Below are 42,078 nucleotides of genomic sequence, written 5' to 3'. Positions count from 1 at the left end.
CTTCAATGAATCAAAATCAAACCGATTTGCAAACCCGATTTATGAGTGCGCGGCCTAGGCAAGTTTCAGGATGTAGACACGCTCCTAGATGAGTTGGACGGCTTGAACAAGGATGATGCCGCTTGAAGAAGCTGCGCATTTCCGATGAAGCTGCGGCCTATCTGAAAGCCGAACGCGCGTAACTTGCCCGCTTCGACAAGCGGGCAGCATCGGCGATGATTCTGCAGATGAGGCATGTCATGGACATGCTGCGGCGTTTTCCGCTGGCGGGAAAAGCTCTGGATGTGCCGCAAGGCGTGCGGCGGTTTTCAGCGCCACCCTATGTCATAGACTATGAAGTGGTGGACGGAATTCTCGGCATTCTGATTGTTCGCCATGCGCGTCAGAGCGACCCGGACATTGCCACTGATACGACCGGCGATTTCGAAAATATCTGATTGTTTTCCAGGAATTGAAACGGCAGCCGGATTCTGTTTGCCGGCGTGTTGAATCACGGCATGAAGCTGCGGATTCAAACTCTTAATACGAGGCCGCAAGCGATTCAAAAGATTCAGGGAATGTCTGCGCTGACGCAGCGTCAGGCCGCGCATCACCTTGCGTCAGCTGGCTGCGGCGGGGTGAGGGCATTGTGATTCCGATCATAGCATCAAGGACTTAACAAATGGCTGATTTTGGCAATGACCCAAGCCTTTGGGCTGCCAAGGGGATCGGTGCTGCGGCCGGGGCTGCGGTCTCGTTGATCTACATGCTGCCGCAGAGCAGGCGCGAGGCTGCCTCGCGCTTCTTCACCGGCCTGTCCTGCGGCCTGGTCTTCGGCGGACCGGCCGGGCTCTGGATCGTTGCCAAGCTCGATATTGCCGGCAGCCTTTCAGGCGCGGAGGTGATGCTGACGGGTTCGGCGGCGTCGAGCCTTGTGGCCTGGTGGGTGCTGGGGGTTGCGGTGCGGTTGGCGGAGAGGTGGGAGTAGTCGGTAGGCAGTAGGCAGTAGGCAGTAGGCAGTAGTGAATAGATGATCAGTCGCGATTGCCCCGATTGCTAGCCATTGCTGGCTATTGCCTACTGCCTATTGGCTTCCGCCCCCCTTTTCAAACTTGGAGAAAAACCATGACGACCGACAGGATGCCTGTCTGGCGAACGCAGAAGTTTGCCAATCTGACTTTGTCCGGGGTGACCGGGGAGGGGCGGTTGTCCGGGTATGCGAGCATTTTCGGCGAGGTCGATCTCGGCAAGGATGCGATCGCGCCCGGCGCTTTCCAGCAATCGCTGGCGCGGCGCGGCGCGTCCGGCGTGCGGATGCTGTTTCAGCATGATCCGGCTGAGCCGCTGGGGGCCTGGAAGACCATTCGCGAAGATGCGCGCGGGCTCTTTGTCGAGGGTCTTTTATCGCCGGGGGTCGCGCGCGCCCAGGAAGTGCACATGCTGATGAAGGCGGGTGCGCTCGATGGGCTGTCGATCGGCTTCCAGACCGTCAAGGCAAGGACCGACGGCAAGACCGGCGTGCGCCGCATTCTGGAGGCCGATCTCTGGGAAATCTCGATCGTCACCTTTCCGATGCTGCCATCGGCGCGGGTTTCGAACGTCAAGAATGCGCGGTTCTTCCGCGATACCGAAACGGAGCTCGTGCGCACGATGCGGCGGGCGGCCCGGATGATGAAGCTCTCTGACAAAAGGATATGAGGGATGACTGAGATGATCAGCGTGGCACCCGAAATCAAGACTGCGCCGGACACCATGACGGCGGCATTCGAGGATTTCATGGGCGCCTTCGAGGCATTCAAGGAAACCAACGACCGGCGGCTGGGGGAGCTGGAAAGCAAGCTGACGGCCGATGTCGTGACCCGCGACAAGATGGACCGCATCGCGCGCACGATGGACGAGCAGAAGCGCGTCATCGACCAGCTGGCGCTGAAGAAGGCGCGCCCGGCGCTGGGACGCAGCGGCGAAGCAAGCCTGGAGACGATGGAGCACAAGGCGGCATTCGAAAGCTATATCCGCCGTGGCGACGAGCAGGCGCTGCGCGAACTGGAGGCCAAGGCGTTTTCGATCGGTTCGGCGAGCGACGGCGGCTATCTGGTGCCCAACGAGACCGACACGGAAATCGGCCGCAGGCTCTCGGTCGTCTCGCCGATCCGCGCGATGGCGACGGTCCGGCAGGTGTCCGGGGCGGTTCTGAAGAAGCCGTTTGCGCTGTCGGGCATGGCGACGGGCTGGGTCTCGGAAACCGCCGCGCGGCCGCAGACCACAACGCCGCAGCTGGCCGAGCTCTCCTTTCCGACCATGGAACTCTATGCCATGCCGGCGGCGACGGCCGCCCTGCTCGACGACGCGGCCGTCGATATCGAGAACTGGATCGCCTCAGAGGTCGATATCGCTTTTGGCGAGCAGGACGGCCTTCGTTTCCGGCGACGGCACCAACAAGCCGAAGGGCTTCTTAAGCTATACCAATGTCGATGAGGCGAGCTGGAGCTGGGGCAATATCGGCTATATCGCCACCGGTGCCGCCGGTGCGTTCCAGACGAGCGGGCCATCCGACACGCTGATCGACGCGATTTATGCGCTGAAGGCCGGCCACCGGCAGAACGCCGCCTTCGTGATGAACCGCAGGACGCAGGCCGAGATCCGCAAGTTCAAGGATGCCGACGGCAACTATCTGTGGCGCCCGCCGGTGGCGGCAGGGGAGCAGGCCTCGCTGATGGGCTTTCCGATTGCCGAGGCTGAGGACATGCCGGATATCGGCGCAAACAGCACCGCAATCGCCTTCGGCAATTTTGCCGCCGGCTATCTCGTCGTCGACCGCACCGGCGTGCGGGTGCTGCGCGATCCCTATTCTGCCAAGCCCTATGTGCTGTTCTACACCACCAAGCGGGTGGGCGGGGGCGTGCAAAATTTCGAGGCTATCAAGCTGATTAAATTCGCTGCATCTTGAATGTAGCGCCGGGCCGCCCTTTTTTTGAAAGGACGGCACCCATTCGCGCCGCGGTCTTCCCTGCCGCAGTCGCGCGAGGGTGGACGCAGCTCCCCTCCCGCTGCGTCCACCCAATCCAATTGCCCTGCACTTATCGCGCTCACCGCATTTCATCGGAGAATTCCATGACCATCACCGAAACGGCGCCGCCGTTTGGCGAGCCGCTGACGCTTGCCGAGACGAAGGCGCATCTGCGCGTCGAAACAAATGCCGAGGATGCGCTGATCACCGCGCTGATCCGCACCGTGCGCGAGCATCTGGAGCGGCAGACAGGGCTTTCACTTTTGACGCGAAGCTTCCGGCTCTATCTCGACGACTGGCCGCCGGCACGGGTGATTCAGATTGGCAGGGGGCCGGTTCAAACGATTGAAGCGGTTACGGTTTATGATGCCGGCGGGACGCCTGCTGATATCGATAGCACCGGTTTCGTGCTGGACGGACAGGCGCGTCCGGCGCGGCTGATCCTGCCGCAGCATCCGCAGCCGGGACAGGCGATCAACGGCATCGAGATCGATCTTACGGCTGGTTTCGGAACAACGGGTGCGGATGTGCCGGATACGCTGAAACGGGCGATGCTGTTGCATGCGGCGCTGCTCTACGAGTTTCGCGGCGCGGTCTCGCCCGGTGACCAGCCGGCGGCGGTGCCTGCCGGTTACGACCGGCTGATCGCACCCTTTTGCCGGCGGGGGCTTTGAGCATGGCTGCGGTCGATCCCGGACAACTTTCGGACCGGCTGGACCTGGAGATGCGCGACGACGCCAGCGACGGCCAGGGCGGCATTGTTGCAGGTTTTGCGCTGGTGACCTCGCTCTGGGCGCGGGTCGAGCCTGTTTCGGTCACACACGAAGAGCAGGCGGATGCGGCGGTCTTTACCGTCACGCATCGGATTTCCATCCGGTTTCGCGCGGATCTGCAGGCCGGTATGCGGTTTTGCAAGGGTGCACGGGTTTTCACGATCCAGGCCTTTCATGATCCCGACGAAACGCGCCGCTATCTGGTCTGCCGTTGCACGGAGGAGGGTCGATGAGTGCTGCAAGCGCTGTCCAGAAGGCGATTTTCCTCAAGCTTTCCGGTGATGCTGCTCTGACGTCCTTGATCGGGCCGGGCGGTGTTCACGATCACCTGCAGGCACGATCGCACCGGCCGTGTATCTCCATTGCCGGGATCGAAAGCCTGGATGCATCGACGGCAAGCGAGGCGGGCGAAGAACATCTGATCACGCTGCACGTGCTGACCGGCGAAGGCGGAGGCCGCACGGCGGAACAGATTGCCGCGCGGGTCCGGGCTTTGCTGTACGATGCGCCGCTCGTTTTGAGCGGGGTTGCGCTGGTCAGCATCCTGCATCGGCGCACGAAGATCAGTCGCGATGCCAAGGCCAAGGGGCATGTGGCGGAAATGGTGTTCCGGGCCGTGACGGAGTAACGACGCTGGGACGGCACCTGTCCAAGCCATATACAGAACCAGATGAGTTCGTATTTACAATGTGTGTACAGATTGATATAAGGCAAATGCAGTGTTTAAGGCCTTCGTTAACGGATAATACTAAGGCGAGTCATCCTTTGGATGATATTCAGGATGATTTTCAAATGTCCTCTGCCAAAAAAGATGAAACTATCAATCTTCGTATGGATGCAAAGACGCGTGATGTGATTTCGCGCGCCGCCGCTGTGGCCGGTAAATCCGTGACGTCCTTTATGACGGAGGCTGCCTATTCGTCCGCACAAAGGGAATTGCTGGATCAGCGCTTTGTCGGCGTCGATGCCACGGTTTTCGATGCGGTCGAGACATTGCTGTCGGAGCCTGCACGGGCAAATCCGAGGCTCGTTGAACTCTTTCGGTCAAACCGTGCATGGATTGACTGAGGCGGGATGTTTCGGAAACCAGCGCCGCTTGGCGATCATCACCGGATAGACGCTTTCGATAGCGGTAAGCCATCGTTGGACGCTTTCCTCAAGGATATGGCGCTTTACAATCAGCACCAGGGTTACAGCCGGACATTCGTCATCGCCGACGCTGACTATCGTGTTGCTGGTTACCACTCGCTGTGTGCGGGTATCATCAGCCGGGACAATGCGCCCAGACAGGTCAAGGGTCATCAGGCTCCAAAGGACATTCCGGTTGCCTTGCTGGCGCGCCTGGCGGTCGATCGCCGATATCAAAAGCAGGGTCTCGGTTTGGCCTTGCTGAAGAATGCCCTTCTGGCGGTGCTATCCACGTCGGAAAGCGTGGCATTTCGCGCCGTCATGGTTCATGCGCTGGATGACGAGGCGGAAGCTTTTTACGCCAGATTTGGTTTTCGCGCGGCGAAAGGGCTGGAGCGGACCTTGCTCCTGCCAACCAAGGATATTGCGGCGTCTTTACAAGCCGCGATGTGACATTCGACTTCAATTTTTAAATCTGAAACGGCGTCCTTCCGGGCGCCTTTTTGTTGTGCGGAAGGATGAAGGCATGGTGGCGCAGAAGGGGAAGGATCTTCTTTTGAAGATCGACAATGGCGGCTCTTATCTGACGGTGGCGGGGTTGCGCTCGAAACGGCTGGCGTTCAACGCCGAGACGGTGGACGCGACAGACGCGGAATCGGCGGGGCGATGGCGTGAGCTGCTTGGCGGCGCGGGCGTGCAGCGGGCATCGGTCTCGGGTGCCGGAATCTTCAAGGATCAGAACTCGGATGCGCTGGTGCGCGCGGCGTTCTTTAACGGCGCCATCTTGAACTGGCAGATCGTCATTCCCGATTTCGGCACGCTGACGGGTCCGTTTCAGGTGACGGCGCTCGAATATTCCGGCCAGTATAATGGCGAAATCCTGTTCGAGACGGCACTGGAATCGGCCGGTGCCCTTAACTTTGCGGCATTGTGATGAGTGCGCGTGGCGGCCGGGCGAACCGGCACCGGGGCGAGGTGGAGGCGGTCATCGGCGGTGAGCGGCGCATTCTTTGCTTGACGCTCGGCAGCCTGGCCGAACTCGAGACGGCGTTTGCGGCCGACAATCTGATGGAGCTGGCGGCGCGCTTTTCGGCCGGGCGGCTGAAGGCTGGCGACATGATCCGCATCTTGAGCGCCGGCCTTCGCGGCGGCGGCAACCTGGTATCGGACGAGGATGTTGCCGTCATGAGTATCGATGGTGGTCTTGCCGGGCTGGCGCGGCTGACCGGCGAGCTGTTGGCGGTGACTTTCGGTGGCGCGGAGGATGCCGCAAACCCTTGAATGCCGCAGCGGGCAATGGGCTGCCGTCGCCGTTTCCCTGGGAAGCGGTGATGCATGCCGGACTGTGCCTGCTGCGGCTTCCGGCGCCCGTCTTCTGGTCGATGACGCCGCGTGAGATGCAGGCGGCTTTGGGCGGATTGAAGCCTGCTGCGCCGGTTCCGGGCCGATCGGGACTGGAGATGCTGATGGCGGCGTTTCCCGACTGAGACGGTGGATATTTTTTTCAAGGAGATGATGATGGACGGTGATGGGATCGGGTTCTCGGGGGCGGCCGAGGATGCGGATGCGTTGAAGGATGTGCTCGACGATCTGGAACGGCGCTCGCACGCGTTCGGCGCCGCACTGACGGGGGCTCTAGCTTCGGCGACGCGCGGCGGCAAGGGGCTGGAGGATGTCTTGCGCGGCGCCGGATTGCGGCTGACGGAGATCGCGCTATCGGCGGGGTTGAAGCCGCTGGAAGGGCTGCTCGGTTCGGCGATTTCGGGGCTTGCGGGAAGCCTGAGTGGGGCCACTGCCTTTGCCAATGGCGGCGTGCCGGGCCGGGTGACGCCGTTTGCCGCCGGCGGCGTCGTCTCCGCGCCGACCTATTTTCCGATGGATGGACAGATGGGGCTGATGGGCGAGGCCGGATCGGAGGCGATCCTGCCCTTGAAGCGCGGCTCCGACGGCTCGCTGGGCGTGGCATCTTCCGGCGGCGGTGCGGCGATGAACGTCGTCTTCAACGTGACGGCGCCGGATGCGCAGAGCTTTCGAAAGTCGGAGGGGCAGATTGCGGCGATGCTGACGCGCACGGTGGGGCGCGGGCGGCGGGGGATGTGAGGGGGAGGGTCGGAGCGGCGCTTTGGGGTGGGGTGATCTGCAGCATGAGGAATTGACGATTGTGTTCGCGGTGGGTCACCCCCACCCGCCGCTTTGCGGCGACCTCCCCCCTCAAGGGGGAGGTGGGAGGTCCATAATGACCGAAGGCCCGCGATCTCAGCGGGCCTTGTCACATTCGGTTGGCTTTGGCGGCCTATTTGTGGATGGCTGTCATGGCCTTTTGCATGGAGGCCATGCACTCGTCCATTTTGCCGGCCTGCATGGCCATGCTGGCGTCGCCGATGGCGGCCATGACTTCGGTTCTGTGTTCCTGCTTGACGGTTTCGGCTTCGGATTTGAGTTTCGTCATGCCGGCGTCGTCGCATGTCACAGTCATGTTCTGTGCGTAAGCGGAGGTCGAAAGGGCCACAATGGTGGCGCCTGCGATAAGAACGGAGCGGATCATCGGGATTTCCTCACTTTGAGTTTATTTTTGCTGTTTGCACGTCTTCAACCAGCTCGATGTGCTCAAGTTCCCTCGTTCTGAAAAAAATGATTTCCGGCGCAAAAGGCTGGAATATTGGATGATAGGACGGCTGGAACTCACGGATATGTCTGCAAATCCGGGTTGGTCTGCGCCTATAGTTGTGCCTGTGGAGCTTGCGTGTCCGATTTTTCCGGAAGCGGCCTCCCGTCCTTTGCCACGTGTGCGCAGAGGGGCGACTGGATGATGCTGTGCAGGAGTACCTTCTGGATCGAAGACAGGCTCCGGAATTAACGGGTTCATTCCGTCCCTTGCGGGCGAAATTGCCGGTGCGGGGGATAAGCATCTGACGGCATGGAGCGGTCTCTGAAGATCCGCTGCCAACCGATTCAACAGACAACGGAAAATATCATGGCAACAGGATTTCACGAGGTCCGGTTTCCCTTGCGCCTGGCATTGGGGACGAGCGGGGGGCCGGTGCGGCGCACGGATATTGTCAGCCTTTCGAACGGGCGGGAAAACCGCAACCGGCGCTGGCGCGATGCGCGCAGGCACTATGATGCGGGCTCGGGGATCAAGTCGATCGGCGATCTCTATGCGGTGCTGGAATTTTTCGAGGCGCGGGCGGGGCAGCTTTACGGGTTCCGGTTTCGTGATCCGCTGGATTTCAAATCCTGCGCGCCGGGTGGTGCGGTCTCAGGGCATGACCAGGTGATCGGTGCCGGTGATGGCGTGAGCGCAGTTTTTCAGTTGGTGAAGACCTATGGCGATGCCGGTGGTGTGACGGTGCGCGAGATCGCCAAGCCGGTTTTGGGGACGGTTTTGGTGTCGGTCGGCGGTGTTTTGGCAGCGCCTGCCGATTTTACGGTGGATGCGGCGAGCGGCCGGGTGACGTTTCTGGCGTCGAAAATTCCGGCTGATGGGGCTGCGGTGAAAGCCGGGTTCGAATTCGATGTGCCGGTGCGGTTCGATACCGACCGGATCGATGTGGATCTGGGGCAGTTTCAGGCCGGGCGCATTCCGACCATTCCTCTGGTGGAGATCAAGCCATGAGAACGCTTTCTGCAGCGCTTGCCGGACATCTGAGCGGCGACGCGACGACCATGTGCCATTGCTGGCGGGTGACGCGGCGCGACGGGACGGTGCTCGGCTTTACCGAGCATGATCATGATCTCACCTTCGACGGCATCGGTTTTTCGGCAGCGAGCGGCTTTCAGGCGGCCGACAGCGAGGTGGCCAGCGGGCTTTCGGTTGAGGCGGGCGAGATCGCCGGCGGTTTTTCCAGCATTGCGATCAGCGAGGCGGATGTGATCGCCGGACGGTATGACGGCGCGACGGTCGAGGTGTTCCAGGTGAACTGGCAGGCGCCGGACCAGCGCACTCTGCTGCGGGTGCAGGAAATCGGCGATGTCGTGGCGGCAGGCGGCGCCTTTCGCGCCGAGCTGCGGCGTCTGACGCATCGGCTGGATCAGGTGCAGGGGCGGATTTACGGGCGGCGCTGCGACGCCGTGTTCGGTGACCGGCGGTGCAAGGTGGATGTCAGCAATCCGGCGTACCGGGGCAGCGGCACGATCGCGGCTGTTTTGGACGGGACGCGGATACGGGTGAGCGGGCTCGATGCGTCGGTGGCGGGTTTTTTCCGGTACGGCATGGCCACGTTCGTTGCCGGTGCCAATGCCGGGCATGTTGCCGATATCGAGGATCACCGCAGGGACGCTGACGGGGTGACGCTGTCGCTCTGGCTGCCGCCGCCTTTGCCGCTTGCGGCGGGAGATACGTTTGCGGTGACGGCGGGATGCGACAAGAGTTTTGCCACCTGTGGAACGGCGTTCGCGAACGCTGTGAATTTCCAGGGATTTCCGCATATGCCGGGGACGGATTTTGCCTTTGGCTATGCGGATGGCGATGCGGTGCATGATGGGCGGGTGTTGTATGAGTGAGCGGGGTGTGAGTGGGGGGGTGGATGGTTCGGAACGTGTGGACCCCCTCATCCGGCCCTTCGGGCCACCTTCTCCCCGTGGGGGAGAAGGGGAAGACGGGGCTGCCCGTGGGGGAGAAGGGGAGGATGGGGCTGCCCGTGGGGAGGAAGAGGGAGACCGGGGGAATGCTTTTGCAAGCCGGATCGTGTCGGTGGCGCGGAGTTGGATTGGGACGCCGTATCGGCATCAGGCGAGCCTGAAGGGGGTCGGTTGCGATTGTCTGGGGCTGGTGCGCGGGGTGTGGCGGGAGATCCATGGCGCGGAGCCGGAACTGCCGCCGGCCTATCAGCCGGACTGGGCGGAGAGAAGCGGCGAGGACCGGTTGCGTGAGGCGGCGCGGCGGTATTTCGGCGTGGAGCTGGCGGTGGCGCAGATGCGGCCGGGGGATTTGCTTTTGTTTTGCTGGCGGCCGGATCTGCCGGCCAAACATGCAGGGATTCTTTCAACCGGCGACCGGTTCATCCATGCCTATGAGCAGGCGGCGGTGATCGAATCGGCGCTGGTGCCCTCCTGGCGGCGGCGGATCGCCGGTGTGTTCCGTTTTCCGCAAAAGGTCTGACGATCATGGCAACCATTCTTCTGCAGGCGGCGGGCGCAGCGCTTGGCAGCGTGTTCGGACCGGTCGGCGCAGTGCTTGGCCGGGCGGCTGGCGCGCTGGCGGGTTCCGTCATCGACCGCTCGATCATCAATGGCACGCAAACGGTCTCCGGCGCCCGGCTGGGCGATGCGCGCATTCCCGGCGCCGAGGACGGCACGGCGATCACCCGCGCCTATGGCACGGTGCGCATCGGCGGTACGCTGATCTGGGCGACGCGGTTCGAGGAGGAGGTGCGGGTCGAGCGGCAGGGCGGCAAGGCAAGCGGGCCGCGCGTCGAGACGTTTCGCTACTATGCCAATTTTGCGCTGGGAATTTGCGAGGGGGAAATTGCCTGCGTGCGCCGCGTTTGGGCCGATGGGCGCGAGCTGGACCTCACCGGGATCGAGATGCGGGTCTATCGCGGCACGGGCAGTCAATTGCCCGATCCGCTGATCGAGGCGAAGCAGGGCGCGGGCAAGGCGCCGGCCTATCGCGGGCTCGCCTATGCCGTGTTCGAGCGGCTGCCGCTGGACAGCTACGGCAACCGGATACCGGTGATCCAGTTCGAGGTGCTGCGGCCGGTTGGCACGCTGGAAAAGCAAATCCGGGCGATCACGATCATTCCGGGTTCCAGCGAGCATGGCTATGATCCCCGCGTGGTGACCGAAGAGACAGGCGCCGGTTCGCGCCGGCTGATCAACCGTAATATTTTTCACGCCGGGTCCGACTGGCATGCCTCGATCGACGAATTGCAGGCCCTGTGCCCGAACCTTGAACGGGTGGCGCTGGTCGTCTCGTGGTTCGGAACGGATCTGCGGGCCGGCCAGTGCCGGATCATGCCGGGGGTGGAAACGGCGGTGCGGCGGGGCGAAAGCCGGCCCTGGTCGGTGTCGGGATTTTCACGCGGCGATGCAAGGCTGGTGAGCCGCAACGAGGGTGGCCCGGCGTATGGCGGCACGCCTGATGATGCTAGCGTCACCATGGCGATCGCCGATCTGAGAGCGCGCGGGCTGAAGGTCTATCTCTATCCCTTCGTGATGATGGACATTGCAGCCGGGAATACGCTGCCCAATCCCTATGGCGGCACGGGGCAACCCGTCTATCCCTGGCGGGGGCGCATTACTGCGCATCCGGCACCGGGCCGTCCAGGCAGTGCCGACAGGACGACGGCAACGCGCACGCAAGTGGCGGCGTTTTGCGGCGATGCCACAGAAGGCGATTTTTCGGTTTCGAGCACGTCGGTAAGATCACTCACCGAAGATGAGGGATATCGCCGGCTGGTGCTTCACTACGCGCTGCTGGCAAGGGCAGCGGGCGGGGTGGAGGGGTTTATCATCGGTTCCGAATTGCGCGGACTGACGCAGTTGCGCGATGGGACGGGGGCCTTTCCCTTTGTGGAAAAGCTGATCGGCCTTGCGGCCGATGTGCGGGGGATATTGGGAGGGACCACCAAGCTCACCTATGGGGCGGACTGGAGCGAATATTTCGGCTACCACCCGCCGGATGGGTCGGGCGACGTGTTCTACAATCTCGATCCGCTCTGGGCTTCGCCCGATATCGATGCGGTCGGGATCGACAATTACATGCCGCTCTCCGACTGGCGCGACGGCGACCTGACGCTCAGCAATCCCGACGGCTTCCGGCTGGCGGAGGATGCGGAGGCGATGCAGGCGATGATTTCGGCGGGCGAGGGCTACGACTGGTACTATGCCAGCCCGGAAGATCGCCGTGACCGGATCCGCACGCCGATCACCGACGGGATGGCGGGAAAGCCGTGGGTCTACCGCTACAAGGATATTGCCAACTGGTGGGGGCAGAGGCATCGCAACCGGATCGGCGGTGCCGAGCAGGCCGTTGCCACCGCCTGGACTGCGGGCGCCAAGCCCATCTGGTTTACCGAACTGGGTTGCCCGGCAATCGACAAGGGGGCGAACCAGCCGAACGTCTTTACCGACCCGAAATCGTCCGAATCGGCGGCGCCCTATGCGTCGAACGGTGCTCGCTGCGATGCCATGCAGCGCCGGTTCCTGCAGGCGCAGCACCGGTTCTGGCAGGGGGACGGTGCGCCCGCATGCGTCGATGCGGATCACATGTTCGTCTGGACCTGGGATGCGCGGCCGATGCCGGCCTTTCCGGAAAATACCGGGCTGTGGTCCGATAGCGCCAATTGGCAGACCGGGCACTGGGTGAATGGGCGGCTGGGCTCTGCGACAGCCGCCGAAGTGATTGCGGCAGTGCTTGCGGATCACGGATTTGAGGGCGGCGATGTCAGCGGCGTCAGCGGCGATCTCACCGGTTATGTGCAGTCGGAGCAGGCTTCGGCGCGCGATGTGCTGGAGCCGTTGATGGCGGCACTGCAGATCGATGCGGTGGAGGACGGCGGGACGCTACGGTTTCGCTCGCGGATGAAGCAGGCGTCGCAGCCGGGTGCGATTTCGGTGCTGGCGGATATCGACGGACAGGCGCTGTTTGTGGAGACGCGCGGGCATGACAGCGATTTCGGCAGCGAGGCCATTCTCGACCGGTTCGATCCGGAAAATGCCTATGAGCGGACAACGGCGCGGTCGCGCCGGGTATCGCCAGGCAATGAGCGGGTGCTGCGGCTGTCGTTGCCGGGGGTGATGTATGATGGCGCAGCTGCAAGCGCTGTCGAGGATGCGCTGCGCGATCATCAGGTCTCGCGCCGGAGCGTGCGCTTTTCGCTGTCGCCGGCAGCACTTGCGTTCGAGCCGGGCGATGTGGTTTCGTTCGAAGAGGGGCCTAAGGGTCCGTTTGTCATCAGCCGGATCGAGGACGGTGCCGCGCGCACGCTCGAGGCGCGGGCGTTTGTGGCGTCGGGTGGCGGGCGTGCGGTCCAGCCGTTAAAGCCGGTCAGCGCGCCGCGTGTTCCATCCGACGGGTTCTCGCCCGTCGTGCACCTGATGGATCTGCCGCAATACGAGACGGGCAATGCCAGCAGTTTTGCGCGGGCAGCAGTCTTTGCGCGGCCATGGCGCGCGGTGACGCTGCTGTCATCGGCAGTGGCGGAGGATTATCAGACGCGGGTGCGGCTTGGGCAGCCGGGGCAGACGGGGGTGCTTGCAGAACCGCTCGCAGCCGGCGTGACCGGCCGGTTTGATGCCGCGCGCGCGCTGACGCTGGATCTGCATTTCGGCGGATTGTCGTCTGTGGGGCGTCTGTCCGTTCTCAACGGGCGCAACCGCATCGCGGTGCTGTCGCTGGACGGTATCTGGGAAATCATCGGTTTTGAAAATGCGCAGGAAATTTCCGCCGGGCGCTGGCGGCTGACGAAACTGCTGCGCGCACTCAACGGGACGATGGACGCGATGCTGGCCGGTGCGGCTGCAGGCACCGCAGTGGTGGTTTTGAACGCCGCGGTTCGGCCGCTGGGGCTGAGCGCCGACGAGGCGGGGCGCGTGATCAACTGGATTGCCGAGGCAGCTGGACAGGCCGTTACACCGACCGGCCCCTTTGCCTTTGCCGGAGGCTTGCGGGCGGAGACGCCGGTGGCGCCGGTCCATCTGCGCGGGCGGCGTCTGGAAGGCGGCGCTATCCGAATCACCTGGATCCGCTGCGCCCGCCGCGACGCCGACCACTGGCTGGACGGCGATATCGCGCTCGATGAACCAGAGGAAAGATATCGCGTCGATATCTTCGACGGCGCCGTCATCAAGCGGTCCTTCGATGTGTCCGAACCGGTGCTGGACTACGGCGCCGGTTTGGTGATCGAGGATTTCGGCGGACCACAGGCAGCGCTGTCGGTACGCATCCGGCAGCGCGGGCAGAAGGTTGCATTCGGTGTTCCGGCGCAGGCTTTGCTTGAGCTTTAAAATTGCAATTTCCCTTTCAAATCACACGCAAATCAAGCCCTCGGACAAGGAGCGTAAAATGAACGATGTGAAGACCTGGTACATGTCGAAGACCATCTGGGGTGGCGTGGTTGCAATCCTGGCATCCTGCGCCAATCTTTTGGGACTGGAGATCGCGCCTGAGGATAAAACCGGCGCTGTGGATGGACTGACCGCGCTTTCGGCAGCGGTGGGTGGACTTGTAGCCATCTGGGGCCGGATTTCCGCCCGGTCTCGCTTGCGCTAGACATCGGGCGAAACCCGCTGTGCCGGGACATTCATTTGCCATTCAGACTGTATCGGTTATTAAAACTGCAACGATGCTTCCCAAGCCGTCCATCTTGTTTTCAATCCGAAAGTGCGTTCATGTCCTCACCCTTGATCATAGCAACGCTTGCAGCGGGCCTTTCCGGATTCGCGCCGCCGGCGATTGATGTGCCATCGATGGTTGTTGCCGTGGATGGCGATTGCGGCCAGGCGGCGGCCGAGGTGGTGGCCAAGACCGGCGGCGAGCTCCTGTCGGCGCAGCCGACGGGCGATGGAAAATGTGTCGTCACGGTGCTTATCCCCGGCAATGGCGGCCGCCCGAAAAAGGTGACGATGCGGGTGCCGATGTAGCTGCACAATGCTTGCCGTCAAACATTCTCGAAACGGATGAAATAAGGTAAGTAGAAATCTCGTGTTGCAACGCGACGGCATATTTTTGGGAAATGCTGGCGCGCAAGGGAAGAAAGTCTGTTCATGCGCATTCTGGTGGTCGAAGACGACGTCAACCTCAACCGTCAATTGACGGACACGCTGAAGGAAGCCGGATATGTCGTCGATCAGGCCTTCGACGGCGAAGAGGGCCATTATCTCGGCGAGGGTGAACCCTACGACGCTGTTATCCTCGACATCGGTCTTCCGGAAATGGACGGCATCACCGTGCTGGAAAAATGGCGCGGTGCCGGAAAGGTCACGCCGGTCCTGATTTTGACCGCCCGCGACCGCTGGAGCGACAAGGTCGCCGGGATCGACGCCGGTGCCGACGACTACGTCACCAAGCCATTCCATGTGGAAGAAGTTCTGGCCCGCATCCGGGCGCTGATCCGGCGTGCGGCAGGACATGCAAGCTCCGAAATCGTCTGCGGCCCGGTGCGGCTGGATACCAAGGGCTCCAAGGCGCTGGTCAACGGCGTGGCGCTGAAGCTGACCTCGCACGAGTTCCGGCTTCTGTCCTATCTGATGCACCATATGGGGCAGGTGGTGTCGCGCACCGAACTGGTCGAACACATGTACGACCAGGATTTTGATCGCGATTCCAACACGATCGAGGTTTTCGTCGGCCGGCTTCGCAAGAAGATCGGCAACGACCTGATCGAAACCGTGCGCGGCCTTGGCTACCGCATGCAGGCTCCGGGCATGGCCAGCAAGGAAGTGAAATCCTGAGCGGGATCACTCTCATCAACCGTGACAACGGGCCGTCCATGCGCCATGAACGCGGGCTTGCGGTATTGTCCTTTCACGCCATCCGGCGGCATCCGTGATGCTGCGCCCGCAATCGCTGACCGCACGCGTTCTTCTGGTGTCCACCATCTGGGCTGTGGCGGCGCTGGTGGTAATCGGCGTGGTGATCTCGACGCTCTACCGGCAGGGGTCCGAGCGCGGCTTTCAGGATCTGCTGCGCGCCCAGCTTTACAATGTCATCAACTCGATCGTCGTCAACGACAAGTCGGTCCTGGCGGGCAGTCCGCAGCTTGGCGACCTGCGCTTTTCGCAGCCGCAGACGGGCTGGTACTGGATCGTCGAGCCGATCGGCGAATTCAACACGCCGCCTTTGATTTCCACATCGCTTGGGTCCGGCAAGCTGCCGATCGCAAGCGTAGACGAGGTTCCCTTCGACATCCGCTACGAGCGCTTCTACACCACCGTCGATTCCTTCAACAACGAAGTTGAAGTGGCGGAAACGGAAGTCGTTCTGGACATTCAGGGGCATACGGCCCGGTTTCGGGTTGCGGGCAATCGCGACGTGCTGGAAGCCGATATCGACGATTTCAACCGCAATCTCTATCTGGCGCTATCGATCTTCGGTTTCGGTGGCCTCGGCATGAACGCGCTGGCCATTCTCTTCGGGCTCAGACCGCTCGACCAGGCGCGCCGGTCGCTGGAAAAGATTCGTGGCGGCGAAAGCGAGCGGCTGGACGGCGAATTTCCGCGCGAAATCCAGCCTTTGGCAAGCGAAGTCAACGCGTTGATCGACAGCAACCGGCGCATTATCGAGCGCGCCCGCATGCAGGTCGGCAATCTCGCCCATTCGCTGAAGACGCCGCTGGCCGTCCTGATCAACGAAGCTAGAGTGCTTGAGGCGCCGCATGGCGATCTCGTCAAGGCGCAGGCGGATGCGATGCAGATGCAGGTGCAATCCTATCTGAACCGCGCCCGCATCGCTGCCCAGCGGGAATCGGTTCTGGCGCGCACCGAGGTGGAGCCCGTGCTTGAGCGGCTTGTACGTGTCATGCGCCGGCTGCACCCGGAAAAGACCTTTTTGCTGACGGTGTCGCCGCCCGGCCTCATTCTCGCGATGGAGCAGCAGGATGTCGAGGAAACGGTCGGCAACCTGCTCGACAATGCCGCGCGCTATGCGACCGAACAGGTTCACATCCTCGCCCAGATCGCGCCCGAGGGCGTGCAGGGCAAAGATCCGGGGCGGCGCAACTGGATTGCCATCGAGGTGGATGACGACGGTCCGGGCCTGGAGCCGGAGCAGATCGGCATTGCCATCAAGCGCGGCAAAAGGCTGGATGAAAGCAAGCCGGGGACCGGCCTCGGATTGTCGATCGTCAGCGAGATTGCCGGGGAGTATCAAGGCACTCTGGGACTATCGCGCGGCGAGCGCGGCGGGCTGAAGGCGCAGATCGTGCTACCCGCTGTGTCATAAGGGGATGTACTATCCGCTGTGACGTGACTTTTTTGACAGGATTGCGGGTAAAATTCCGCAATGAGACGCCTTTGACCGCTGCGATGTTGCCTGTGTATGCGGGGAATGTAAAAAGATAATGAGCCATGAATCGGCGCGACGCCGAGCCATGGTCTGCCGATGCACCGGAAACCGCGAGAGCTATCCGATACGATGAAGAACCAGGCCCGTTTCCCGACCATCCTTTCCGCGACACCGGCTGCGTGCCTGATTGCCTCGGCGCTGCTGATTGCCGGCTGCGGCACGGCGTCGCGTGACGCCGGTCAATTGGCGGGCGGGATCACGTCGAACACGTCGGCATCCTATATCGCAGCCCTTGGCGGCGGCGTCATCGGGCGGCAAGCGGGGCTTTCCATCAGCAAGGCCGACCGCCAGCGGGCGCTGGAGGCGGAATACCGGGCTCTCGAAGGATCGCGCGGCGGGCAGCCTGTTGTCTGGCAGGGTTCCGGCATCAGCGGCTCCGTGGTTGCCGCCGCACCTTATCAGGTCGGCTCGCAGAACTGCCGCCAGTACAGCCATACGGTGACGGTCAAGGGGCAGGATAGCGTCGCCCGCGGGGTCGCTTGCCGCAATGCCGACGGGACGTGGACGCCGCTGGGCTGATCACCGCATTTGCCAGTTGCGGCGAAACGCCTCAAATTTCCGTCATTTCCGGTTTTCCGATTGGAATGGCAGGCTTCGCATAGTAATTGAGCGCACATGCTGTTCTGGATTCTCGTTGCCACCCTGACGGCGGCCGTTGCCGCTGTTCTGCTGCTTCCGTTGCTGCGCGCCGCCGCAGGTGCGGACGCTCCCCAATCCCATGATGCCGAGGTCTATCGCGATCAGCTGGAAGAGTTGAAGCGTGACGAGAAGAACGGTCTGATTTCGGGCGACGAGGCGAATTTTGCGCGTGCCGAGGTCGCCCGCCGCCTGCTGGCTGCGACCGACGCGATGAAGGCAGCGGCGCCCGCGTTGCCGGCCAAGCGCAGCAACCGGCTGGCGCAGCTCGCCGTCATCCTTATCCTGCCTGCCGTCGGCCTCTGTCTTTACTTGCGCACCGGCAATCCGGATGTTCCGGATGCGCCGCTGGCCGCACGTCTGGCCAATCCCGGCGAGGACATGAACATCCTGATCGCACGCGCCGAACAGCAGCTGGTTGTCAATCCGGAGGATGGCGCCGGATGGGATGTGCTGGCACCGATCTATTATCGAACCGGACGGATCGAGGAAGCCGCAGTGGCATTTCGCAACGCGCTGCGGATACGCGGGGCAACGCCCGTGCGTCTCGGCGGCTATGCCGAAAGCCTGATTGCGCTGTCCGGGGGGCTGGTGACCAACGAGGCGCGTGATGCGTTGCAGAAGCTGCTGGCGATCGAGCCGGGCGATCCGCGTGCGCAATTCTACCTGGCGCTGGCCCTGAAGCAGGAGGGCAAGATGCCGGAGGCGCTGGCAGCTTTCGAGCAGATCGTCAAAACATCGCCGGCCGGCGCACCCTGGCTGCCGCTGGTCAACGAGCATATTGCCGGGCTCAAGGGTGGCGATACGGCAGGCGCGGCGCAACAGGCCGGCACGCCGCCGGGCAACCCCACAAGCGAGGATATCGCGGCGGCCAGAGACATGAGCACCGGCGATCGATCGGCGATGATCGAGGGCATGGTCGAGAGCCTTGCGGAGAAGCTGAAGACGGAGCCGAAGAATTTTGAAGGATGGATGCGGATCATCCGGTCCTATTCCGTGCTCGGAGACAAGGACAAGGCAGCCGATGCCCTGAAACAGGGGCTTGCGATCTTCCCGGCGGATGGCAGCGAAGGCAAGCAATTGCTGGCCTTGGCAGGCGAGCTTGGGCTGAAGGCCGATGGAGGCGTGGAATGACCCGCAAACAGAAGCGCCTCGTGATCATCGGCGGCGGCGTGACGTTCATCGCTGCGGCCGTGCTTCTCGTCATGGTCGCGTTCAGCCAGGCCATCGCCTATTTCTATGTGCCCGGCGATCTCATGAAGGCGGATGTCGCCCCCGGCACGCGCATCCGGCTGGGCGGCCTGGTGGAGACGGGCTCGCTCAAGCGCGGTGAGGGCATGACCATCACCTTCAGCGTCACCGATACGCTGGACAAGGTGCCGGTGACCTATACGGGCATTCTGCCGGACTTGTTCCGCGAGGGGCAGGGTGTCGTGGCCGAGGGGAGTTTCAAGGAGGGAAGCCCGGTTTTCGTTGCCGATACCGTGCTTGCCAAGCATGATGAAACCTACATGCCCAAGGACGTGGCGGACCGGTTGAAGGCGCAGGGCGTCAATCTCGGCGGCAAGGAAAATATCCAATGATCATCGAGCTTGGCCACTATGCTCTGGTTCTGGCGCTTGCCACGTCGCTGTTGCAGGCCGTGTTGCCTGTCATCGGGGCGCTGCGCAACGACGGGGCGCTGATGGAGATCGGCACGGTGGCGGCCAAGGCCACGTTTCTCTTGATGGCGCTCTCCTTCGGTGTGCTTACCTACGCCCATGTGACCTCGGATTTCTCCGTTCAGAACGTCTGGGAGAATTCGCATTCGCAAATTCCGCTGATCTACAAGTTTTCCGGCGTTTGGGGCAATCACGAAGGCTCGATGCTGCTCTGGGTGCTGATCCTCACGTTTTTTTCGGCATTGGTCGCGGTGTTCGGCAACAATCTGCCCGAGACTCTGAAAGCCAATGTGTTGGCCGTCCAGGCCTGGATCGCCGTGTCGTTCTCGCTGTTCATCCTGTTGACATCCAATCCCTTCAACCGGCTGCTGGATGCACCGGGCGAGGGACGCGACCTCAATCCGGTGCTGCAGGATATCGGGCTCGCCATTCATCCGCCGTTGCTCTACCTCGGTTATGTCGGCTTTTCAGTCTGCTTCTCCTTTGCCATTGCAGCACTGATCGAAGGCCGTATCGATGCGGCCTGGGCGCGCTGGGTGCGGCCGTGGACGCTGGCGGCTTGGACCTGTCTGACGGCGGGTATCTCGATGGGGTCCTACTGGGCCTATTACGAACTCGGCTGGGGCGGCTGGTGGTTCTGGGATCCGGTCGAGAACGCGTCCTTCATCCCCTGGCTTGCCGGCACGGCGCTGCTGCATTCGGCGCTGGTGATGGAAAAGCGCGAGGCCTTGAAGATCTGGACCGTGCTTCTGGCGATCATGACATTTTCGATGTCGCTGCTCGGCACCTTCCTCGTCCGCTCCGGCGTTTTGACTTCGGTCCACGCCTTTGCCACCGACCCGACGCGGGGTGTCTTCATCCTGATGATCCTCATCCTCTTCATTGGCGGGGCGCTATCGCTGTTTGCCTTCCGCGCCGCGCATCTGAAAGCGGGCGGATTGTTTGCGCCGATTTCGCGCGAAGGGGCGCTGGTCCTCAACAATCTCATCCTGACGACGGCGGCCGCGACGGTTCTGATTGGAACGCTTTATCCGCTGGCGCTGGAAGCGGTGACGGGGGCGAAAATCTCCGTCGGGCCGCCCTTCTTCAACATGACCTTCGGCCTGTTGATGCTGCCGCTGATGCTGGCGGTGCCGTTCGGGCCGCTTCTGGCCTGGAAGCGCGGCGATCTGCTGGGCGCCGGTCAGCGCCTGTTTGCAGCTGTGGCATTCGGCCTGGTTGCCGGAAGCGTCATCTACTACGCGCAGAATGGCGGACCGGTGATGGCGCTGTTCGGCATCGCGCTCGGGGCCTATATGATCGCCGGGTCGCTGACGGAGCTTTTCCTGCGCTCCGGGCTTGGCAAGGTGACGGCTGCCGTGGCGTGGCGCCGGGTGTCCGGCCTGCCACGATCGGTTTTCGGCACAGCGCTGGCGCATGCCGGCCTTGGGGTGACGCTGATCGGGATTGTTGCGGTCACGGCGTTTGAGACCGAGCATATCGTCGAGATGAAGCCGGGCATGACGACGGAGGCTGGCGGTTACACGCTGCGTTTCGACGGTTTGCGCAACGGCAACGGCCCGAACTATAGCGAGGAATCCGGGCACTTCACCATCAGCCAGGGCGGTGTCGAGATCGCCGATGTCTGGTCGTCGAAGCGGTTTTATACGGCGCGGCAGATGCCGACCACGGAGGCCGGTATCCGCACTTTCGGTTTGAGCCAGCTCTATGTTTCGCTCGGAGATGACATCAAGGACGGCGGTATTGTCATCCGGGTCTGGTGGAAGCCGATGATCCTCTGCATCTGGCTCGGGACGGTGTTCATGATGGCCGGGGGCGCGGTCTCGCTGAGCGACCGGCGCCTGAGGGTCGGCGCACCCTCGCGCGCAAAGAAGCCGAGGAAACAGGTGCTGGAGCCGGCGCCATGATCCGCCGGCTGCTCGTCCTGGTCTTCCTGCTTTTGTCGATATCGCCGGTCTTTGCCGTCAACCCCGACGAGGTTCTGGCCGACCCGGCGTTGGAAACGCGGGCGCGGGAACTGTCGGCGCAATTGCGCTGCATGGTCTGCCAGAACCAGTCCATCGACGATTCCAATGCCGAACTGGCCAAGGACCTGCGGCTTCTGGTGCGCGAGCGGATCACCAATGGCGACAGCGACGACGATGTTATCGCCTATGTGGTTTCGCGTTACGGCGAATTCGTGCTGCTCAATCCCCGCTTTGAAATGAAGACGCTGCTTTTATGGGGTGCGCCGGTGCTGCTGCTTCTGGCTGGTGCTGCGGCCATGCTGGCGGCTGCAAGGCGCCGGACCGGCAAAGTGACGGGAACGGCACTGTCTGCGGACGAGCAGGCGCGGCTGGATGCGATCTTGAAGGATTGATTTCCTTTCCTTTGTTGGAGGGGCAAGAGAGGTTTCTGGCTGCAGCGGCTTTCTCTGGCATCCGGTGGCAGTGAGGCCATTGGTTTATTCCCAACATTACCAAAAGTTCATTCTACGGACACAAGTCAGTAAGGTGCGCTCGACTATTCCTTGTTCATCGGCTGTTCCTCCAGTCAGCCAAATGTCAAAGAAGAGAAAAGGCACTCCGGATGTTTCAAACAAACGCACTGCGTCCCTCCCTCAAAACTGTCTTGAAGACCTCGACCGTTGCTGGTCTGGCGGCCGTCATGCTGTCGAGCGGCATCCCCGCTGCCATCACCCCGTCCTTTGCCGCCGCCGTCAAGATCGAGGCGCCGCAGGTTCCCAGTTTTGCCAATGTGGTCGATGCGGTGTCTCCGGCGGTGGTGTCCGTGCGCGTCCAGTCGCGCGCCAATCCTGTTTCCGATGACGCCGGCAACGGCTTCAGCTTCGATTTTGGCGGCCGCGGGCTGGATGAACTCCCTGACGATCATCCGCTGAAGCGCTTCTTCAAGGAATTCGGTGGTCCGAACGGCGACAAGCGCGCCGAACGCGACCGTGGACCGCGCGACGGCAAGCCGGGCCGCCTGCGCCCGACATCGCAGGGTTCGGGCTTCTTCATCTCCGAAGACGGCTATCTCGTCACCAACAATCACGTCGTCTCCGACGGCTCCGCCTTTACCGTCATTCTCAACGATGGCACGGAGCTGGATGCCAAGCTGATCGGTAAGGACAGCCGCACCGATCTCGCGGTTTTGAAGGTCGATGCCAAGCGCACATTCGCCTATGTCAGCTTTGCCGATGACAGCAAGGTCCGGGTTGGCGACTGGGTCGTGGCCGTCGGCAATCCCTTCGGTCTCGGCGGTACCGTGACCGCCGGCATTATCTCGGCGCGTGGCCGCGATATCGGCTCCGGCCCCTATGACGACTATCTGCAGGTCGATGCGGCGGTGAACCGGGGCAATTCCGGTGGTCCGACCTTTAACCTCAACGGCGAAGTCGTCGGTATCAACACCGCCATCTTCTCGCCGTCAGGCGGCAATGTCGGCATCGCGTTTGCCATTCCGGCCTCTGTTGCCAAGGACGTCGTCACCGATCTGATGAAGGATGGCGAAGTCTCGCGTGGCTGGCTCGGCGTGCAGATCCAGCCGGTGGACAAGGATGTGGCGGAATCGCTCGGTCTTGCCGAGGCAAGCGGTGCGCTTGTCATCGAGCCGCAGCCGGGGTCTCCCGGTGAAAAGGCCGGTATCAAGAAGGGCGACGTCATCACTGCCGTCAATGGCGAGGTGATCAAGGGACCGCGCGAGCTAGCCCGCAAGATCGCCCTGATGCGTCCAGGCACCAGCGTCGATGTGGCCCTTTGGCGCGACGGCAAGGCCGAGAGCGTGAAGCTCGAAGTCGGAACCTTGCCTGCCGATACCAAGGACGCTGCAGCCGGTGCCGATCAACAGCAGGAAGAACCGCAGCCTTCGAGCGAAAAGGCTCTGGCGGACCTCGGTGTCACCGTGGCGCCGTCCGAGGACGGCAAGGGTGTGACGATCTCTTCCGTCGATCCGGACTCCGATGCCAGCGATCGGGGCCTGAAGGAAGGCCAGAAGATCGTTTCGGTCAACAACCAGGAGGTCAAGTCGGCTGACGACATCCTCAAAGTGATCGAGGCCGCCAAGAAGGACGGGCGCACCAAGGCGCTGTTCCAGATCGAGGCCGACAATGCGAGCCGCTTCGTGGCGCTGCCTATCAGCCAGGGCTGACAAGGGCTGACGCAGCTCCAGCTGCCGGGCGCCGCGGACCTTCCCCAGGTTTCGCGGCGTCTGGCGTTTCAGGGCATGGCTTATCTGCGCAACCGGGCAGGCAGGTGTGATTTCCCAAAGGCAAACCGGTTGTGGAAGAGACAGGTCAGGGACTATGGTCACGCGTATGAAGATTCTGATTATTGAAGATGACCTCGAAGCCGCCGCCTATCTGGCCAAGGCCTTTCGCGAGGCGGGCATCGTCTCCGACCATGCGAGCGACGGCGAGAGCGGCTTGTTCATGGCGAGCGAGAACAGCTATGACGTGCTGGTGATCGACCGGATGCTGCCGCGCCGCGACGGGCTGTCGGTAATCTCGGAGCTGCGCCGCAAGGGTATCCACACCCCGGTGCTTATCCTCTCCGCACTCGGCCAGGTCGATGACCGGGTCACGGGATTGCGCGCCGGTGGCGACGATTATCTGCCAAAGCCCTATGCCTTCAACGAGCTTCTGGCCCGTGTCGAGGTGCTTGGCCGCCGTAAGGGGGCGCCCGAGCAGGACATGGTCTACCGCGTCGGCGACCTGGAGCTCGACCGGTTGTCGCATACGGTGCGCCGCCAAGGCCGCGAGCTCTTGCTGCAGCCGCGCGAATTCCGGCTGCTGGAATATCTGATGAAGAATGCCGGGCAGGTGGTGACGCGCACCATGCTCTTGGAAAACGTCTGGGATTATCATTTCGATCCGCAGACCAATGTCATCGACGTGCATGTGTCGCGGCTGCGCGCCAAGATCGAAAAGGATTTCGACCAACCTCTGCTGCGCACCGTGCGTGGCGCCGGTTACATGATCAAGGAAGACGGACGCACCGACGCATGAGCAGGTTGAGTGTCCTCTTCCGCACCACGGCCGTTCGCCTGTCGGCGCTTTACCTCCTGCTGTTTTCGCTCTGCGCCGCCTTTCTGGTGTTTTACGTCACGGCCATGTCGCAGCGGCTCCTGGAACAGCAGACGAAGGATTCGGTGGCGGCTGAAGTTTCGCAGATCGAGCAGATCTACGGCCGTGGCGGCGTCAACGGATTGCTGCGAACGCTGGAGCGGCGGGCACGTCAGCCCGGCGCCAATCTCTACGTCATCGCCGGGCCGACCGGGGAAATCCTGGCCGGCAATGTCGCCTCGCTGCAGCCCGGACTTCTGGACAAGGAGGGCTGGACGGGCGAGGCCTTCCGCTATCAGCGCTATACCGACGAAACCCGCAAGGAAAGCCATGTGGCGCTGGCGCATGTGCTGGTGCTCGACAACGGCCTGCGCATTCTGGTCGGCCGCGACCTGCAGGAGCCTGAGAAGTTTCGGGTGCTGGTCCGGCAGGCTTTGGTGGTGGCGCTTGGAATCATGGGCATTGGTGCCCTGATCATCTGGTTTGCCATCGGCCGCAATGCGCTGAAACGGATCGACCGCATGTCGGATGCGAGCACGCGGATCATGGCGGGCGATCTTTCCCAGCGCTTGCCGATGAGCGGCTCCGGCGATGAATTCGACCGGTTGTCGGAATCGCTGAATGCGATGCTGGGGCGGATCGAGAAGCTGAACGAGGGCTTGCGGCAGGTTTCCGACAATATCGCCCATGATTTGAAAACGCCGCTGACGCGTCTGCGCAACAAGGCCGAAGCGGCCCTTGCCCATAAGGCGACCAATTCCGGTTATCGCGCCTCGCTGGAAGAGATCATCGGCGAATCCGACCAGTTGATCCGCACCTTCAATGCGCTCCTGATGATCTCGCGCGTCGAAGCCGGTGCTGCGGCCGCAGAGATGAGCGATGTCAATCTGTCGCAAAGCGTGGCCGATTGCGTAGAACTCTATGAGCCGGTGGCGGATGAGCAGGCGTTGAAGCTGGAGGCTGATGTGCCTGCCGATATTCATATTTCCGGCAATCGGGAACTGATCGGGCAGGCGCTTGGCAACCTGATCGACAATGCCATCAAATATTCCGACGGCGGCGAAAATCCGCTGATCAAGGTCAGCCTCTCAAAACGCGATGGCGCGATGGTCCTGTCTGTCGCGGATCATGGCCCAGGCGTGCCCGCCGGAAAGCGCGAGACCGTGGTGGAGCGTTTCGTGCGGCTGGATGAAAGCCGCAGCAAGCCGGGAACGGGGCTCGGTCTCTCGCTTGTCGAAGCGGTGATGGAAATGCATCAGGGCTCGCTCGAACTCAGCGATACCGTTCCGGACGCTGAAAACAATCGTGGTTTGACAGCCAGCATGGTTTTCCCGTTGCGCTCGGCCTGATAGGCATAGGGCAGCCGAAATCGGGAGCGGCTGGGAGAGACCACGATGCAAACGGATACGCGGCGGTTATCGGATATCGCCACATGCGCGCTGCGGCCGATGAGCCAGACGGACGCCAAGTCCGTGCTCTCCAGCCTCAAGGATATCGCCAAGAGCCATCCCGACATTGCCGCTCTTCTGGCCAGCGAAACGCCGCTCAAGGACTTTGTCGTTGTGGCATTATCGCTCTCGCCTTATCTGCGCGACACGGCTGTTTCCCATCCGCAGGTCCTGGTCCAGGCTCTCGGCCGTCCTCTGATTCCCTATCTGCAAGCCTGCATTCATCAGGCCCGCGACGCCTGGAAGGGTGCCGATACCGGCAAGGCACTCACCGATGCCGAGATCATGACGCGGTTGCGGCAGGCCAAGCGCGATATCGCCTTTGCAATCGCGCTTGCCGATCTGGCGCGTGTTTTCGATGCGCGCGAGACGACGCGGTGGTTGAGCGAGTTTGCCGGGGCTGCCGTGTCTGCCGCCATCGACCATCTGCTGTTGAGCGCGCATGATGCCGGCAAGCTCCATGTCGCCGATGTCGCGCATCCGAGTGACCAGTCGGGCGTCGTCGTTCTCGGCATGGGCAAGCTCGGTGCGTTCGAGCTGAATTATTCCTCGGATATCGATCTGGTGGTGTTTTACGAGCCGCAGGCGCGCCTGATCACCAGCCCTGACGACGCGCCGGAAACCTTTGCGCGGCTGCTGCGCCGGCTGATCCGCATCCTGCAGGAGCGCAGCGGTGACGGCTATGTCTTTCGCACGGACCTGCGCTTGCGCCCCGATCCCGGTGCAACGCCGCTCGCCATCCCGGTTGAGGCGGCCATGCTGTATTATGAAAGCCGCGGCCAGAACTGGGAGAGGGCGGCGTTCATCAAGGCGCGTCCGGTGGCGGGGGACATCGAGGCGGGCGAGGCGTTCCTGCGGGAACTCACCCCGTTCATGTTCCGCAAATATCTCGACTATGCCGCGATTGCCGATATTCATTCGATCAAGCGCCAGATCCATGCTCATAAGGGGCACGGCGAGATCGCGGTCAAAGGCCATAATATCAAGCTGGGCCGGGGTGGGATCCGGGAAATCGAATTCTTTGTCCAGACCCAGCAGCTGATTGCCGGCGGGCGGATGCAGGAACTGCGTCTGCGCGCTACCGAGCCGATGCTGCAAGGCTTGGCGCGGGCCAACTGGATCGATACCACAACCGCCGAGGAACTGATTTCCGCCTATTGGTTCCTGCGCGACGTCGAGCACAGGGTCCAGATGGTGCGCGACGAGCAGACGCATGTTCTGCCCACGACAGACGCGGAATTGAAACGCATCGCCTATATGATGGGCTTCGCGGATGTTGCTGCGTTTTCAACCGAATTGTCGCGGGTGCTGAAGACGGTGGAGCGGCGTTATGCGCAACTGTTCGAACAGGAGGCAAAGCTTTCGACCGAAACCGGAAACCTGGTCTTTACCGGGCAGAGGGACGATCCCGATACGCTGGAAACCTTGAAGAAGCTCGGGTTCGAGCGGCCGCAGGATGTGTCCCGCACCATCCGGACCTGGCACTACGGCCGCTACCGGGCGACACAATCGGTGGAAGCGCGCGAGCGGCTGACGGAGCTGACGCCGGAACTCCTGCGCGTCTTCGGGCAAAACAAGCGCGCCGACGAAGCCCTGTTGCGCTTCGACCACTTCATTGCGGGCCTGCCTGCCGGCATCCAGCTGTTTTCCCTGCTCGGCAACAATCCTGGACTGCTGTCCCTCATCGTCAACATCATGTCTTCCGCGCCACGGCTGGCCGACATCATTGCCAGCAAGCCGCATGTGTTCGACGGCATGCTCGATCCAAGGCTTCTCGCCGAATTGCCGACGCGGGACTATCTGGCCGAGCGGATCAAAGGATTTCTCGCGACCGCCCGGCACTATGAGGAGATCCTAGACCGGTTGCGGATCATCGCATCCGAGCAGCGCTTCCTGATCGGGATCAGGCTGCTCACCGGGGTGATCACCGGCGCGCAGGCGGGGCATGCGTTTACCGATCTGGCCGACCTGATCATCACCGCCGCCCTCGATGCTGTCCTGCACGAGGTTGAGACCGCGCATGGCAAGTTTCCGGGCGGCCGGGTGGCCGTTATCGGCATGGGAAAGCTTGGCAGTCACGAACTGACGGCCGGCTCGGATGTCGATATCATCCTGCTCTACGATTACGATGACGAGAAGGGCGATTCAGACGGCGCCAAGCCGCTCGATTCCATCCGCTATTTCACCCGCGTCACCCAGAGGCTGATCGCGGCACTGTCTGCGCCCACAGCCGAAGGCGTGCTGTACGAGGTCGATATGCGGCTGCGCCCCTCCGGCAACAAGGGACCTGTCGCCACACGGATCAACGCCTTTGCCAAGTATCAGCGCGAGGAAGCCTGGACCTGGGAGCATATGGCGCTGACGCGCGCACGCGCGCTGTGCGGCGAGGAAAGCCTGATGGCGGAAGTCGGCACGATTTTCAGTGAAGTGCTGGGCGAGCGCCGCGATGTTGCAAAGGTCACCGCCGATGTCGCTGAGATGCGCGGGCTGATCGACAAGGAAAAGCCGCCAAACGACGTCTGGGATTTCAAGTTGATCCCCGGCGGGCTGGTCGATATCGAATTCATTGCGCAATATCTGGCCCTGATCGCCCCGGCGCGTGGGTTTGCCGCTCCACGCAGCGGCACATCCACGGCGGATGTCCTTTCGCTGCTTGGTCCTGATTTGATGGCTCCGGCTGATCTCGATGCCGTGCAGGAGGCGCTGGTGCTGTTCACCGATCTCTCGCAGATCGTGCGATTGTGCATCGAAGGGGATCTGGAGCTGAAGGACGCCCCGGCCGGGCTGGTCGAGCTTTTGTGCCGGGCGGGGGATGCACCTGACATCAAGGTGCTGGAGGCCGATATCCGGCTGAAGTCCAAGGCCGTGCGCCGGATCTTTCAGGCGACCGTCAAGCCGTGATGTAAACGCGTGGCCGGGGCCGGATGGCCCTGGTCTGTTAAAGCGCGCGTGGCGACGTGTCGGGTATGCGCAGCGAAATGATCGTGCCGACATTTTCCTGGGAATGGATCTTCATCGCGCCGCCATGCAGGTTGGTCAGCGACCTCGAGATGGCAAGACCAAGGCCCGAGCCGCCCTTGCTCTTGGCATACTGGCTTTGGACCTGTTCAAACGGCTGGCCGATCTTTTCCAGGGCAAGACGCGGGATGCCGATGCCGGTATCGGCGATGGTCAGCGTCACCGCGCCGGCGACCTTGCGGGCCCGCAGCGATATCTTGCCGCCCTCATTGGTAAACTTGACCGCGTTCGACAACAGGTTCAACAGCACCTGCTTCATGGCGCGGCGGTCGGCTGTGATCGTCAGGCCGGAGGAAATCTGCTGATCGACGCAGATGTTCTTCTGCTGTGCCGGAATGGTGGTGAAGCGCAGGGTTTCTTCGATCAGGGGGGCAAGATCGATGGTTTCCCGGTTGATCTTCATCTGCCCGGCCTCGATCTTCGACATGTCGAGGATATCGTTGATGACATTGAGCAGATGTTTGCCGCTGTCGTGGATATCGTGGGAATATTCGTCGTATTTTTCCGAGCCGAGCGGCCCGAACATCTGGTTTTGCAGGATTTCCGAGAAGCCGAGAATGGCATTCAGCGGTGTGCGCAATTCGTGCGACATATTGGCGAGAAATTCGGACTTTGCCCGGTTGGCCGCTTCCGCGCGTTCCTTTTCGGCCTGGTAGTTGGCATTGGCGACGGAGAGTTCGGCTTTCTGGCGTTCCAGCGTGATGCGTGAGGTCGAGAGGTCACCGATGGTCGCCATCAGGCGCCGCTCGGATTCGCGCAGGCGCACCTGGTGCCGTTTCAAGAGCGTGATGTCCGTGCCGACCGACACGAGACCGCCATCGCGGGTTCGCCGGTCGTTGATTTGCAGCCAGCGCTGGTCGGAAAGCTGAACCTCAGATGTCTGCGATTGATTGGACCGGTCGGGGTCGGCAATGCGCCGTTCGATGATCGGACGGGCGGCAGCAGAATTGACCACGGAGCGTTCCGTGCCGGCAACCAGCACCCGGTCGGGCAGCTTATAGGCCTGCTGATAGTGGGTGTTGCACATGACCAGCCGGTCGTTCTTATCCCAGAGCACGAAGGCCTCGGACGTGCATTCGATCGCGTCGGCCAGTCGCTGGTCTGCTTCGGCATAGCGCTGCGCCAGACGGTGCTGCTCGGTGACATCCATGGCGATGCCGATCAGGTGCACGCGGCCGGACGCCGTGCGGATCACCTGCGCACGCGCGCGCATCCAGACATAGTGGCCGTCGGCATGACGCATGCGGAAGATCTGGTCGATCTGGCGGGCGTCGCCCTTGGCGATGGTGCGGGCGACCTTGTAGATGCTGCCGTCATCCGGGTGCATCAGCCGTGCAGCGTCGCCAAAGGATAGGACGTTGCTCTGCGGCGGCATGCCGAGCATCTCGTACATCGACCGCGACCAGAAAAGCCGGCGGTTCGGCATGTCGAAATCCCAAAGGCCGCAGCGCCCGCGCGACAGCGCCGTCTCGACGCGCAGATTGGATTCGGCAAAAATCTGGTCGGCGTCACGGGCGCGTTTGGCCTGGATGTAATAGGCATAGAGAACGATCAGCAGGATCGCCGAGATCCCGGCAAACAAGGTGACGTTCAGAGAAACCTCGTCACGCCACATTTTCTGGATGCCTGCGAGCGGCGTCGCCACGAGCAAGGTACCCGCACCGCCGGGAACCTGCATCAGCGCGACAATGTGTTCCGTGCCGCCGATGAAGGTCTTGAGCACGGCCGAGTGTTCACCGAAATACTGAAAAGCAGCGACTTCGGGCGCCACGGCGTTGAGCGTGCGGCCGGTATAGACAGCGCCATCAGGCGAACTGGCGAAAATCCGCCCATCATTGCGCACCGTCAGCACAAAGGCGCCGGATTCGAGCATGTCGGTTGGAAGAAATGCGTTCAGCCGCTGCTCGACATCCCATTTCTGAGCTTTGTCGAACAGAGCGACCCCGTTTTCCTGCAGGGCAGCGCTGGCGGTGGCGGCAGCGAGCACGGTGACCTGCCGCGCGCTCGTCTCCATGCGCGCATATTCGACCATGATGCCGCTGATGCGGGAAATGGCGACGACGAGAAGAAATGCGGTGATCAGGATCGGGATCGAGCGCTTCAGCAAGGGTTCGGCACCGGCAAGACGGCGCACTGCCGGCTCGGTAAAAATCCGTGCGTGCTGGATAACGTCCCGTTCCAGCCTCGAAAAGCCTGGAAATCTGGGACGCAACCGCTCACCGGCTGCGCGTCCCCGCTGCGCTTCCGCCATCTTCGTCAAATCTGTAAACCCTCATGTGATTCGGTGCGCCGCTCGCCCAAACCTGACCCAATGAATCAATTGTGATTCGCCTTGTCCAGAGGGAAAAGTAAAACTTCGTTAACCATTTATCGTCATGGGAAAATTGCACTATTGGCGTTGCTGCCTTACGCGCAAACGAAAAACCCCGCAGGCTGCGGGGTTTCGAAGCAATACCGAGTGTTTTCTACCCCTTGAGCATGCGCTCGACGATGTCGCTGACATCGGCGGAGAGTTTTGGTGCGCCCGAGATTTCGCGCAAGGCGTTGCGGGCCTTTTCGGCACGGCCGCTTTCGAGCGAGCGCCAGGACCGCATCGAGGTGAGGATACGCGCAGCCAGTTGCGGATTGCGCGGATCGATGCCGAGAATCTGGCGGGCGAGGAACCGGTAGCCTTCGCCATCGGCGCGGTTGAAGCCGGTCGGGTTGGAAAACGCGAACGTGCCGACAAGAGCGCGCACCCGGTTGGGGTTGGATCCATTGAAGAGCGGATCGGCCATCAGGGCTTGAACGCGGGCAAGAGCCGCAGCGCCCGGAATGGTCGCCTGGATGGTGAACCACTTGTCGATCACCAGCGCATTGCCGGCAAAGCGCGTCTTGAAGGACGCAAGCGCATCCGCCGTTTCGGCCGCGTCCGGAAAGCGGTGTGCCAGAATTGTCAGCGCCTGGCTCAGATCCGTCATATTGTTGGCGGACTTGAACGCATCGACGGCCCGGGCCGGGTCGTTTTCCGCATAGACGAGATAGGAGAGGGCGGTGTTGCGCAGCGCCCGGCGTCCGGCGCTGGCGGCATCCGGGCTGAACGGCCCGGTAACCACCATCTCGTCTGCCAGCTTTTCGAAAATGGCCTGGCCCGCCTTGGCAATCGCCACCATGATCTGCTGGCGCCCCGCATGGATAGCGTCAGGGTCGTTATTGCCGCCGATTTCGCGGGCAATATCGGCCTCGCTTGGCAAGGCCAGGGCCTGCGCCCTGAAGGCGGGCTCAAGATCACCGTCAGCGGCTGCCGCAAGCAGGGCGTCGATCAGCGACGCATCGCATTGCGCGGCCTCGCCTGCCTTGGCGCTGGCCGCAGCGGCGACCAGATTGGGCAAGGCAAGGTCGTTCAGGGCCTGCCAGCGGGCATAGAGGTCGCTCTCGTACCTGGCAATATGGGCGCGATCGGCGTTCGTCTGCTCGAAATGCAGGTTGATCGGCGCCGAGAAACCACGGTTCAACGAAAGAACCGGGCGCGAGACGATGCCGGTGAGAACGACGGTCTGCGTGCGTTCGACCAGATGCAGCACGTCGCCGGTCATTTCGGCACCGCTCACGGCGGCGACCTTCGCCTCCGATCCATCCTCCAGCAGAAGCCCGATGCGCAGCGGAATATACATCGGCTCCTTGGCATTCTGGCCCGGCGTCGGCGGCACCATCTGCTCGAGCGAGAGCGTCAAAGTCTGCCTTGCGGCGTCATAGGCCGTCGAAACGCTGACCAGCGGCGTACCGGCCTGGTGGTACCAGAGCGAAAACTGGGTGAGGTCGCGCTTGCTCACCTCGGCAAAACAGGCAACGAAATCCTCGATCGTCACGGCCTGCCCGTCATGGCGGTCGAAATAGAGATCCATGCCCTGCTTGAAGAGATCGGCGCCCAGCAGCGTGGCGATCATCCGGGTGACTTCGGAGCCCTTTTCGTAGACGGTCGTGGTGTAGAAATTGTTGATCTCGCGGAATTTCGTCGGGCGGACCGGGTGCGCAAGCGGACCGGCATCCTCCGGAAATTGTTCGGCTTTCAGATGCCGGACTTCGGCGATGCGCTTGACGGTGCGCGAGCGCTGATCGGCCGAGAATTCGTGATCACGGTAAACCGTCAGGCCTTCCTTCAGGCACAGTTGGAACCAGTCGCGGCAGGTGATGCGGTTGCCGGTCCAGTTGTGGAAATATTCATGCGCGATGATCGCTTCGATATTGGCATAGTCTGCATCGGTCGCGGTTTCCGGATCGGCCAGAACGTACTTGTCGTTGAAGACGTTCAGTCCCTTGTTCTCCATGGCCCCCATGTTGAAATCGGAGACGGCGACGATCATGAAGATATCCAGATCGTATTCGCGGCCGAACCGTTCCTCGTCCCAGGTCATCGAGCGCTTCAGCGCATCCATGGCATAGGCGGCGCGTGGCTCCTTGCCGTGCTCAACATAGATTTTCAGCGCGACGTCGCGGCCGGATACGGTGGTGAACGTGTCTTCGACGACGCCGAGATCGCCGGCCACGAGCGCAAACAGGTAGCTGGGCTTGGGATGCGGATCGTACCAGGCGGCAAAATGCCGGCCGTCGCCCATGCCGGCGCCGCCAAGATAATTGCCGTTGGAGAGAAGCAGCGGTGCGGTCGCCTTGTCGGCAATGATGTTGACCGTGTAGACGGCAAGCACGTCCGGACGATCGGGGAAATAGGTGATGCGGCGGAAGCCTTCGGCCTCGCACTGCGTGCAGTAGACATTGCTGGTCCGGTAAAGGCCCATTAGCGTCGTGTTGGCCTCCGGATTGATCTCGGTGGTGATCGTCACCTCGAAGGGGGCTGATTCCGGCAGGTTGCGGATCGTCAGCGTGTGTTCCGCCGCATCGTAATGTCCGGCCGGAATCTCTTCCTGGTCAAGCAGAAGGCCGGTCATCTTCAGTTCATCGCCGTCCAGAACCAGCGACGCATCCGCGCTCACGCCCTCGCGGCGATGGAAGATCAGGCGGGCTTCGACCTTGGTTTCGGTCGGGTCGAGTTCAAAGGTGAGATCCACCCTTTCGAGGACGAAATCCGTCGGCCGGTAGTCTTCCAGATGAATGATCTCGCCCGTATCTGTCCGCATTGTTTGTCCCGCTTGCTTCGCCCGCAGCGTCCAGACGCTGGCGGTGAGGCTTTGTCTCTATGAAGAGGCTGCGCTTGAGATGCGAAGCTTCCGGTGTGATCGCAAGGCGGTCGCTGACATCTGCCGTTTAAGGCGGGCCTGCTGATCCATCCCATATTTTTGCTTGTTCAGACACTTACGAAGTTTGCCCTAACAATATTTAAACCAAGCGTGTATTTTTGGCACAGTTTCGGATTTTTACAGCGTGCTATCAGTCTATTTGAAGCGGCAACCCTCTTTCGGCGAGAGGATTGCTTGGTCAATGCTCTTTTTGATCACCTCAGCCGAGATTAAGGCATCGCGCCGGGTGCATCAAATATTTCCGCCACCCATCACGAAAATTGATCTCTCTTTCGGACAACGCGCGCTAAGGTGAGACGGTCACGGCGACGGATTCTCCGGCCGCCGACTTTCCCGCAGCCTGTCGTTACCGATGATGTCCGGCCCGCTGCCCTCAGTCTTATGAGTGCGACCCGCATGGATTCCGACTTCCCCCACCCGATGAAGGGCATCACCCTCAAGGTCATGTCCGTGCTGGTCTTCGTCTGCATGTCGACGCTGATCAAGGCGGCGGGAACGGAGATCGCCACCGGCCAGATCACCTTCTACCGCTCGGCCTTCGCCGTGGTGCCGATCCTCGGCTACCTCGCCTTCAAGGGGCATCTGCGCACGGCCTTCCACACAAGGGATATTACCGGCCATCTGGCGCGCGGGTTCATCGGCATTCTGGCGATGAGTTTTGGGTTTTACGGCCTGGTGCATCTGCCGCTGCCGGAGGCGATTGCGATCGGCTATGCCATGCCGTTGCTCGCCGTCGTCTTTGCGGCCGTGTTTCTGAAAGAAACAGTGCGCGTCTATCGCTGGTCGGCGGTGCTGATCGGGCTGATCGGCGTGATGATCATCACCTGGCCACGGGTGACGCTGTTGCGGGACGGCGGGTTCGGGTCGCAGGAGGCGCTCGGCGCGCTGGCCGTTCTCCTGTCGGCGACGCTCGGCGCAATCGCCATGGTGCTGGTGCGCAAGCTGATCGCCAAGGAAAAGACGCATACGATCGTGCTCTATTTTTCGCTATCGGCCGCCTGCTTTTCGCTGCTGACGCTGCCGTTCGGCTGGGAGCCGCTGCCGATGAATTCGTTCCTGCTGTTGATGGGGGCCGGATTTTGCGGCGGCGTCGCCCAGATTCTTCTCACGCAGAGCTATCGCTACGCCGACATGTCGACGATTGCGCCGTTCGAATATACGTCCATCCTGCTCGGGCTGCTGATCGGCTATTTCCTGTTCGACGAGGTGCCGACGGGTATCATGCTGCTGGGGACCGCGATCGTCGTTGGCGCCGGCATCTTCATCATCTTCCGCGAGCATCAGCTGGGTCTTGAGCGCCGGGGCGCGCGCAAGCATATCACCCCGCAGGGCTGAACGGCCGCGGCTTATAACGAAGCCGGTGGGGCGGTATCGTCTTCGATGAGATCGGACGGCCGCACTGCCTGGTTCATGGCATTGACCGCCTCGGTTCCCGGTGTCGGCACGGTATTTGCCTGGAAATCCGTCTTGGAGACGAGCCCATCCTTATGGCCGCGCTGGGCGATGCGCCAGGCGGCATAGGCCGCGTAGAGCGCAAAATAGACGGCCAGAACCACAAATAGCGAGGGCGGGCCGAAACGGTCCATCACGGGGCCAACCATCAGCGGTCCGGAAATCGTGCCGATGCCATAGGTGATCATCATGCCGGAGGACACCTCGACATATTCGTTGGGCCGGGCAAGATCATTGGCATGGGCGACATTCAGCGCGTAGATCGGAAACAGCACCGAGCCGACGAAGGCCGCGATGACATAGAGCACCAGCGGGCTGGAGCCGACAAAGGCGACCATGGCCAGGCAGGAGACGATGCCGACAATGCCGCAGCCGACCATGACGATGCGCCGGTCGATCCGGTCGGATGTGCGTCCGATCGGGATCTGCGAAATGGCGCTGCCGGCGAGAAGTGCCGCAAGCAGCGTCGCCCCTTCCGCCGTGGACAGGCCGATCTTCTGGGTAAAGACACCGCCCAGATTGAGCCAGGCGCCGGACATGGCACCGGCGAGAAATGCGCCGACGACGGCAACAGGCGAGCGCCTATAAAGCCCCGGCACATCGAATTTTGCCTGGGCCGGTTGCGCGGGCATGGCGGATGACGACAAAGCCGTCGGTAATAGTGCCAGCGAAAACAGAACGCCGCACAGGATGAACAGCGACGAATTGGTCGGATCGCCGAGAGGCACGAGATATTGCCCGCCGATCGTGCCGACCATGGTGGTGATCAGATAGAGCGAAAACAGCATGCCGCGGTTTTCGTTGGTGACCCGTTCGTTCAGCCAGCTCTCGATGACCAGGTAGCTGCCGGAAATCGCAAAGCCGGAAATGGCGCGAAAGAAGATCCAGGCCCGCCAATCGACCACCAGCCCGCACATCAGGATGGCGATGCTGAGCAGGGTGATGAGCGCGGCGAACACCCGCACATGGCCGACGCGCAGCACGAATTTCGGGGTGATGATGCAAGAGACGGTAAAGCCCAGCGTATAGCCGGTGGCGATCAGCGAGATGGTCAGCGTCGACCAGCCCTCGGCAACCGAGCGCACCGGCAGCACATAGCTCGCCAGCCCGAACCCGACCATCATCAGCAGCGTCGATAGCATCAGGCTGAGCACGGATCTGAAGCTTGTCAGCATGATGGCTCCGGATGCGGATCTGCCGGTTGCCTGTGCGCAAACCTCAGGAGAAACGCTAGAAATGTTGGAGCGGATTGCGCGCTTGAAAACCGGTGCCCGACACGCCGCTGTTGGAATCAGAGAACGAGTGTCGCTCTATCCAATTTTGCTGACGCTGTCGATTGCGACAAGGCTTGGCGCAGAAGATGGAAATGGCCGCGTTGCGGCCGGAAACCCAGTGATTGACTTCGGCAGCCAGTAATTTACTTCGGCAGAAAGGCGCTGATCGCATGGCGATCGGCATTGGCAGCCGGAGCTTCCTTGCTCAGACGGCTATATTCGCCGGAGGCGCGCACGGCGGTGCCGATATCGGCAAGCAGGACCCGGAGCGAGCGGATAGGTGCTGTCATGATCGGATACCTTTATTGGGGCTCGTCGTCGAAGACGGCGCCGGCCTCGACATCAACGCTGAACGAATTCCGCAAAAATCTGGGCGGGGCGTGTCTTGTGGCCGTAACCTGCGGCGGTCATCTGCTCGTTGGCAGCCGAACCGAAGCTGTTGAACGGCGTGCGCAGCGCCGAACCGGCGTGGCGGAGCGTCTCAAAGCTCGAATGCAGAGGGTGATAACGGGTCGTCATAGTTCAATTCCTTATCAGTCCCCCCGTCCCCTTATATTGCACTGCACCATCGATTCCGCAACGAACGCGTTCGCGTTGCTGGTATGCGCAATGCGCATGGCTTTTTTCATCCTTTGTTCACAAATCAGGCAGTGCCGGGTTCAGACGCTCTTAACCACGAATGCGGGCGCGGAAAGCGAGAAGATCCTGCCAGGCGAGCCGCTTGCTGGCCGGGGCAGAAACGAGGTCCTGCGGATGCAGGGTGGCGAGCGCCGGCACGGTGGTGCTGCCAACCTTTATATCGCGCCATTCGCCGCGCATGTGATGGATCATCTCGTTGCCGCCGAAGAAGAATCGGGCGGCGAAATTGCCAAGAATCAACAGGTGGCGCGGTTCGCTCAAGGCGATCTGGCGTTCGATGAACGGACGGCAGATATCGGTTTCGCGCGGCGAGGGCGGGCGGTTTCCGGGCGGCCGCCAGGGAATGACATTGGTCAAGAGCACTGATGTCCTGTCGAGCCCGATGGCCCCCAGCATGCGGTCCAGCATCTGCCCCTGCTTGCCCGAAAAGGGAACGCCTTCGCGGTCGTCGTCACCGTTCGGCACCGGGCCGATCACCAGGATGCCGGACGCGGCATTGCCGTCGGCAAACACCATGTTGCGGGCGCTGTTGCGCAGGTTGCAGCCGGAAAAGGCCTCCATGGCACTCTTGAGTTCGTCAAGGGAGCGGGCGGATTCGGCGGCAAAACGGGCCTCGGCAACGGCCTGCTCGTCGGGAATGGCCATTTGTGGGACAACTGCCGGTGCTGATTGCCCCTTGCCGCCGGTCCGATTGCCATTTTCGCGCGAAACAGGAACGCTCGGCGCATCGTTGCGCTCTGAGCCTTGCGTCCTCTGCATGGCTTGTGGCGCGCCATTGCCGCGTGCCGCCTTGGCCTGGGTAAACTCCGCAAACCGGTCGACAGGCGCGTCTTCCAGCAGCCATTCGACCCCGGCTTCCGCATGAAAATGCAAAAGGGCGGCAAGCTCGGCCGGGCTCATGGTGTCGCAGGAGATCATGATCTGCTTGTACAGAAGCTTGAGGAGGCAGGGAAGGGATGCGGATCGGGATTCATGACGTCGCCGCATTCGGCTGTGTAGAAACCGCGAACTCCCTCTTCTTCCCAGCGGGGAGAAGTGTCGAGCAAAGCGAGACGATGCGGGGGCGGTACGGCAGGGTTCTGTGTGTTTGGCTCCCTCTCATCCGCCCTTCGGGCACCTTCTCCCCGCAGGGGAGAAGAGGGAGATCGCCGTAGCTCGCTTTTCCTGTTCGTCCGCTATCGGCTCACGCGGCCATCGCTGTCCAGCGGTCGATGTCGTCGCGCTCGCCGATCAGTGCCAGGCCATGGGCGATGGAGAGAAGCTCGCCGCCGCTTTCGATGCGGTCGCCGGCAAAACGATCTTCGAAGATGCGGCGGATGGCCGGTACGAAGGAGGTGCCGCCGGTAAGGAACACCTTGTCGATGCCATCCACCGGCGTGTTGGTGGTGACCAGCACCTCATCCAGCGCTTCCTCGATACGGGCGAGATCCGGGGCGATCCAGCTTTCGAAGTCGCTGCGGCGCACCGTCTGCCGGCTCTTTTCGCCCAGCGGCTGGAAGTAGAATTCGGTCTCTTCGGCATGCGACAGACGCATCTTGGTGGCCGAAACCGCCTGGTAGAGCGGATAGCCTTCGTCGTGATCGACCAGATCCACGAACGCTTCGAGCTTTTCGGGCTCCACCGCCGATCGCACAAGCTGCTTCAGGTCGGTAAAATCCTTCAGCGTCTTGAAGATCGACAGCTGGTTCCAGCGGCCGAAATTGGCGTAGTAGCTGGAAGGCACGTCGAGCAGCTTGTCGAAGCTCTTGAACTGGCTGCCCTTGCCGATCAGCGGCGAAACCACGGTGTCGATGATGCGGAAGTCGAAATGATCGCCGGCGACGCCCACACCGGAGTGACCGACGGGCACGGCGGTCAGCTTGCCGGCATGGCTTTCGAAGCGGATGATCGAATAGTCGGTGGTGCCGCCGCCGAAATCGGCCACCAGCACGGTCGCGTCCTTCTTCAGGTTTTGGGCAAAGTAAAAGGCCGCCGCCACCGGCTCGTAGACATAATGGACTTCGGGAAAATCGAAGGTGGAAAGCGCCCGGCCGTAACGCTCCAGTGCCAAGGCCTCATCCGGGCTGGCGCCGGCAAACCGGACGGGACGGCCGACGACGATGCGCTTGTAATCCTGATGCCAGCCATCGCCGGCATAATCGGCAATGCGGGTCAAAAAAGCGCGCATCAGGTCTTCAAAGCTGTTGCGCCGGGCAAAGATCAGCGTGCCCTGGAACAGCGGGCTTGCGGCAAAGGTCTTGATCGACTGCAGGAAGCGCGCCTCGCCGGGATTGTCGATGAACTGCTGGATTGCCGCCTGGCCTGCCTCGATCGACACGGCGGCAGCGCCGAGCTGCGCATGTTTCATGAAGGAAAGGGCCGTCCGCATCGAATCGGTGGTGCCCGCACGGCTGGAAAAGCTCAGCGACTGCGTCGTGTCGCCCTTGGAGGCGGCAAGCACCGAATTGGTCGTGCCGAAATCGAAGCCGAGTGCCTTGGCCATGAAAGTCTCCGTCTAAGGTCCGCCAGCAACCGGGCAGAGTTCGCCTCGCCGGCGCACGCATAGCCTCGCAATGCCTTGCGGGCTGCCGGAATGCGTTTGATGGCGGAGGGCTTGGTTATTTGGAGGGCGCCTCTTCGCATGGGTGAAAGGCCAAAGCAAGGCACGAGGGACGGGATCAAGACCAATACCGTCATTCGAATTTTGACGTTTACGTTCACGTCATATATTGTAGTCCCATCGCATGACCTCATGCGCAAATGCGCTTGGCTGCCGTCGCAGACTGGCTCGACAAGTCCGGCGGTATTTGCCATGACGGAGGTCAAGAATTGGGAACAAAACCGTGCAAAATAGCCGGGCGAGACTGGAGATGCTGAGATGACCGAGACGATGGAGCTGCCAGAGCGGGAAAGCATGGAATTCGACGTGGTGATCGTCGGCGCCGGTCCGGCCGGTCTGGCTGCGGCGATCCGGCTGAAACAGGTCAATCCGGACCTCTCTGTCGTCGTCCTGGAAAAGGGTGCCGAAGTCGGTGCGCATATCCTGTCGGGTGCGGTGGTCGATCCGATTGGCATCGACCGGCTCTTGCCGGGCTGGCGCGCGGAGGAGGGGCATCCCTTCAAGACCGAGGTCAAGGACGACCAGTTCCTGCTGCTCGGCCCTGCAGGCTCGATCCGCCTGCCGAATTTCGCCATGCCGCCGCTGATGAACAATCACGGCAATTACATCGTCTCGCTTGGCCTCGTCTGTCGGTGGCTGGCCGAAAAGGCCGAGGCGCTCGGCGTCGAGATCTATCCGGGCTTTGCCGCAACCGAAGTGCTTTATAACGAGCAAGGCGCCGTCATCGGTGTCGCCACTGGCGATATGGGCGTCGAGAAGAACGGCGAACCGGGTCCGAATTTCGCTCGCGGCATGGAGCTTCTTGGAAAATACACGCTGATCGGCGAGGGCGTGCGCGGCTCGCTTGCCAAGCAGCTGATTTCGAAATTCGACCTGTCCAAGGATCGCGAGCCGCAAAAATTCGGCCTTGGCATCAAGGAACTCTGGCAGGTCAAGCCCGAGAACCACAAACAGGGCCTCGTACAGCACTCGTTCGGTTGGCCGCTTGGCATGAAGACCGGCGGCGGCTCGTTCCTCTATCATCTCGAAGACAATCTGGTCGCCGTCGGCTTCGTCGTGCATCTGAACTACAAGAACCCTTATCTCTACCCATTCGAGGAATTTCAGCGCTTCAAGACGCATCCGGCGATCCGTGGAACCTTCGAAGGCGGCAAGCGGCTGACCTATGGCGCCCGCGCCATCACCGAGGGCGGCTACCAGTCGGTGCCGAAACTGACCTTCCCGGGCGGCGCCTTGATTGGCTGTTCGGCCGGCTTCGTCAACGTGCCGCGCATCAAAGGCAGCCATAACGCGGTGCTGTCTGGCATGCTCGCCGCCGAAAAGCTCGCCGATGCGATGGCCGCAGGCCGCGCCCATGACGAGGTGATCGAGATCGAGAACGGCTGGCGCGACAGCGCCATCGGCCAGGACCTGAAGCGGGTGCGCAATGTGAAGCCCCTCTGGTCGAAGCTCGGGACAGTGGCCGGCGTCGCGCTCGGGGGGCTCGACATGTGGACCAACCAGCTGTTCGGCTTCTCCTTCTTTGGCACGCTGAAACACGGCAAGACCGACGCGCAGGCTCTGGAGCCAGCGTCGATGCACAAGACGATTGCCTATCCGCGTCCGGATGGCGTGCTCACCTTCGACCGTCTCTCTTCGGTATTCTTATCGAACACCAATCACGAGGAAAACGAGCCGGTGCATCTGAAGGTCAAGGACATGGCCCTGCAGAAATCCTCCGAACTCGACGTCTATGCCGGTCCATCGACCCGCTACTGTCCAGCTGGAGTCTACGAATGGGTGGAAAAGGACGGCGAGGATGTCTTCGTCATCAACGCCCAGAACTGCGTCCACTGCAAGACCTGCGACATCAAGGACCCCAACCAGAACATCAACTGGGTGCCGCCGCAGGGCGGCGAGGGGCCGGTCTATCCGAATATGTGATGGACGGGGGGCTGCCTTCGGCGCGGAGGAGACCGAAGATGCGAGCGGACGGTTTTGAGACTGTCGGCAAACCCTGAACATGATGATTGGCAAGAGCGACACCCCACCCTCCGTCATCCTCGCCCTTGTGGCGGGGATCCAGCGACCCGACGTCCGTCGGGTCAAAAGACTCTTTCAGCTCAAGGACTTGCGCTGGCTGGATCCCCGCCACAAGTGTATGGCCTTGAGACATAGTTGACATGTGTTCGGAGACATCCCT

General features: G+C 62.0%; 39 protein-coding genes and 2 pseudogenes. 33 read left to right on the top strand and 8 right to left on the bottom strand.

Features of this window, described 5'->3' with window-relative positions:
• Window positions 1-200: 200 nt before the first annotated feature.
• From ASD32_RS21140 to ASD32_RS21080, 13 genes and pseudogenes are all read left to right on the top strand, one after another.
• Window positions 201-437, top strand: a pseudogene (locus ASD32_RS21140) (type II toxin-antitoxin system RelE/ParE family toxin); the annotation flags it as partial.
• A gap of 224 nt (window positions 438-661) precedes the next feature.
• Complete coding sequence (locus tag ASD32_RS21135) at window positions 662-967, top strand: DUF6107 family protein (RefSeq protein ID WP_060640030.1); 306 nt, start codon at window positions 662-664, stop codon at window positions 965-967.
• Between the two features lie 137 nt (window positions 968-1,104).
• On the top strand, window positions 1,105-1,677 hold the full coding sequence (locus tag ASD32_RS21130) for an HK97 family phage prohead protease (protein ID WP_060640029.1): 573 nt from the start codon (window positions 1,105-1,107) through the stop codon (window positions 1,675-1,677).
• A gap of 3 nt (window positions 1,678-1,680) precedes the next feature.
• Window positions 1,681-2,926: pseudogene (locus ASD32_RS21125) on the top strand (phage major capsid protein).
• Between the two features lie 164 nt (window positions 2,927-3,090).
• Window positions 3,091-3,660, top strand: a complete 570-nt coding sequence (locus ASD32_RS21120) for a phage head-tail connector protein (RefSeq protein WP_060640028.1) — start codon at window positions 3,091-3,093, stop codon at window positions 3,658-3,660.
• 2 nt (window positions 3,661-3,662) lie between these two features.
• Window positions 3,663-3,992 (top strand): phage head closure protein, encoded by a 330-nt coding sequence (locus ASD32_RS21115; protein WP_060640027.1) that lies wholly within the window; start codon window positions 3,663-3,665, stop codon window positions 3,990-3,992.
• Window positions 3,989-4,387, top strand: coding sequence for a DUF3168 domain-containing protein (locus ASD32_RS21110; RefSeq protein ID WP_060640026.1), 399 nt, complete (start codon window positions 3,989-3,991; stop codon window positions 4,385-4,387). Before ASD32_RS21115 ends, ASD32_RS21110 begins: the two co-directional genes overlap by 4 nt.
• A gap of 137 nt (window positions 4,388-4,524) precedes the next feature.
• On the top strand, window positions 4,525-4,827 hold the full coding sequence (locus tag ASD32_RS21105; protein ID WP_060640025.1) for a DUF1778 domain-containing protein: 303 nt from the start codon (window positions 4,525-4,527) through the stop codon (window positions 4,825-4,827).
• Between the two features lie 75 nt (window positions 4,828-4,902).
• Window positions 4,903-5,340 (top strand): GNAT family N-acetyltransferase, encoded by a 438-nt coding sequence (locus ASD32_RS21100; protein ID WP_244490221.1) that lies wholly within the window; start codon window positions 4,903-4,905, stop codon window positions 5,338-5,340.
• Between the two features lie 73 nt (window positions 5,341-5,413).
• Window positions 5,414-5,821, top strand: coding sequence for a phage major tail protein, TP901-1 family (locus ASD32_RS21095; RefSeq protein ID WP_060640023.1), 408 nt, complete (start codon window positions 5,414-5,416; stop codon window positions 5,819-5,821).
• Window positions 5,821-6,168 carry a gene transfer agent family protein gene (locus ASD32_RS21090; RefSeq protein ID WP_060640022.1) on the top strand — a complete coding sequence of 116 codons (348 nt, stop codon included), beginning with the start codon at window positions 5,821-5,823 and terminating at the stop codon, window positions 6,166-6,168. The genes ASD32_RS21095 and ASD32_RS21090 overlap by 1 nt, the downstream gene beginning before the upstream one ends.
• Entirely contained in the window at window positions 6,165-6,374 is a 210-nt protein-coding gene (locus ASD32_RS21085; RefSeq protein ID WP_060640021.1) for a rcc01693 family protein, read from the top strand. The genes ASD32_RS21090 and ASD32_RS21085 overlap by 4 nt, the downstream gene beginning before the upstream one ends.
• Window positions 6,375-6,405: 31 nt before the next feature.
• Window positions 6,406-6,987 (top strand): phage tail tape measure protein, encoded by a 582-nt coding sequence (locus ASD32_RS21080; protein WP_060640036.1) that lies wholly within the window; start codon window positions 6,406-6,408, stop codon window positions 6,985-6,987.
• A gap of 193 nt (window positions 6,988-7,180) precedes the next feature.
• Here ASD32_RS21080 and ASD32_RS21075 read toward each other — a convergent pair whose 3' ends face one another.
• Window positions 7,181-7,432, bottom strand: a complete 252-nt coding sequence (locus ASD32_RS21075; protein WP_060640020.1) for a hypothetical protein — start codon at window positions 7,430-7,432, stop codon at window positions 7,181-7,183.
• A gap of 429 nt (window positions 7,433-7,861) precedes the next feature.
• Here ASD32_RS21075 and ASD32_RS21070 point away from each other — a divergent pair, with 429 nt between their 5' ends.
• The 17 genes from ASD32_RS21070 (at window position 7,862) to ASD32_RS20990 (ending at window position 28,581) form a co-directional block, all read left to right on the top strand.
• Complete coding sequence (locus tag ASD32_RS21070; RefSeq protein ID WP_060640035.1) at window positions 7,862-8,503, top strand: DUF2460 domain-containing protein; 642 nt, start codon at window positions 7,862-7,864, stop codon at window positions 8,501-8,503.
• A complete protein-coding gene (locus ASD32_RS21065; protein ID WP_060640019.1) occupies window positions 8,500-9,390 on the top strand; it encodes a DUF2163 domain-containing protein in 891 nt (296 codons plus the stop codon). Before ASD32_RS21070 ends, ASD32_RS21065 begins: the two co-directional genes overlap by 4 nt.
• Before the next feature lie 181 nt (window positions 9,391-9,571).
• Window positions 9,572-9,988, top strand: a complete 417-nt coding sequence (locus ASD32_RS21060) for an NlpC/P60 family protein (protein ID WP_060640034.1) — start codon at window positions 9,572-9,574, stop codon at window positions 9,986-9,988.
• A 5-nt stretch (window positions 9,989-9,993) separates the two neighbouring features.
• The gene (locus ASD32_RS21055; RefSeq protein ID WP_060640018.1) at window positions 9,994-13,836 is read left to right on the top strand and encodes a glycoside hydrolase/phage tail family protein; all 3,843 of its coding nucleotides are present in this window, start codon (window positions 9,994-9,996) and stop codon (window positions 13,834-13,836) included.
• Between the two features lie 58 nt (window positions 13,837-13,894).
• Entirely contained in the window at window positions 13,895-14,101 is a 207-nt protein-coding gene (locus tag ASD32_RS21050) for a hypothetical protein (RefSeq protein ID WP_060640017.1), read from the top strand.
• 119 nt (window positions 14,102-14,220) lie between these two features.
• Entirely contained in the window at window positions 14,221-14,472 is a 252-nt protein-coding gene (locus tag ASD32_RS21045) for a hypothetical protein (protein WP_060503652.1), read from the top strand.
• 123 nt (window positions 14,473-14,595) lie between these two features.
• Window positions 14,596-15,282 carry a response regulator transcription factor gene (locus ASD32_RS21040; protein WP_060640016.1) on the top strand — a complete coding sequence of 229 codons (687 nt, stop codon included), beginning with the start codon at window positions 14,596-14,598 and terminating at the stop codon, window positions 15,280-15,282.
• A 100-nt stretch (window positions 15,283-15,382) separates the two neighbouring features.
• A complete protein-coding gene (locus ASD32_RS21035; protein ID WP_060640033.1) occupies window positions 15,383-16,771 on the top strand; it encodes an ATP-binding protein in 1,389 nt (462 codons plus the stop codon).
• Window positions 16,772-16,963: 192 nt separating this feature from the next.
• Window positions 16,964-17,413, top strand: a complete 450-nt coding sequence (locus ASD32_RS21030) for a hypothetical protein (protein ID WP_060640015.1) — start codon at window positions 16,964-16,966, stop codon at window positions 17,411-17,413.
• A gap of 96 nt (window positions 17,414-17,509) precedes the next feature.
• Window positions 17,510-18,664 carry a c-type cytochrome biogenesis protein CcmI gene (gene ccmI, locus ASD32_RS21025; RefSeq protein WP_060640014.1) on the top strand — a complete coding sequence of 385 codons (1,155 nt, stop codon included), beginning with the start codon at window positions 17,510-17,512 and terminating at the stop codon, window positions 18,662-18,664.
• Window positions 18,661-19,113, top strand: coding sequence for a cytochrome c maturation protein CcmE (ccmE, locus tag ASD32_RS21020; protein ID WP_060640013.1), 453 nt, complete (start codon window positions 18,661-18,663; stop codon window positions 19,111-19,113). Before ccmI ends, ccmE begins: the two co-directional genes overlap by 4 nt.
• Window positions 19,110-21,098: a heme lyase CcmF/NrfE family subunit gene (locus ASD32_RS21015; RefSeq protein WP_060640012.1), complete on the top strand. Its 1,989-nt coding sequence runs from the start codon at window positions 19,110-19,112 to the stop codon at window positions 21,096-21,098. Before ccmE ends, ASD32_RS21015 begins: the two co-directional genes overlap by 4 nt.
• A complete protein-coding gene (locus ASD32_RS21010; protein ID WP_060640011.1) occupies window positions 21,095-21,550 on the top strand; it encodes a cytochrome c-type biogenesis protein in 456 nt (151 codons plus the stop codon). Before ASD32_RS21015 ends, ASD32_RS21010 begins: the two co-directional genes overlap by 4 nt.
• A 209-nt stretch (window positions 21,551-21,759) precedes the next feature.
• Entirely contained in the window at window positions 21,760-23,319 is a 1,560-nt protein-coding gene (locus tag ASD32_RS21005; RefSeq protein ID WP_060640010.1) for a Do family serine endopeptidase, read from the top strand.
• A 154-nt stretch (window positions 23,320-23,473) separates the two neighbouring features.
• The gene (locus ASD32_RS21000; RefSeq protein ID WP_060640009.1) at window positions 23,474-24,175 is read left to right on the top strand and encodes a response regulator transcription factor; all 702 of its coding nucleotides are present in this window, start codon (window positions 23,474-23,476) and stop codon (window positions 24,173-24,175) included.
• The gene (locus tag ASD32_RS20995) at window positions 24,172-25,581 is read left to right on the top strand and encodes an ATP-binding protein (protein WP_060640008.1); all 1,410 of its coding nucleotides are present in this window, start codon (window positions 24,172-24,174) and stop codon (window positions 25,579-25,581) included. The genes ASD32_RS21000 and ASD32_RS20995 overlap by 4 nt, the downstream gene beginning before the upstream one ends.
• Before the next feature lie 45 nt (window positions 25,582-25,626).
• Window positions 25,627-28,581: a bifunctional [glutamine synthetase] adenylyltransferase/[glutamine synthetase]-adenylyl-L-tyrosine phosphorylase gene (locus ASD32_RS20990; protein WP_060640007.1), complete on the top strand. Its 2,955-nt coding sequence runs from the start codon at window positions 25,627-25,629 to the stop codon at window positions 28,579-28,581.
• Between the two features lie 37 nt (window positions 28,582-28,618).
• Here ASD32_RS20990 and ASD32_RS20985 read toward each other — a convergent pair whose 3' ends face one another.
• The gene (locus ASD32_RS20985; RefSeq protein WP_060640006.1) at window positions 28,619-30,958 is read right to left on the bottom strand and encodes a PAS domain-containing sensor histidine kinase; all 2,340 of its coding nucleotides are present in this window, start codon (window positions 30,956-30,958) and stop codon (window positions 28,619-28,621) included.
• Window positions 30,959-31,163: 205 nt separating this feature from the next.
• Window positions 31,164-33,812: an aminopeptidase N gene (gene pepN / locus ASD32_RS20980; protein ID WP_060640005.1), complete on the bottom strand. Its 2,649-nt coding sequence runs from the start codon at window positions 33,810-33,812 to the stop codon at window positions 31,164-31,166.
• Between the two features lie 516 nt (window positions 33,813-34,328).
• Between pepN and ASD32_RS20975 the strand changes: the two genes are divergently transcribed.
• Window positions 34,329-35,267 (top strand): DMT family transporter, encoded by a 939-nt coding sequence (locus tag ASD32_RS20975; RefSeq protein ID WP_060640004.1) that lies wholly within the window; start codon window positions 34,329-34,331, stop codon window positions 35,265-35,267.
• Window positions 35,268-35,278: 11 nt separating this feature from the next.
• Here the strand turns inward: ASD32_RS20975 and ASD32_RS20970 are convergent, their stop codons facing one another.
• Window positions 35,279-36,559, bottom strand: coding sequence for an MFS transporter (locus ASD32_RS20970; protein WP_060640003.1), 1,281 nt, complete (start codon window positions 36,557-36,559; stop codon window positions 35,279-35,281).
• On the opposite strand from ASD32_RS20970, the gene ASD32_RS20965 reads away from it, so the two are divergent.
• The gene (locus tag ASD32_RS20965; protein WP_060640002.1) at window positions 36,558-36,800 is read left to right on the top strand and encodes a hypothetical protein; all 243 of its coding nucleotides are present in this window, start codon (window positions 36,558-36,560) and stop codon (window positions 36,798-36,800) included. The two genes, ASD32_RS20970 and ASD32_RS20965, sit on opposite strands and share 2 nt — an antisense overlap.
• Window position 36,801: 1 nt before the next feature.
• Here the strand turns inward: ASD32_RS20965 and ASD32_RS30340 are convergent, their stop codons facing one another.
• The 4 genes from ASD32_RS30340 to ASD32_RS20955 all read right to left on the bottom strand — a co-directional run bounded on the left by ASD32_RS30340 (window position 36,802) and on the right by ASD32_RS20955 (window position 39,779).
• Window positions 36,802-36,948, bottom strand: a complete 147-nt coding sequence (locus tag ASD32_RS30340) for a hypothetical protein (RefSeq protein WP_200953626.1) — start codon at window positions 36,946-36,948, stop codon at window positions 36,802-36,804.
• A 52-nt stretch (window positions 36,949-37,000) separates the two neighbouring features.
• The gene (locus ASD32_RS30335) at window positions 37,001-37,177 is read right to left on the bottom strand and encodes a hypothetical protein (RefSeq protein WP_156383280.1); all 177 of its coding nucleotides are present in this window, start codon (window positions 37,175-37,177) and stop codon (window positions 37,001-37,003) included.
• A gap of 150 nt (window positions 37,178-37,327) precedes the next feature.
• Window positions 37,328-38,215: a uracil-DNA glycosylase gene (locus ASD32_RS20960; protein WP_060640032.1), complete on the bottom strand. Its 888-nt coding sequence runs from the start codon at window positions 38,213-38,215 to the stop codon at window positions 37,328-37,330.
• A 265-nt stretch (window positions 38,216-38,480) separates the two neighbouring features.
• Window positions 38,481-39,779 (bottom strand): Hsp70 family protein, encoded by a 1,299-nt coding sequence (locus ASD32_RS20955; protein WP_060640001.1) that lies wholly within the window; start codon window positions 39,777-39,779, stop codon window positions 38,481-38,483.
• Window positions 39,780-40,154: 375 nt separating this feature from the next.
• Here ASD32_RS20955 and ASD32_RS20945 point away from each other — a divergent pair, with 375 nt between their 5' ends.
• Window positions 40,155-41,819: an electron transfer flavoprotein-ubiquinone oxidoreductase gene (locus tag ASD32_RS20945; protein WP_060639999.1), complete on the top strand. Its 1,665-nt coding sequence runs from the start codon at window positions 40,155-40,157 to the stop codon at window positions 41,817-41,819.
• Window positions 41,820-42,078: the final 259 nt, after the last annotated feature.

Origin of the sequence: Rhizobium sp. Root483D2, from assembly GCF_001426685.1 — a bacterium.
GTDB classification, from domain to species: Bacteria; Pseudomonadota; Alphaproteobacteria; order Rhizobiales; family Rhizobiaceae; genus Pararhizobium; species Pararhizobium qamdonense.
Note: the sequence above shows the minus strand (reverse complement) of the source record. Positions and strands in the feature narration are given on the sequence as shown.

What these genes read in the sequence shown, in the direction of transcription:
- ASD32_RS21135 (WP_060640030.1), top strand. Translation starts at nt 662, where the DNA reads ATGGCTGATTTTGGCAATGACCCAAGCCTTTGGGCTGCCAAGGGGATC.
- ASD32_RS21130 (WP_060640029.1), top strand. Translation starts at nt 1,105, where the DNA reads ATGACGACCGACAGGATGCCTGTCTGGCGAACGCAGAAGTTTGCCAAT.
- ASD32_RS21120 (WP_060640028.1), top strand. Translation starts at nt 3,091, where the DNA reads ATGACCATCACCGAAACGGCGCCGCCGTTTGGCGAGCCGCTGACGCTT.
- ASD32_RS21115 (WP_060640027.1), top strand. Translation starts at nt 3,663, where the DNA reads ATGGCTGCGGTCGATCCCGGACAACTTTCGGACCGGCTGGACCTGGAG.
- ASD32_RS21110 (WP_060640026.1), top strand. Translation starts at nt 3,989, where the DNA reads ATGAGTGCTGCAAGCGCTGTCCAGAAGGCGATTTTCCTCAAGCTTTCC.
- ASD32_RS21095 (WP_060640023.1), top strand. Translation starts at nt 5,414, where the DNA reads ATGGTGGCGCAGAAGGGGAAGGATCTTCTTTTGAAGATCGACAATGGC.
- ASD32_RS21090 (WP_060640022.1), top strand. Translation starts at nt 5,821, where the DNA reads ATGAGTGCGCGTGGCGGCCGGGCGAACCGGCACCGGGGCGAGGTGGAG.
- ASD32_RS21080 (WP_060640036.1), top strand. Translation starts at nt 6,406, where the DNA reads ATGGACGGTGATGGGATCGGGTTCTCGGGGGCGGCCGAGGATGCGGAT.
- ASD32_RS21075 (WP_060640020.1), bottom strand. Translation starts at nt 7,432, where the DNA reads ATGATCCGCTCCGTTCTTATCGCAGGCGCCACCATTGTGGCCCTTTCG.
- ASD32_RS21070 (WP_060640035.1), top strand. Translation starts at nt 7,862, where the DNA reads ATGGCAACAGGATTTCACGAGGTCCGGTTTCCCTTGCGCCTGGCATTG.
- ASD32_RS21065 (WP_060640019.1), top strand. Translation starts at nt 8,500, where the DNA reads ATGAGAACGCTTTCTGCAGCGCTTGCCGGACATCTGAGCGGCGACGCG.
- ASD32_RS21055 (WP_060640018.1), top strand. Translation starts at nt 9,994, where the DNA reads ATGGCAACCATTCTTCTGCAGGCGGCGGGCGCAGCGCTTGGCAGCGTG.
- ASD32_RS21050 (WP_060640017.1), top strand. Translation starts at nt 13,895, where the DNA reads ATGAACGATGTGAAGACCTGGTACATGTCGAAGACCATCTGGGGTGGC.
- ASD32_RS21045 (WP_060503652.1), top strand. Translation starts at nt 14,221, where the DNA reads ATGTCCTCACCCTTGATCATAGCAACGCTTGCAGCGGGCCTTTCCGGA.
- ASD32_RS21040 (WP_060640016.1), top strand. Translation starts at nt 14,596, where the DNA reads ATGCGCATTCTGGTGGTCGAAGACGACGTCAACCTCAACCGTCAATTG.
- ASD32_RS21030 (WP_060640015.1), top strand. Translation starts at nt 16,964, where the DNA reads ATGAAGAACCAGGCCCGTTTCCCGACCATCCTTTCCGCGACACCGGCT.
- ccmI (WP_060640014.1), top strand. Translation starts at nt 17,510, where the DNA reads ATGCTGTTCTGGATTCTCGTTGCCACCCTGACGGCGGCCGTTGCCGCT.
- ccmE (WP_060640013.1), top strand. Translation starts at nt 18,661, where the DNA reads ATGACCCGCAAACAGAAGCGCCTCGTGATCATCGGCGGCGGCGTGACG.
- ASD32_RS21015 (WP_060640012.1), top strand. Translation starts at nt 19,110, where the DNA reads ATGATCATCGAGCTTGGCCACTATGCTCTGGTTCTGGCGCTTGCCACG.
- ASD32_RS21010 (WP_060640011.1), top strand. Translation starts at nt 21,095, where the DNA reads ATGATCCGCCGGCTGCTCGTCCTGGTCTTCCTGCTTTTGTCGATATCG.
- ASD32_RS21005 (WP_060640010.1), top strand. Translation starts at nt 21,760, where the DNA reads ATGTTTCAAACAAACGCACTGCGTCCCTCCCTCAAAACTGTCTTGAAG.
- ASD32_RS21000 (WP_060640009.1), top strand. Translation starts at nt 23,474, where the DNA reads ATGGTCACGCGTATGAAGATTCTGATTATTGAAGATGACCTCGAAGCC.
- ASD32_RS20995 (WP_060640008.1), top strand. Translation starts at nt 24,172, where the DNA reads ATGAGCAGGTTGAGTGTCCTCTTCCGCACCACGGCCGTTCGCCTGTCG.
- ASD32_RS20990 (WP_060640007.1), top strand. Translation starts at nt 25,627, where the DNA reads ATGCAAACGGATACGCGGCGGTTATCGGATATCGCCACATGCGCGCTG.
- pepN (WP_060640005.1), bottom strand. Translation starts at nt 33,812, where the DNA reads ATGCGGACAGATACGGGCGAGATCATTCATCTGGAAGACTACCGGCCG.
- ASD32_RS20975 (WP_060640004.1), top strand. Translation starts at nt 34,329, where the DNA reads ATGGATTCCGACTTCCCCCACCCGATGAAGGGCATCACCCTCAAGGTC.
- ASD32_RS20965 (WP_060640002.1), top strand. Translation starts at nt 36,558, where the DNA reads ATGATGGCTCCGGATGCGGATCTGCCGGTTGCCTGTGCGCAAACCTCA.
- ASD32_RS20970 (WP_060640003.1), bottom strand. Translation starts at nt 36,559, where the DNA reads ATGCTGACAAGCTTCAGATCCGTGCTCAGCCTGATGCTATCGACGCTG.
- ASD32_RS30340 (WP_200953626.1), bottom strand. Translation starts at nt 36,948, where the DNA reads ATGACAGCACCTATCCGCTCGCTCCGGGTCCTGCTTGCCGATATCGGC.
- ASD32_RS30335 (WP_156383280.1), bottom strand. Translation starts at nt 37,177, where the DNA reads ATGACGACCCGTTATCACCCTCTGCATTCGAGCTTTGAGACGCTCCGC.
- ASD32_RS20960 (WP_060640032.1), bottom strand. Translation starts at nt 38,215, where the DNA reads ATGATCTCCTGCGACACCATGAGCCCGGCCGAGCTTGCCGCCCTTTTG.
- ASD32_RS20955 (WP_060640001.1), bottom strand. Translation starts at nt 39,779, where the DNA reads ATGGCCAAGGCACTCGGCTTCGATTTCGGCACGACCAATTCGGTGCTT.
- ASD32_RS20945 (WP_060639999.1), top strand. Translation starts at nt 40,155, where the DNA reads ATGACCGAGACGATGGAGCTGCCAGAGCGGGAAAGCATGGAATTCGAC.